This window comes from Streptomyces sp. WMMB303, assembly GCF_029351045.1.
In the GTDB taxonomy this organism is placed as follows: Bacteria; Actinomycetota; Actinomycetes; order Streptomycetales; family Streptomycetaceae; genus Streptomyces.
In genome coordinates, this window is the sequence record NZ_JARKIN010000001.1 from 1,479,828 (window position 1) to 1,536,152 (window position 56,325).

Genomic DNA, 56,325 nt, shown 5'->3' on the forward strand with positions numbered 1-56,325 from the left:
GGGCTCCAGCTCCTCGATGATCTGGAGGGCACGCGGCTTGGGCGCCCCGGACAGCGTGCCGGCCGGGAAGCAGGCGGTGAGCGCGTCGAACGCGCTACGGTCCTGGGCCAGTTGCCCGGTGACGGTCGAGACGATGTGCATCACGTGGCTGTAGCGCTCGATCGACATGAAGTCGACCACCTCGACACTGCCCGGTTCGCAGACCCGCCCCAGGTCGTTGCGGCCCAGGTCCACCAGCATCAGGTGCTCGGCCCGCTCCTTGGGGTCGGCCAGCAGCTCCTCGGCCAGTGCGGTGTCCTCGCCCGGGGTGGCGCCGCGCGGCCGGGTCCCGGCGATGGGATGCATCATCGCGCGGCCGTCCTCCACCTTGACCAGCGCCTCGGGGCTGGAGCCGACGATGTCGAAGCCCTCGAAGCGCAGCAGGTACATGTACGGGCTCGGGTTGGTGGCCCGCAGCACCCGGTAGACGTCCAGGGCGCTCGCCTCGCAACGGGCCTCGAACCGCTGCGAGGGCACCACCTGGAACGCCTCCCCACCGCGGATCCGCTCCTTGATGTCCTCGACCCAGCCCCGGTAGGTCGCTCCGGCCGACCGGGCCTCGAGGGGCGGGAGTTCGGAGGCCGGCAGCGCCACCGGATCGACGGGGGCGGGGCGCGCGAGGTCGGCGGCCATCGCGTCCAGCCGCCGCACGGCGTCCGCGTGCGCCTCGTCGACGCCGGTGTCCAGGTCGTTGTGGTTGATCGCGTTGGCGATCAGCAGCACCGTGCCGTCGCGGTGGTCGAGGACGGCCAGGTCGGAGGTGAGCAGCATCGTCAGCTCCGGCAGCCCGAGGTCGTCCGCGGTGCCGGGGTGGCGGCCGATCTTCTCCAGCCGCTGGACGATGTCGTAGCCGAGGTAGCCGACCATGCCGCCGGTGAACGGCGGCAGCTCGCCGCCGCGGTGCAGGTCGCGCGGGGTGTGCAGGGCTTCGACGGTTTCGCGGAGCGCGACGAGCGGGTCGCCGTCGGTGGGGACGCCGACCGGCGGGGTGCCCTGCCAGTGCGCTTCGCCGTCGCGCACGGTCAGCGACGCTTCGCTGCGCACCCCGACGAAGGAGTACCGCGACCAGGTGCGGCCGTTCTCCGCGGACTCCAGCAGGAAGGTGCCGGGGCGTTCCGCGGCGAGTTTGCGGTACAGGGCGATGGGGGTGTCGCCGTCCGCCAGCAGGCGGCGGGTCACCGGGACGACCCGCCGGTTCTTGGCGAGCGTCCGGAAGGTTGCGAGGTCAGGCGCCGTCATGGCGCCTCACCCTACTGGTCCGGCGGCGGCGCGGCGTCGGGGTCACCGGCCGCGGGTCAGCGGGGCGTCGGCACCACCCGTTCCGGGCGGCGGGCCGTCGCCGTCACCGCTCCCGGGGCAGCAGCACGTCGGCGTCGAAGCAGGTGCGGCTGCCGGTGTGGCAGGCGGCCCCGGTCTGGTCGACCTGCACCAGCACGGTGTCCGCGTCGCAGTCCAGCGCCACGGACTTGACCCGCTGCACATGCCCGGAGGTGTCGCCCTTGACCCAGTACTCGCCGCGGCTGCGGCTCCAGTACGTGGCGCGCCCGGTGGTGAGGGTGCGGTGCAGGGCCTCGTCGTCCATCCACCCCAGCATCAGCACCTCCCCGGTGTCGTACTGCTGGGCGACGGCGGGCAGCAGTCCGTCCGGGTTGTGCTTGAGCCGGGCGGCGACGGCGGGGTCGAGGGTGCTCTCCTGGGACATGGCTCCATTGTCCCGCACCTGTCCGGCACTCCGTACCGCTCGGCGCGGCCGCGGTACCGCGGCCGCGCGGGCGGCGCGGCACCCGGCTCGGCGCCGGACACGCCGCGCACACGCCCGGGCACCGACAGCTCCCCGTCCGCGCCCTCCGCGCCGTACGCTTGCGGTATGTCGACCCATGCCAAGCGTGAACGTCTGCTGCTCGCCGATCTCTTGGAGGCCAACGGTCCGGACGCGCCCACCCTGTGCGAGGGGTGGCGCACCCGGGACCTGGCCGCGCACGTCGTCGTGCGCGAACGCCGCGGGGACGCGGCCGGCGGCCTGCTGATCAAGCAGCTCGCGCCCCGACTGGAGCGGGTGCAGGCCGAGTTCACCGCCAAACCGTACGACGAGCTGATCCACCTCATCCGCACCGGCCCGCCCCGGATGTCGCCCTTCGCGCTCAAGCAGGTGGACGAGGCGGCCAACACGGTCGAGTTCTTCATCCACGGCGAAGACGTACGCCGTGCACAGCCCGGCTGGGCGCGGCGCGAGCTGGACCCCGTCTTCGAGGACGCGTTGTGGCGCCGGCTGGAGACGGCCGCCCGGATGTACGGGCGCAAGGCGCCGGTCGGTCTGGTATTGCGCCGCCCCGACGGCCAGACGGCGGTCGCCCGGCGCGGCACCCCGGTCGTGACCGCCGTCGGCGCGCCCTCGGAGCTGCTGCTGTTCGTCTCGGGCCGCACGGAGCAGGCGGACGTGGAACTGGACGGCGACAAGGAAGCTCTCACCCGCCTCGGTGAGGCCGGCCTGGGCATGTAGCCGGCGCCGCGCCGGGAGCGTCCGGCAGCGAGCGCGCCCTGGCATCCGAAGCGTCCGGGCGGCCCCGACGGTCGGAGTGCCGCGCGCCGGGAACGCTTTGGGCCCCGCCGCGCCACCGTCCGCGTGCGGCGCCGCCCCGGAGCCGGAACCGGGCAGCGCACCGGCGTGCGCCCCCGGCCCGCGCCGGGCGCCGCCCCCAAGGCGGGGCAGGGGCGGGTACGGGGACGGCTCAGGGTGTTCCCGGATGGAGCGCGGGGACGGCGCGGGGAGTGTGGAGTCATGACTCCCATGCCGCTCTTCCGCAGCCGCATCTCCGCCCCCCGCGCCCCCTCCCGCCGGACCCTGCTGGCCGGTGTGGTCTCCGGCGCCGCGGTGGCCACTGTCGGCACCCCGGTGCCGGCCGTCGCCCGGAGCGGGACCGAGCGCCCCATGCTGCCGCCGCCGGACGCCCGCGCGCTGCGCGCGGCCATCGACGATCTCGCCCACCCCCGGGCCTCCGGTGCCCAGCTCCGGGTCACCGGCTCGGCCGGCCGGTGGTACGGCACCTCGGGGGTGTCGGACCCGGCCACCGAACGCCACGTCGGGCTCAACGACAGGGTGCGTGCGGGCAGCATCACCAAGGCGTTCGTGGCGACGGCCGCGCTCCAGCTCGCCGACGAGGGGCGGCTGCGGCTCGAGGCGCCCGTACGGCACTATCTGCCCGCTCTCCTCCCCGAGCGCTTCGGCGCCGTCACGGTGGCGCAGCTCCTCGACCACACCAGCGGGCTGCCCGACCACGTCGGAATGCCGGACATGGACACTCCGCAGGCCGTGCTGCGGCACCGTTTCGACCGGTGGACGCCACAGCAGATCGTGGCCACGATCACACAGGGGGAGCTGAAGTTCCGGCCCGGCACCGCCCAGGAGTACCGGGGCATCAACTACGTGCTGGCGGCGCTGGTCATCGAGCAGGTGGCCGGGCGGCCGTACGGCATCGAGATACGGGACCGGCTGCTGCGCCCGCTGCGGCTGGGCCACACCTCCTTCCCCTCGGCGGAGGGCAACCCGCGGCGGATCCGGGGGCCGCATATGCACGGCTGTCTGGACAGGGGCGACGGCACGCTCGTGGACGTCTCCGAGTTCGACATGTCGCGCTCGCACGCGGATGGTGAACTCGTCTCCAGCACCGGCGACCTGCACCGTTTCCTGGCGGCCCTGTTCTCCGGGGCGCTGCTGCCCCAGCGGCAGCTGCGGAAGATGTTCACCCTGCCGCCCGAGCACGTACGGATGCTCGACGGCAGCCCGGCGCGCTACAGCACCGGGCTGCAGGCCGCCACGGTCAACGGCGTCACGCTGTGGGGCAAGACGGGCCGGCAGTACGGCTACGCGAGCGGCATGTTCGCCACCCGCGACCAGCAGCGCCGGCTCGTGTGGTCGTTCACCCCCGTGGTGCTGGGCGCGGACCCTTCGCCGATGAGCCGGCGGATCGCCGGTGCGGCCACCGCGGCGACCGCCACCCGCCGCTGAGCCATGCGATTCGCGCCCCCCGGGGGGCGCGGGAGCGACCCGCGTCCCACACCGACCGGCAGGGCCCCGCGTCCTCCCGGCTACTCCCTCGAGACCCGCTCGGTGAGGATCCGCTGGAGCTCCCGGGCCGCGCGGGTCGGGGAGACGTCGCCGCGGTGCGCAACCGCGACGGTGCGGTGCAGCCCGGGTGGTGCGAAACGGGTGATCCGCAGGCCGGAGCGGGCCGCGACCATCCGGGGGACCACGGCCAGCCCGAGGCCCGCGCGGACGAAGCCGAGCACGGCGTCCATCTCGCCGCCCTCCACGCCGAAGACGGGTTCGAAGCCCGCGTCGCGGCAGGCGGCCACGGTCAGCTCCCGCAGGTCGTAGCCGCGCCGGAACATCGCCAGCGGACGGCCGCGCAGGTCCTCGACGCGGACGCGGTCGCGGCGCGGGAGCGGGGGCGCGTCCGGGGCGGCGACGACGACGAGTTCCTCGCTCAGCAGCTCGTCCGCGGCCAGTACCGGCCCCTGGCCCGGCAGCGGGGTGATGATCAGCGCCAGGTCCAGCTCCCCCGCGGCCAGCGCGCGCACCAGGTCCTGGGAGCCGTCCTCGTGCACCATCAGTTCCACGCCGGGGTAGCGGTCGTGGAAGGCGCGCAGCACGTCCGGCACGAGTCCGGCGCACAGGCTCGGCGGTGCCCCCAGCCGGATCCGCCCGCGGCGGAGCTGTGCGACCTCCTGCACCTCGCGGCGCGCCGTCTCGGTGTCGGCCAGGATCCGCCGGGCCAGCGGCAGCAGAGCCTCGCCCGCGTCGGTGAGCGAGATGTGCCCCCGCGCCCGGTGGAAGAGCTCGGCGCCCAGCTCCCGTTCCAGGGAGCGGATCTGCTGGGAGAGGGAGGGCTGGGCCACGTGCTCACGCTGGGCCGCCCGGGTGAAGTGCCGGGTGTCGGCGACGGCGGTGAAGTAGCGGAGCTGCTGGAGCTGCATACCGCAAGCATACGGCGCGATGATAGGCAAGGCCTATCGTTCGCAGCTCTTCTATGTCTTGGACTGATGCCGAGAGCCGTCCCTACCGTGCATGAGCATGGCGACGGATATCCGCACCCCCACTCCGCAGCAGCCCCGGCCCGGCTCGGCGGCCCCGCCGGGCCCGGGCCCCCGCCGAGGCCGGCTGCGCACCCTGTGGGGGTCGACGATCGGCAAGAAGGCGGTCATGGCGGTCACCGGACTGCTGATGCTGGCCTATCTGCTCGTCCACATGTTCGCGAACCTGAAGGTCTTCTTCGGTCCCGAGGACATGAACGGCTACGCGCACTGGCTGCGCACCCTGGGTGAGCCGCTGCTGCGGCACGGCTGGTTCCTGTGGATCGCACGGGCCGTCCTGCTGGCGGCCGTCGTCCTGCACGGAGTGAGCGCCTATCAGCTCAGCCGGCGCGACCTCGCCGCCCGGCCGGTCGGGTACCGGCACCGCAGGCGCGGCAGCAGCTACGCGACCCGGACCATGCGCTGGGGCGGGATCATCCTGGCCCTGTTCCTCGTCTGGCACGTACTCGACCTGACGACCGGCACCGTCAATCCGCGCGGCCAGGAAGGTCACCCGTACGAGAACATCGTGGCCGGGTTCCGCACCTGGTACGCGAACGTCATCTACCTCGTCGCCATGCTCGCCGTCGGGCTGCACATCCGGCACGGCTTCTGGAGCGCGGCGCAGACCCTCGGGGTGACCCGGCCCGGCACCGGTCGCCTGCTCAGGGCCGGGGCGACCGTGCTCGCGGCGGCCCTCACCGCCGGATTCGTCTCCGTACCCATCGGCGTCATGACCGGAGTGGTGAACTGACATGAGTACCCCCAGCACCCCCAGCACCCCCAGCACCCCCAGCACCCCCAGCACCCCCTACCAGGACTACCGGACCGGGGAACCGGCCGTCGACACCAAGGCACCCGACGGGCCGGTGGCCGAGCGGTGGAACCGACGCCGCTTCGAGGCGAAGCTCGTCAACCCGGCCAACCGCCGCAAGCACACCGTCATCGTCGTCGGCACCGGCCTGGCGGGCGGATCAGCCGGCGCGACCCTGGCCGAGGCGGGCTACCGCGTCGTGCAGTTCTGCTACCAGGACTCCCCGCGCCGCGCCCACTCCGTCGCCGCGCAGGGCGGCATCAACGCGGCGAAGAACTACCGCAACGACGGCGACTCGGTGCAGCGGCTCTTCTACGACACCGTCAAGGGCGGCGACTTCCGCTCCCGCGAGTCGAACGTGTACCGGCTGGCGGAGATCTCCACCGAGATCATCGACCAGTGCGTCGCCCAGGGCGTCCCGTTCGCGCGCGAGTACGGCGGACTGCTGGACACCCGCTCCTTCGGCGGCGTCCAGGTCTCCCGCACCTTCTACGCCCGCGGCCAGACCGGGCAGCAACTGCTGCTCGGCGCCTACCAGGCGCTCTCCCGGCAGATCGCCACCGGCGCCGTGGAGATGCACCCGCGCACCGAGATGCTGGACCTGATCGTCATCGACGGCCGGGCCCGCGGCATCGTCGCCCGCGACCTGCTCACCGGGCGGATCGAGAGCCACTTCGCCGACGCGGTGGTGCTGGCCACCGGCGGCTACGGCAACGTCTTCCACCTGTCCACCAACGCGAAGAACTCCAACGCGACCGCCGTGTGGCGCGCCCACCGCAGGGGCGCACACTTCGCCAACCCCTGCTTCACCCAGATCCACCCCACCTGCATCCCGCGCTCCGGCGACCACCAGTCCAAACTCACCCTGATGAGCGAGTCGCTGCGCAACGACGGCCGCATCTGGGTGCCCGCGGAACCCGGCGACGACCGCGCCCCGCAGGACATCCCCGAGCACGAGCGGGACTACTACCTGGAGCGGCTCTACCCCTCCTTCGGCAACCTCGTCCCCCGCGACATCGCCTCCCGCGCCGCGAAGAACGTCTGCGACGAGGGCCGCGGCGTGGGCCCCGGCGGCCACGGAAACAGGGGCGGAGCCGAAGGCTCCTCGGTCGAGGGCGGTGGCGGGCGACGGGAGGGCGTGTACCTCGACTTCGCCGACGCGCTCGCCAGGATGGGCCGGAAGGCCGTCGAGGAGCGGTACGGCAACCTCTTCGAGATGTACGCGCGGATCACCGCCGAGGACCCCTACACCCGCCCGATGCGCATCTATCCGGCCATCCACTACACGATGGGCGGGCTGTGGGTGGACTACGACCTGATGACCACCGTGTCGGGCCTCTTCGCCATCGGGGAGGCCAACTTCTCCGACCACGGCGCCAACCGGCTCGGCGCCTCCGCGCTGATGCAGGGCCTGGCCGACGGCTACTTCGTGCTCCCCGCGACGCTCGGCGACTACCTGGCCCGCACCCCGCACCAGCCCGCCGACCCGGACCATCCGGCCGTGCACGAGGCGGTCCGCGCGGTCTCCGACCGGCTGGACGCGCTGCTGTCCGCAGGCGGCGACCGCTCGTCCGAATCCTTCCACCGCGAACTGGGCGCCCTGCTGTGGGACGAGTGCGGCATGTCCCGCACCGAGGAGGGGCTGCGCAAGGCGCTGGAGCGGATCCCCGAACTCCGTGCCGAGTTCTGGCGGCGGGTGCGGGTGCCGGGCAGCGGCGCCGCACTCAACCAGTCGCTGGAGCAGGCCAACCGGGTCGCCGACCACCTGGAGCTGGCCGAACTGATGTGCCTGGACGCGCTGCACCGCGCCGAGTCCTGCGGCGGCCACTTCCGCGAGGAGCACCGCACGCCGGACGGCGAGGCGGTCCGCGAGGACGAGGAGTTCTGCTACGCCGCCGCCTGGGAGTTCACCGGCACCGGCGCGGCCCCCGTGCTGCACAAGGAAGCCCTGCACTTCGAGCACGTACACCCCACCCAGCGGAGCTACACATGAACCTCACCCTCCGGATCTGGCGGCAGCCGGACGCCGAGTCGCCCGGCGAGATGCGCACGTACGAGGTCGAGGACATCTCCCCCGACATGTCGTTCCTGGAGATGCTCGACACCCTCAACGAGACGCTGCTGACCCGCGGCGAGGAACCCGTCGCCTTCGACCACGACTGCCGCGAGGGCATCTGCGGCGCCTGCGGCATGGTCATCAACGGCGCGGCCCACGGCCCCGAGCGCACCACCACCTGCCAGCTGCACATGCGGCACTTCGCCGACGGCGACACCGTCGATGTCGAGCCGTGGCGCGCCGCGGCCTTCCCCGTCGTCCGGGACCTGGTCGTCGACCGGTCCGCGTTCGACCGGGTGATCGGCGCGGGCGGCTACATCACCGCACCCACCGGGGCGGCCCCCGAGGCCCACGCGACGGCGGTGCCCAAACCCGCCGCCGACGCGGCGTTCACCCACGCCGAGTGCATCGGCTGCGGCGCCTGCGTGGCCGCCTGCCCGAACGGGTCGGCCATGCTGTTCACCTCCGCCAAGGTCAACCACCTCGCCGCGCTGCCGCAGGGAGCGCCCGAACGCGAGACCCGGGTGCTCGACATGGTCGCGCAGATGGACGCCGAGGGCTTCGGCGGCTGCACCCTGACCGGCGAGTGCGCCACGGCCTGCCCCAAGGGCATCCCGATGCCGTCCATCGCCGCGATGAACCGGGAGTATTTGCGGGCGACGGCCAAGAGGTAACCCGCGGGGGCGCCGCGGCGGGCGTCCGGCCCCGGGTGCCGGGGGGCCGGGCGGCCCGCCGCACCCTCTACAGTGACCCGATGTCCCCCAACCGGCTCCCGGACCAGCGCCCCACCCTGCCCGAACTGGCCCGGCAGGCCCTCTCGTCCGTCCAGCGCGGCTACGACCTGCTGGCCCCGAAGTTCGACCACACCGCCTACCGGACACCGGAGAAGGTGCTGGATACGACCGCCCGGGCCCTCGGCGGCCACGGCCCCTTCGCCGACGGGCTCGACCTGTGCTGCGGCACCGGCGCGGGCCTGCGGGTGCTGGAGGAGGTGTGCACCGGCCGGACGGTGGGCGCCGACTTCAGCACGGGCATGCTGACGGAGGCCAGGTTCACGTACGCGACCGCCCCGCGTCCCGCCCCGGACTGGGTGCGGGGCGACGCGCACGCGCTGCCGTTCCGCGACGGCACCTTCGACCTGACGGTCAGCTTCGGCGCGTTCGGCCACTTCCTGCCCGCCGAGCGCCCGCACCTGTTCGGCCAGGTGCACCGCGTGCTGCGGGACGGCGGCACCTTCGCGTTCCCATTGGCGGCGCCGCCGCGCCCCGGAACCGCCGCGTACTGGTCCCTGCTCGGGTTCGACGCGGCGATGCGGGTACGCAACACCGTGTGGCGGCCGCCCTTCGTCATGTACTACCGCACCTGGCCGCTGGGCGACGTCCGGCGGGACCTGGAGGCGGCGGGCTTCGAGGTGACGCTGGAGCCCCTCGCGGAGCTTGGCCGCCGCGACGACGGCTCCCCGCGCTGCCGGCTGGTCCTCGCCAGGAAGCGCTGAGCGCCTACCCGCGCCGCTTCGGCCTGCGCAGCAGCATGCCGCCGATCCCGACCAGCGCCGGGAAGCCGCCCTTGGGCATCGCCGCGGCCCCCACCGCACCGACGCCGGCCAGCACCGCGCCCGCGGCACGCTGTGCGGCGACATCGCCGTGCTCCTCCGCCGAGCGGAGCAACCGGCCGCCCACCCACAGGGCCGGCGCCGCCGCCAGGAACCAGAACGCCGCCGCCCGGTCACCGCGCTCCGGTACGGAGTTGACCACACCCTCGCGTGCGAACTGTGCCAATACGTCGCGGTAGAGCACGACGCCGATCGCCCCGTGCCCCAGCGCGGTGGCCTGGAGACACCATCCTGCTGACCGTCGCTTCATGCGCCGATCGTAGCCACCGGGGCACCGGAGTTGAACGGGACGCCCCGCCCGCCCTCACGTACGCGTGTTTGACTGGCCGCATGCAAACGAAGATCGACAACCCGTGGGGTATCAGCGTCTACGGTGCCGCGAGTGTGAACGCCACGCCCGACCTGGTGCGGCTGCGGATCGCCGTGGACCGCACGGAGCAGACGGCGGCGGCGGCGTTCGGCTCGGCACGCGAGGGGGTGGCAGCGCTGCGGCGGACCTTCCGGGAACACGGCGTTCCGGACGCGGCGGTCTCGTCGTCGCAACTGGGGCTGCGCACCGAGTGGGAGGGATACAACGCGAACCGGAAGTTCTTGGGGTACCGCTGCCAGGCCGACTTCTCGGTGACACTGACGGAGATGGACGCGTTGGAGCCGCTGCTGGTGGCCGCCGTGGAGGCCGGCGCCAATCGGGTGGACGGGGTGGACTTCGACGTACGTGACAAGCCGGGACTGCGCGCCCGTGCCCGTACGGAGGCGGTGACCGCCGCGCGCCGCAAGGCTGAGCTCTACGCGGAGGCGGCCGGAGTCTCGCTCGGCGCGGTGGTGCACATAGAGGACGTCGATCCCGAAGGCCCCCTCGCCTCGCGGTACCGCAGTCACGCCGTCGACGCGGCACCCGGCGAGGGGGACCTGTCGCCGGGCCAGATCACCGTCCAGGGCGCCGTCCTGCTGGGCTTCGCCCTGACGTGAGCCAGGGCGGCCGGGGGCCCGCGGAACCGGCATGTTGTCCGCACGCCCTCTGCTGGAGATCCGTCGCTTCATGTCCGCACCCCGCGTACATCGGGGGGCTGCTTCCGGCCGTGCTCCGGGTGCCGCCGCAGCAGTACGGCGCAGTCGGTGGCCCGGCTGAAGTCCCCCGCCCTGCGGGCGGCTTCCCGGGCGTGCTCCAACCGGGCGCACTCCGCGCATGCTGTCGCGTCGCCGACCGTCACGGTGATGTCTCCTCCCCTGCGCGGCGCGCGTCTCGGCGCAGCCTTCTTCGGGCTTCCCGATACACCCACTCCAGTTGCCGCGCCAGCACGCAGGACTGCTCACCTGCACAGGTCCGGCACTCCTGACGGTGCATGACAGAGGCTGCCTGGAGTTGCGCGATGTCGGCCCAGCGGGGTGAGGCGGAGACCTCGGCATGGGGTGGGCCGTCGTCCGCGGGTACCGGTTCGCGGGCAGCCCGCTGCCGCGCTCCGCTCGTCGCATCCGTCCGGCCGGTCACGCCTGCGACCTCCGTCGGAGCCCGGCCGCGACGTCCCGCAGCAGTTCCGGGGTCGGCTCCGCGAAACCGGTGCGCGGCACCCACTCGGGTACGAGTCGCCAGAAGGCCCCGGCCTCCATGAACGCGGCGAGTTCCGCCGCGGCTTCCGGCCGGTCCGGTCCCCGGCCCGCTGTGGCGTCGTTTCCGGACACGATCCACTCCTCTCCGTAGTTCGGTGACTACCAAGGGGATTCAGCGTGGCCGCGAGCGGGGAGGCATTCAACGTGTCAGACCGGAACGAAAGGTCGGTGACGGGCCGTTGAACCGCAAGGAGTTGGATCCGGACAGCTCTCCCCAAGCGGCGTTCGGAGCGCGGCTGCGCAGCATGCGGGAGGCGCGCGGCTGGAAGCAGGAGGAGCTGGGAGACCGGACGGGGTATTCCAGTACGCATGTGTCAGCCGTCGAAACCGGTCGCAAGATGCCGACCTTGCGCTTCTCGCGCAGTGCGGACCTCGCCTTCGGCATCGCGGACACCACGGACACCTTCGAGCAGCAGCACCGCGAGATCCGGCACGGCAGCCTGCTGGAGGGCTTCCCCCAGTACGTGGAGTGCGAGGTGCGGGCGGCGGAGATCCGCGCGTTCGAGATCGGGATCATCCCCGGACTGCTCCAGACCCGGGAGTACGCGACGGTGCTGGCCGAGAGCGCGGTGAACCGGGGGGCGATCACGACCGACCAGGCCGAGGAACGGATCGCTCTGATCGCGGAGCGGCAGGCCGCACTCGCCCGTACGCCTCCACCGCTGATCTCCGTCGTGCTGGACGAGAGCTGCATCCGCCGACCGATCGGCGCACCCGACGTCATGGAGGCGCAGTTGGAGCGCGTCGCCGAGTTCGCCGGGCGGCCGAACACCCTGCTCCAGGTCGCCCCGTTCACCATGGGGGCTCGACGGACGTTCAATCTGCCGCTCTACATCCTGACGATGGCCGACCGCTCGCTGCTGTCGTACGCCGAGTCCGCGCAGCGGGGCCATCTGGAGCGGGACAACCGGTTCGTGCTGCCCATGCTGACGGCCTACCATCAGCTACAGGCCGCAGCGCCCTCCCAGACGGAATCCGTCGCCATGATCGATCAGTTACGAAAGGGCTCGCCGTGACGACCGAAACCCCCCGCTGGCTCACGTCCTCCTACAGCGACAACGGCGGCGCCTGCGTGGAGGTCGCCGCCAACCTCGCCGCCAGCCACGGCACCGTCCCCGTCCGGGACTCCAAGAACCCCGACGGACCGGTTCTGGACCTGACCACCGAGGCGTTCTCCACCTTCGTGACGGGCATCAAGAGTGGAGACCTCGGCACCGCCTGACCGACGGGGCGGGTACCGGTTCGGAGATGCTCCCTTCGCGTCCATCGACGGAACCCCGACACGCGCCAAGAGCCGGCGGCGTCACAGGATCTCCTCGCCGAAGAGATCGGCCAGCTCCTCCGCGTCATCCCCGGCCCCTGCGCGCCAGGCCCGGAGAACTGGCGTCGCGTCGCGCAGTTGCTGGGCTCTGAGCGCGTACTCGACACAGCCCGAGAGGTCGCCGCCCGAGGCGGCTCGGGCGTGGGCGAGGAGATCGGCAGGCAGGCTGACGGTGATGCGCGTGCGGAGGCTCATACACACGTGAGCCTACTTCTGCATGACGCCGTGACGCATGGAACCGCCGCCAACCGTCGGCCCGGCGCCCCGATCCGGGGCGCGGCGGCCCCACCGGCCGGGTGTCAGCGGACCGGGTGGCCCGCGTCGCGCAGGGTCTGCTTGACCTCGCCGATCCGCAGGTCGCCGAAGTGGAAGACCGAGGCGGCCAGTACGGCGTCGGCACCGGCTCCGATGGCGGGCGGGAAGTGGTCGAGCCGCCCGGCGCCGCCGGAGGCGATCACGGGGATGGTGACGTGCTTGCGGACGGCGGCGATCATCTCGGTGTCGTAGCCGTCCTTGGTGCCGTCCGCGTCCATCGAGTTGAGCAGGATCTCCCCGGCACCCAGTTCGGCCGCCCGGTGGGCCCACTCGACGGCGTCGACGTCGGCGCCGCGGCGGCCGCCGTGCGTGGTGACCTCGAAGCCCTCGCCTCCGGCGCGGCGGCGCGCGTCCACGGAGAGCACCAGCACCTGGCTGCCGAACCGCTCGGCGATCTCGCGGATCAGCTCCGGGCGGGCGAGGGCGGCGGTGTTGACGCCGACCTTGTCGGCCCCGGCCCGCAGCAGCTTGTCCACGTCCTCCGGGGTGCGCACCCCGCCGCCGACGGTCAGCGGGATGAAGACCTGCTCGGCGGTGCGGCGCACCACGTCGTAGGTGGTCTCGCGGTCGCCGGAGGAGGCGGTGATGTCCAGGAAGGTCAGCTCGTCGGCGCCCTCGGCGTCGTAGACCTTGGCCATCTCGACCGGGTCGCCGGCGTCGCGCAGGTTCTGGAAGTTGACGCCCTTGACGACCCGGCCGGCGTCCACGTCCAGGCAGGGGATGACTCGGACCGCGAGGGTCATGCTCCGTGTGCTCCTTGTGCTCCGGGGGCTCCTGGGGTCTCTTGCGGGTCCCGGTACGCCTCGACCTCCACCTCGACCACCAGGCTCGGGTCGGCGAAGCCGGACACGATGATCATGGAGGAGACGGGCCGGACCTCGCCGAACAGCTCCTTGTGCGCGCGTCCCACCTCCTCGACGTCCCGCGCGTGCGTCAGATACATCCGGGTACGCACCACGCTGTCGGCGCCCAGGCCGAGGGACTTGAGCGCGTCCAGCGCCACCCCGAAGGCGGTGACCGTCTGGTCGTAGGGGCCGCCCTCGGCGACCACGCCGTCCACCACCGAGGTGCAGCCGGCCACCAGCACCAGGCCGTTGGGCAGTTCGACGGCGCGCGCGTAGCCGAACGGCTCCTCCCAGGGGGCACCGGACCCGATCCGCCGTATCGAACCCATCAGGAAACCGCCTCCAACGCCTCTTCCAGGGTGAACGCCTTGGCGTAGAGGGCCTTCCCCACGATCGCGCCCTCGACGCCCTCGGGTACCAGCTTCGCGAGGGCCCGCAGGTCGTCGAGCGAGGAGACACCGCCACTGGCGACGACGGGCCGGTCGGTGGCGGCGCACACCGTGCGCAGCAGCTCCAGGTTGGGGCCCTTGAGAGTGCCGTCCTTGGCGATGTCGGTGACGACGTAGCGGGCGCAGCCCTCGGAGTCGAGGCGGGCCAGCGTCTCGTAGAGGTCGCCGCCGTCGCGGGTCCAGCCGCGGCCGCGCAGCGTGGTACCGCGCACGTCGAGGCCGACGGCGATCCGGTCGCCGTACTCGGCGATGACCCCGGCGACCCACTCGGGGGCCTCCAGCGCCGCCGTGCCGAGGTTGACGCGGCGGCAGCCGGTGGCGAGCGCCGCCGCCAGCGAGGCGTCGTCGCGGATGCCGCCGGACAGCTCGACCTTGATCTCCATGGACTGCGCGACCTCGGCGATCCGCTCCCGGTTGTCGCCGGTGCCGAAGGCGGCGTCCAGGTCGACCAGGTGCAGCCACTCGGCTCCGGCACGCTGCCAGGCCAGCGCCGCCTCCAGCGGGTCGCCGTAGGAGGTCTCGGAGCCGGACTCGCCGTGCACCAGGCGGACGGCCTGCCCGTCCCGGACGTCGACGGCGGGCAGCAGTTCCAGCCGGTTGCTCGCCTCGTTCACGGCTTCCTCGCTCTTTCGGCTCACAGGGACTCGATCCAGTTCTTCAGTAGCTGTGCTCCGGCGTCGCCGGACTTCTCGGGGTGGAACTGGGTGGCCCACAGCGGACCGTTCTCCACGGCGGAGACGAACCGGTCGGCGTGCGCGGTCCAGCTCACCACCGGCGGCTTGAGGGCCGGGTTGGCGGTCTCCAGCTCCCAGTCGTGCACGGCGTAGGAGTGGACGAAGTAGTACCGCTCGTCGGCGGGCAGCCCGGCGAACAGCCGCGAGTCGGCGGGCGCCTCGACGGTGTTCCAGCCCATGTGCGGAACCGGGTGCGCGGCGTCGTGGGCGAGCGGGCCGACGGTGCCGGGCCACTCGTCCAGGCCCTCGGCCTCCCGGCCGTGCTCGATCCCGCGGGAGAAGAGGATCTGCATACCGACGCAGATCCCCAGGACGGGCCGTCCGCCCGCCAGCCGGCGCCCGACGACCCAGTGGCCGCGCGCTTGGACCAGGCCCTCCATGCAGGCGGCGAAGGCACCCACGCCGGGCACCAGCAGGCCGTCGGCGGCCATCGCCTTGTCGTAGTCGCCGGTGATCTCGACGTCGGCGCCGGCCCGCTCCAGGGCGCGCTCGGCGGAGCGCACATTGCCGAAGCCGTAGTCGAAGACCACGACGCTCTTCCTGCCGTTCACCGCGCTCATCGTCATGCCCACCAGTCCACTCGCAGGATCCCCGCCGCCAGGCACATCACCGAGGCCACGGCGAGCAACACGATCACCCCTTTGGGGAGCTGCTGCTTCCAGAAGGAGATCGTCCCGCCGGCCAGGAACAGCCCGACGAAGATCAGCAGCGCCGCGAGGCCGGTCACAGAGCGCCCTTCGTGGACGGGATGCCGGTCTGCCGCGGGTCGCGTTCACTCGCGTACCGCAGGGCCCGGGCCAGCGCCTTGAACTGGCACTCCACGATGTGGTGCGCGTTGCGGCCGTAGGGCACGTGGACGTGCAGCGCGATCTGCGCCTGGGCGACGAAGGACTCCAGGATGTGGCGGGTCATCGTGGTGTCGTAGCTGCCGATCATCGGCGCCATGCCCTCGGGCTCGGTGTGCACGAGGTAGGGGCGCCCGGACAGGTCGACGGTCACCTGGGCGAGCGACTCGTCCAGCGGCACCGAAGCGTTCGCGAACCGCACGATGCCGCGCTTGTCGCCGAGCGCCTGCTTGAAGGCGGCCCCCAGCGCCAGCGAGGTGTCCTCGATGGTGTGGTGGCTGTCGATGTGCAGATCGCCCTCGGTCTTGACGGTGAGGTCGAACAGGCCGTGCCGGCCGAGCTGGTCGAGCATGTGGTCGTAGAAGCCCACCCCGGTGGAGACGTCCACCTCGCCGGTGCCGTCGAGGTCGATCTCCACCACGACAGAGGTCTCCTTGGTGGTGCGCTCCACCCGGCCCTTGCGCGTCATCAGTCGCTCTTCTCCTTCAGTTCCTTCAGCACGGCTCGCACCGCGTCGAGGAACGTGTCGTTCTCCTCCGGCGTGCCCGCCGTCACCCGCAGCCGGCCGGGGACGCCGTTGTCCCGGACCAGTACGCCGCGGGCCAGCAGCGCCTCCCACACGGCGTGCGATCCGGCCGCGCCGTCGAAGCGGCCGAACTGTACGAAGTTGGCGTCCGAGTCGGTGACCTCGCAGCCGAGTGCGCGCAGCTCGCTCACCAGCCGGTCGCGCTCGGCCTTCAGCTGCGCGACGTAACCGAGCAGGGTGTCGGTGTGCTCCAGCGCGGCCAGTGCCGTGGCCTGGGTGACGGCCGACAGGTGGTAGGGCAGCCGCACCAGTTGCACGGCGTCGACCACGGCGGGCGCGGCGGCCAGATAGCCCAGCCGCAGCCCGGCGGCGCCGAACGCCTTGGACATGGTCCGCGAGAGCACCAGCCGCGGCCGGCCCTCGATCAGCGGGAGCAGCGAGGGGTGGTGCGAGAACTCGCCGTAGGCCTCGTCCACCACCACCAGCGCCCCGTGCTCGGGGCGCGCCGCCTGCGCGGCGTCGTGCAGGGCCAGCACCGTCTCCTCCGAGACGGCGGTGCCGGTGGGGTTGTTGGGCGAGCAGACGAAGACGACGTCGGGCCGGTGCTCGGCGATGGCGCGGACGGCGGCCTCGGTGTCGATGGTGAAGTCGTCGTCGCGGGGGCCGGACAGCCAGCCGGTGCCGGTGCCGCGGGCGAGCAGCGCGTGCATCGAGTACGACGGCTCGAAGCCCAGCGCCGTCCGGCCCGGCCCGCCGAACGCCTGGAGGAGCTGCTGGAGCACCTCGTTGGAGCCGTTGGCCGCCCACACCTGCCGGTGGTCGACGGAGTGTCCGGCGGTGCGGGAGAGGTAGTCGGCCAACCCGGTGCGCAGCTCGACCGCGTCCCGGTCCGGGTAGCGGTTGAGGTGCCGCGCGGCCTCGGTGACCCGCTCGGCGATCCGCGCCACGAGCGCCTCGGGCAGCGGGTAGGGGTTCTCGTTGGTGTTCAGCCGGACGGGTACGTCGAGCTGGGGCGCGCCGTAGGGGGACTTGCCGCGCAGCTCGTCGCGGATGGGGAGTTCGTCCAGCGAGGAGACGGAGCTGTTGCCGGTCACGGGGCCTCGGGCACCTTCCAGTCGAACCTTGCCTTGAGCGCCGCGCCGTGCGCGGGCAGATCCTCCGCCTCCGCCAGGGCGACGACATGGTGGGTGATCTCGGCCAGCGCGTCCCGGGTGTAGTCCACGACGTGGATGCCGCGCAGGAAGGACTGGACGGACAGACCCGAGGAGTGGCAGGCGCAGCCGCCGGTGGGCAGCACGTGGTTGGAGCCGGCGGCGTAGTCGCCCAGCGAGACGGGCGCGTAGGGGCCGACGAAGACGGCGCCCGCGTTGCGCACCCGCGCGGCCCAGGACGCCGCGTCGGCGGTCTGGATCTCCAGGTGCTCGGCGGCGTAGCCGTTCACCACGGCCAGCCCGGCCTCGAGCGAGTCGACGAGCACGAGGCCCGATTGCCGCCCGGACAGCGCCTCGGCGATGCGTTCGCGGTGCTTGGTCGCGGGCACCTGGGTCTTCAGCTCCCGCTCGACGGCCTCGGCGAGCTCCTCGGAAGGGGTGACGAGCACCGCTGCGGCGACCACGTCGTGCTCGGCCTGGCTGATCAGGTCGGAGGCGACATGGGCCGGGTCGGCCGTGTCGTCGGCGAGGATCGCGATCTCGGTCGGGCCCGCCTCGGAGTCGATGCCGATGACGCCCTTGAGCAGCCGCTTGGCCGCGGCCACGTAGATGTTGCCGGGGCCGGTCACCAACTGGACCGGGGCGCACTCCGCGGTGCCGTGGGCGAACATCGCCACGGCCTGGGCGCCGCCCACCGCGTACACCTCGTCGACGTCCAGCAGCGCACACGCGGCGAGGATGGTGGGGTGCGGCAGGCCGCCGAACCCGGCCTGCGCGGGTGAGGCAACGGCCAGCGAGCCGACACCGGCCTCCTGCGCGGGGACCACGTTCATCACGACGGAGGACGGGTAGACGGCGCGCCCGCCCGGGACGTACAGCCCCACCCGCTCCACGGGGACCCAGCGCTCGGTGACGGTGCCGCCGGGCACCACCTGCACGGTGGAGTCGGTGCGCCGCTGGTCGCGGTGGACGATCCGGGCGCGCCGGACGGATTCCTCCAGAGCCGCGCGCACGGCCGGATCCAGCTCCCGGAGGGCCGTGTCCAGCGCCTCGGCGGGCACCCGGGTCTGCTCCAGGCGCACCCCGTCGAACCGCTCGGTGTACTCGATCACCGCCGCCGCGCCGCGATGCCGCACGTCGTCGCAGATGGGCCGCACCTTCTCCAGGGCGGCTTCGACGTCGAGCTCGGCGCGGGGCAGCAGGTCGCGGTCGAGCACGCCGCTCGCCGGGCCGGAGGCCGCGGTGGCGAGGGCGGCGCCGCGCAGATCGATTCGGGAGATCACGTATTCAAGTCTCTCAGACCCGCGGCGCGCCCCCGCCGCCCGTATCAGAGGCTGATACGAGCCACACGCGACGAACGTCGCCTCCCGCGTTCATCCGGTCACCGAGCGGGAAAGGGACCGGTACGACCAGTTGGTTCGAACGCGTGGCGGCGGGGCCGCCGGTTCGGACACCGGGAGACCGGGCGACGCGGGCCGGTGCCGGGAGGAGCCGGGACCGGGAGGCCGGGACGCGCAGCGGGCTGCCGGGAGACGAGGAATCGAGGGGGAGGAAGCGTGAGCGAGCCGGTGGACTCGGGCGAGCCGCCGCCGGGGCTGCGGCTGACGACTGCCGAGTGGGGGCTCTGGCAGGCGTTCCGCAACGGTACCGAGCACGATCTGCGGCACGGCGAGAGCGAGCTGGACGATCCGAACGGCGATCACGTCTGGGGTCCGGAGCGCACGGTCCGGGCCCGGGTGATAGCGCTGCTGCTGCTGCACGGGCCGCCGCCGCTGCTGGGCCGGGTGGCGTCGCTGCACCTGACCGGAGCGCTGGTGACCGGCTGCCTGGATCTGGCGGGCGGCACCGTGGAGAGCTACTTCGAGCTGCGGCAGTGCCGCTTCGAGGAGGAGGTGCGGATGCCGGAGGCGCGCGTCAACACGGCGCGCTTCGTCGACTGCTACCTGCCGCGGCTGGAGGCGGCCCGGCTGACCACCGAGGGGGATCTGCACCTGCCCCGGTGCAGCATCCCCGAAGGCGTGCGGCTGACGGACGCCTCGATCGGCACCGATCTGCTGCTGAACGCGGCCACCGTGGGCAGCGGCCCGCGCAACCGCGCGATCGCCGCCGACGGGGTCAGCGTCTCCCAGGAGCTCCAGGCCAGCCTGCTGGTCACCGACGGGCAGGTGAGTCTGCGCGGCGCCTCGGTGGGCAGCTCGCTGCACATGTTCGGCTCGGTGCTGCGCAATCCGCGCGGGCGCTTCGCGCTGTACGCGCCGCAGATGACCGTCGAGCAGGTGGCCAGCTTCGGCGACGCCGGGCGGGGCAGCGCTCCGCAGATCTACGGCACGACGCCGCCGACCGGCACCCGCTACGACTTCGGCGGCCAGGGCGGCGCCCACTCCTGGGCGCCGGGCCTTCCGCGCACGGGGTGGGACCCCCATCGCACCAAGCACTTCCAGTGCACCGGAGGCATGGTGCTGGACGACGGGCGGTTCGGCTCCTCGCTGGTGATCGAGAACGCCCGGCTGCAGATGCAGCGCGACCAGGAGCTGTCGCTGCGCCGCATCACCACCCCGGAGCTGACCTTCACCCCGCAACTGCCCGAGCGGGGGCTGGTGGTGCTCTCCGGCGCGTCGGTGGAGAAGCTGATGGACCGGGCCTCCAGCTGGCCGGGCGACCACCGGCTGTGGATGGCCGGATTCACCTACCAGCACGCGATCCCCAAAGAGGGCCATTTCAACGTCCGCGAACGGCTCCAGTGGATCAACGCCGCGACCGCGGAGTACGCGCCGGAGCCCTACGAGCAGCTCGCGGCGATGTACCGGAACAGCGGCGAGGACACCAACGCGCGCCAGGTGCTGCTGGCCAAGCAGCGACGGCGGCGGGAGACCCTGCCGCTGCCCGGCAAACTGTGGGGGGTGCTGCAGGACTGGACGGTGGCCTACGGCTACCGGCCGGCCCAGGCCGCACTGTGGATGGCGCTGCTGTGGCTGACGGGCGCGGCACTGTTCCAGGCACACCGGCCGCCCGCGCTCAAGGGCGACGAGGCGCCGCACTGGAACGCGACGCTGTACGCGCTGGACCTGCTGCTGCCGGTGATCTCCTTCGGCCAGGACACCGCCTGGGATCCGGGGGGCGGCTACCAGTGGCTGGCCGCCGTGATGATCCTGGCGGGCTGGGTGCTGGCGACCACGGTGGCGGCGGGTGCCACCCGGCTGCTGCGGCGGCAGTAGGCCCGCCGCCGGGCGGTCCGCGGTTCCGGCGGAGCGGCCCGCGGCCCCTCCCGTCTCCGGGCCCCGCCGCGGGGCGCCTCGGGGGATTCCTCGACCCGGCCCGGCCTCGGGCCCGGGCGTTTCGGGCGCCCCCGGGGGTGCTCGGGGGTACCTCGGGGGTGTTCGTACGGCGCACCGGGACCCGCGCCCGTAGCTGGAGGCTTTAGGCTTACCGGTTGTGACAACCGCGCTTCCGCTCTTCCCCCTCAACTCGGTGCTGTTCCCGGGGCTGGTGCTGCCGCTGAACATCTTCGAGCCGCGGTACCGCGCGCTGATGCGGGACCTGCTCGCACTGCCCGAGGACGCGCCCCGCCGCTTCGGTGTCGTCGCCATCCGGGACGGCCGCGAGGTCGCACCCGCCGCCACCGGAATGCCCGATTCCGCAGCGCCGCAGGGCACCGACCCGACGGCCGGCTTCGGCCCGGACCCGATCACCTCGTTCTACACGGTCGGCTGTATCGCCGACGCCTCCACCATCCGCGAACGCGTCACGGGCACGGGCGCGGCGGACTCCGCGGAGGAGCCGGAGGAGGCGGCGCCGGACACCGACCCGCGCGGCGGCACGACCGGCTACGAGGTGCTGGCTACCGGAACCACCCGGTTCCGGCTGCTGTCGGTCGACGCCACCGGCCCCTATCTGACCGGCGAGATCGAGGAGTTGCCGGAGGAGGAGGGCGACGAGGCGGGTGCGCTCGCCTCCGGCGTGCTGCGGGCCTTCCGCGCCTACCAGAAGCGGCTGGCCAGCGCCCGGGAGCGGACCCTGGCCGCCGGGCAGGAACAGGATCTGCCGGACGACCCCTCGGTGGTCTCCTACCTGGTCGCGGCGGCCACCGTGCTGGACACCCCCGCCAAGCAGCGGCTGCTCCAGGCCCCGGACACCGCGACCAGGCTGGCGGACGAGTTGAAGCTGCTGCGCAGGGAGGCGGCCGTCATCGGCAAGCTGCCCTCGCTGCCCGCGGCCGACCTGACGCGGAACCCGACCAGCCGGAACTGACCTCCCCGGAGCGGAGCACATGGCGAGGAAGAGCAAGCGGCAGACGTCGGCGACCCCGGCCATCGTCGCCGCCACCGAGGCGGGCATCGCGTTCGAGACGCACGCCTACACCCACGACCCGGCCGCCCCCTCCTACGGCGAGGAGGCCGCCGAGGCGATGGGCGTGCCGCCGGAGCAGGTCTTCAAGACCCTGGTGGCCGAGGTGGACGGTGCACTGACGGTCGCCGTCGTCCCGGTGTCGGCCTCGCTGGACCTGAAGGCGCTGGCGGCGGCGGTGGGCGGCAAGCGGGCCGTGATGGCCGACCCGGCCGCGGCCGAGCGCTCCTCCGGCTACGTCCGCGGCGGCATCTCCCCGCTCGGGCAGCGCAAGCGGCTCCCGACGGTGCTGCACGCCTCCGCGCAGGATCATGCGACGATCTGCGTCTCGGCCGGCCGCCGCGGACTGGAGATCGAACTGGCACCCGCGGACCTGACCGCGCTGACCGGCGCCGTCCTCGCCCCGGTCGCCCGCGGCTGACTCCCGGCGCCGGTCGACTCGCCGCCCCCGCGGGCGCGGGTCAGCTCTCCCAGCGCTGCGGCGCCGGGGAGAGCTGGACGACGGGCTCGTCGCGGGGGCCGAAGAGCGCGGTCACCAGCAGGTGGACGAGCACCGCTGCCAGCGGCCAGGCCAGCAGCACCGCGTACGCGTGCAACTCCAGCGGGGCGTCGAAGGTGGCGCCCTGGCCGGCCGCCCGCGCGGCCGCCGACAGATCCGTCTCGGGGCCCAGCCACACACCGGTCCGCCAGGCCAGCACGGAACCCAGTGCCCCGCCCAGGCACAGGCCGATCACCAGGCCCACGCCGCCGCTCCTGCGGGCCAGGAAGACGGCGAGCCCCGTCACCACCCCGAATCCGAGCCCGAGCAGCGTGAAGACGCCTTCGGCGCCGACGGCCTCCTCGCCCTCGGGATGGCGGAAGAGGACCAGTTTGCCGCTGGTGTACAGCGGCACCCGAGGCGCCAGCCACAGCCACAGCAGTCCCATCAGGACGCCGAGGACGGCCACGGCCACCGCGCTGACGGCCGCGTGCAACAGCTCGCGCGAGAGGACCGGACCGGCCTGGCCCCCGTATCCGGTGTGCACCGCGTACGACTGCGCGAGCGGCGGCCCGGAGGCACCGCCGCCGGGCTGGTCATCCGCTCCCGCCGCGGGCGCGGAGGGGCGGGAGGAGTCCGGATCGGGAGAGGAGGGCGTCGGTACGGTCACCCCGCCATCGTGCCAGGCCCGCGCGGTGCGGGAGGCCCCGGCCCGTCCCCGGTGCGCCCACCGGCGGCAGCGGGCGCCCGCCCGGGCGTCAGCGGGTGGCCGCCCAGCGGTACGCCCGGGTGGCGAGCGCGAGCGAGAGCACCCCGACCGCCGCGCACACCCCCAGGTCCAGTACGACGCGCGGCCAGTCGGGGTGCGGTGCGAAGGTGCGCGCGAAGGCTTCCACCCCGTAGGTGGACGGCAGCAGGTCCCGCACCCAGCCGACCGCCGGTGGCAGCCCACCCGCGGGCAGGACCCCCAGCAGCAGCGCCGCCGACATCCCCAGCTGACCGCCGAGGGTGGCCAGCTCGGGGCGCGGGGCGAGCAGCCCCAGCGCCGCGCCCAGTCCGGCGAGCGCGGCGCCGGCGAGCGGGACGACGGCCACCAGCACCCACAGCCCGCCCACCGGGAGCTGGAAGAGCACACTGCCCGCCACCGCCGTCACCAGCACGCCGGGGACGGTGAAGGACGCGTAGGCGGCCGCCGCGCCCAGTACGACCGAGGCGGCCGGTACCGGCAGGGTCGCGTAGTGGTCGAGGCCGCCGCCCGCACGCAACTGGCCGAAGTACTGGGCCAGCAGGTTCAGCGCCACGAAGGCCACCACGAGCACGCTGGACCCTGCGACCACGGCCCGGGCCTCGGCACCGCCGTCCACCACACCGCGCATCAGGACCATGATCCCCAGCGACTGGAAGGTCGCCACGAACAGGAGCGGGATCCGCGCCACCCGGGCCCGGGAGAGCTGGGCCCGGTAGACGGCGCCCAGCGCGGGCCACAGCCGGGCGCGCGGCGCCAGCGGCAGGTGGGCCATGCCCTCCGCTCCGGCACCGGGGGCGCCCGGCTCCGCCGCGCGGAGCATCCCGCGCCCGGCCGCGGTGTCCGCGGCGGAGGCGGCGACCGGACCGGCGCCCGCACCCTCGCGGCCACCGGCCGTGTCGTCCGCCACGCCGTGTTCCGCGGCGCCGTCGCCGGTCCGCACACGGCTGCCCACCGTCGTCCTCACCCGAGCCTGCCCCTCACGTCCGGCACTTTCGGCGCATGGTCCGAAGCCGCCTCGTCCCGTCCCGTCATCCGCGCCGGGCCGCGCGTGCTCCGGCACCCCGTCCACGCGCTCACGCCTTGACCAGTCCCTCGGCGCCGTCCTGGCCGGCCGCGCGGCCGCCGAGGGCCACATACACGTCCTCCAGGCTCGGGGTGGCGAGCCGGAAGTCGTCCAGGGCCGCGAACGCCTCGCCCGTGGTGACCAGCGCGACCGCCTCCCGCGCGGCCGCGGGCGGCAGCCGCAGCGTCCAGCGGCGGCCGGTGACGGCGGCGCCGACAGCGAGCGCGGCCACCTCCGGGATCTCCACCGGAGCGCGCTCGCGCCACACCAGTTCCAGCCGCACCTCGTCGCCGACCGTCGCCTTCAGTCCGCCGGGAGTGTCGCAGGCGATCACCCGGCCCCGGTCCAGCACGGCCACCCGGTCCAGCACGGTCTCGGCCTCGATCACGTTGTGCGTCACCAGCAGCACGGTCACCCCGCGCTCGGCGCGCCGCCGGTCGACGGCCGCCCACACCGCGCGCCGCGCATGCGGGTCCATGCCGGTGGTCGGCTCGTCCAGCACCAGCAACGGCCGGTCCCCCACCAGCGCCGCGGCCACGCACGCCAGCCGCCGCTGCCCGCCGGAGAGCCGCTTGAGCGGCCGCGAGGCGAGCTGCGTCAGCTCCAGCTCGGCCAGCACCTCCTCGCGCGCGGCGCGGGCCGCCGCGGTGTCCATCCCGCGCAACCGCGCGGTGGTCTCGGCGGCGAGGGCGACACTCAGCTCGTCCAGCGCGGTGGACTCCTGCCCGAGGTAGGCCAGCAGCCGGGCGGCCCGCTCGGGGTGGCGCACCAGATCGTGGCCGAGCACCTCGACCGCTCCGGAGTCGGGCCGCAGCAGCCCGGTGAGCTGCCGTACCAGGGTGGACTTCCCGGCACCGTTGGGGCCCAGCAGTCCGAAGATCTCGCCCTGCCGCACCCGCAGGCAGACGCCGTCGGTCGCCCGGACGGCGGGCGCCGCCGGTGCGCCGCGCCGGGCCCGCACCGGAGCGTAGGTCTTGACCAGGTCCTCGACGCGCACGGCGGTGCGGATCGGTGCCGTCGCGCTTGCCACCGAGCTGTCCACCGCCTGCCGAGTGCCCGTTCTCACGACCTATGAGGGTACGCGTCCGGGTTCCGCCGGCCCGCTCCGACCCCTGCGGGCTCCCTGCGCGGCCGGTGGCGGCACGGTGCGGAGGCGGAGCCGAGACCGGACCGCGGCGGGTGCACGGCCGTCCCGGCCGGCTGAACGCGATGCACCGGGAGGTCAGTCACCGGCCGGCGCGCGCTCGGCCGAGGCGCCGGAACGGGCGTCGACCTCACGCCAGAAGCCCGCCCGGATCGCGTACCGGTCGTGCTCGTCGATCTGGTCGTCCTTGTGTGCGAGCAGACCGAACCGGGCCGCGTAGCGGAGCAGCTCCCCGTCGATCCGGTGCGGGATGCGGGGGTACTCGGCGGAGAGCTGGTTCAGATGCTGCTCGCTGATCAGCCGCTCGGTCCAGCGGCGCGCGAAGACCTGACCGACCTCGAAGGGGTCGCCGCTGACGGCGGTGATGTCCTCCTCGCGGTCCGCCCAGCGCTGCTCGGCGGTGGTGAGCTGGGCGAGCATCGGCAGGGCCGCGGTCTCGGGCGGCTCGCCGGATGCCGACCGCTCGACCCAGCCGCGTTCGGACGACCAGCGCAGCGTGGCCCCCGGCGGTCCGGCGGGCGGCTGCGCCTGCTGCCCCTGGCGGCCGAGGTCGGCCAGATCCTTGGGAGTGGGCACTCCTTCGCTCCGCTGCGGAGGGTGCCCGGCAGCGGGCCGCTCGGCGTCCTCGCCATCGTCCTCGGTCGGGGGCTGCGGCTCGGCGCCCTCGTCCTCCCCTGGCGGCCGGGCGGACGGGGCGGGGGGCGCGGAGGCGCGGTGGCCCGCGGAACCGTTCTTGCCGCTCTCCGGCAGGGGAGCGGAGAGGATCGCGGCGATCTCCGGGCGGGGGGCGGGCTGGGGTGCGCAGGGCGCGGAGAGGTCCTTGGCCCGGACGACGGGGGTGATCCAGGTCCGGTCCAGTACGCGCCGCTCGTCGGCCTCGGCCACCAGGTCCTCGGACTGGTTGTAGTCCCCGTCGGCGGCCTGGACCGCCCACAGGTGGACGGCCACCCCGTGCTCCTTCGCGGACATCAGCCCCGGCAGCAGATCGCCGTCGCCGGTCACCAGCACGATGTCGGAGCAGGCCCGGTTGCGGGCGAGTTCGGTCAGCTCCGCGTGCATGGCGGCGTCCACGCCCTTCTGCGCCCAGCGGCCGTCGCTGCGGGTGAGGGCCCCGAGCCGTACGGTCACCCGGGGCATCACGCGCAGCCTGCGATGCTCGGGCTGCGGCACCCGGTCCGGGGCACCGTCGAACCAGTAGATGCGCAGCAGCGCGCACTGGGTGTCGGCCTCCGCCTGCCGCCGGAGGGACCGGATGAGACCTGCGTGGTCGACGGTGATGCGCGAGCGGGCGGGTTCGCCGGCCAGCAGGCTGGCGGCGGCGCCCAGCAGATATCCGGCGTCCACCAGGACGACGCAGCGGTCCACGACGTTCCACCCACTCTCGGTCATGCCATCCAGCCGAGGCTGTGCCTTCGCGTGCCGGCCGTTCCCCGTGTCCTTCGAGTCTGCCCGACCATGCGGGGGTTATCAGCCGGAACTCGATCATCGGCGTGGCGCCCACCCGGGGTAATTGTCCGACATGCACAGTATTTCCGGTCATGCGAATCTGAACGGGAGGACCCTCTCGTTCGGAGACGGACCTCCGTCGCAGGAGGCGCACATGGCGAGGAACAAGAACCGTCAACCGGCCCGGGAATCCCGCACCGCGGAGGAGCAGCAACGGGAGCGGGAGCGCGCGAAGTCGGCCGCCGCCGAGCGGACACCCCCCAACGGCGCCGCCCGCAAGGGCCGGGAACGCCGCTTCGGCCACAACTGAGCGACCTGGGCCACCGGGCCCGTCCGGGCGCGCCCTCGTGCCCTGTCCGCAGTTGCCGCGGACCGGGCACGAGGGGTGACCACGCCGGGTGCTTGCCCGGGGCGCCCGGCGAGCGGTGGGCGGCGAACGGCGGTGGCGAGCGGCGCCCCGGCGGACCGGCGCCCGGCCGCAGCGCGCTCGGAGGTCCGGGGCTCCTCCGGATTTCCGGCCTCAGCCCGCCAGACAGGCGGGGCCCAGCAGTTCCTTCAGGTCGCCGAAGAGCGCGGGGTCGGGGGTGACCCGGTGCCGGTCCAGCCGCAACACCGTGGTCTTACGCGCCCCCTCCAGCCGGACCCGCACCTCGCTGGCGCCGCGGTGCTGGGTCAGCACATAGCCCAGCTTCTCCACCAGCGGGGGCGTCACCTTGACGGTGGGGATGGTGATGGTGACCGGCGCGGTGGCGGACGCCTCGCTCAGGTCGGGGACCTGAAGCTCCATGGCGACGAGCCGGGGCACGTCCTCCCGCTTGTCCAGCCGCCCCTTGACGAACACGATGGCGTCCTCCACCAGCTGCGTGGAGACCAGTTGGTAGGTGGCGGGGAAGAACATGCAGTCGATGGAGCCGGCCAGATCCTCCACGGTGGCGATGGCCCAGGCGTTGCCCTGCTTGGTCATCTTGCGTTGCAGGCCGGAGATGATGCCGCCGATGGTGACGATGGAACCGTCGGAATAGTCGCCGCCGGTCAGCTGGGCGATGGCCGCGTCGGCCTTCTCGTTGAGAACGTGCTCCAGGCCGAAGAGCGGATGGTCGGAGACGTAGAGACCGAGCATCTCCCGCTCCTGGGCGAGCAGATAGGTCTTGTCCCACTCCTCCTCGGAGAACTGCACGTCCAGGCCGAAGCCGGGGCCGGAGTCGGTCGCGTCGTCCCCGCCGAGGTCACCGAAGAGGTCGAACTGCCCCTCGGCCTCCTTCCGTTTGACCTGCACCACGTTGTCGATCATCGGCTCGAACTGCGCGGTGAGGCCCTTGCGGGTGTGCTGCATCTCGTCGAACGCCCCGGCCTTGATCAGGGACTCGACGGTGCGCTTGTTGCAGACGACGGCCTCGACCTTGTCCAGGAAATCCGGGAAGGAGGAGTACTTGCCCTTCGCCTTGCGGCACTTGACGATCGAGTCGACGACGTTCTGGCCCACGTTCCGCACCGCGGTGAGACCGAAGACGATGGTGGTGTCGTCCTTGGAGGTGAAGTTCGCCTCCGACTCATTCACGTTGGGCGGCAGCACCTTGATGCCCATCTTGCGGCACTCGTTGAGGTAGACGGCCGACTTGTCCTTGTCGTCGCGCACCGAGGTGAGCAGCGCGGACATGTACTCCGCGGGGTAGTTGGCCTTGAGATAGGCCGTCCAGTAGGTGACCAGCCCGTAGGCGGAGGAGTGCGCCTTGTTGAAGGCGTACCCGGCGAAGGGGACCAGCACGTCCCAGACGGCCTGGATGGCGCCGTCCGAGTAGCCGTTGTCCCGCATGCCCTTCTGGAAGTTCACGAACTCCTTGTCGAGAACCTCCTTCTTCTTCTTGCCCATCGCCCGGCGCAGCAGGTCGGCCTGGCCCAGTGAGTAGCCGGCGAGCACCTGGGCCGCCTTCTGCACCTGCTCCTGGTAGACGATCAGGCCGTGCGTGATGTCGAGGACGTCCTTGAGCGGCTCCTCCAGCTCCGGGTGGATCGGCGTGATCTCCTGCTGGCCGTTCTTCCGCAGCGCGTAGTTGATGTGGGAGTTCATCCCCATCGGGCCGGGGCGGTACAGGGCCGAGACCGCGGAGATGTCCTCGAAGTGGTCGGGCTTCATCATGCGCAGCAGGGAGCGCATGGGGCCGCCGTCGAACTGGAAGACGCCGAGGGTGTCGCCGCGGCACAGCAGCTCGAACGCCTTGGGGTCGTCCAGCGGCAGGTCGAGGAGCTTGAGGTCGACGCCCTTGTTCTTGCGGATCATCTTGACCGCGTCGTCCATGATGGTGAGGTTGCGCAGCCCCAGGAAGTCCATCTTCAGCAGGCCGAGCGACTCGCAGCTGGGGTAGTCCCACTGGGTGACGACCGTGCCGTCGTTCTTCGGCGAGAAGATCGGCGCGTGGTCGATGACCGGCTCGCTGGACATGATGACGCCCGCCGCGTGCATGCCCATCTGGCGCACCAGGCCCTCGATGCCCATGGCGGAGTCGATGACCTTCTTGACATCCGGCTCGTTCTCGTACATCCCGCGCACCTCGCCCGCCTCGCTGTAGCGGGGGTGGTTCGGGTCGGTGATGCCGGAGAGCGGGATGCCCTTGCCGAGCACGTCGGCGGGCATCGCCTTGGTGATGCGGTCACCCATCGCGTAGGGGTAGCCCAGCACCCGGGAGGCGTCCTTGATGGCGGCCTTCGCCTTGATCGTGCCGTAGGTGCCGATCATGGCGACCTTGTCGGCGCCGTACTTCTCCGTGACGTAGCGGATCACGTCGCCGCGCCGGCGCTCGTCGAAGTCGATGTCGACGTCGGGCATGGTGACGCGCTCGGGGTTGAGGAACCGCTCGAAGATCAGCCCGTGGGTGACGGGGTCGAGGTCGGTGATGCCCATGGCGTAACTGACGATCGAGCCCGCGGCCGAGCCGCGGCCCGGACCGACCGCGATGCCGTTGTCCTTGGCCCAGTTGATGAAGTCGGCGACCACCAGGAAGTACCCGGGGAAGCCCATGTCGATGATGACCTTCATCTCGTAGTCCGCCAGCTCCTGGCGGTCCTGGGGCACACCGCCGGGGAAGCGGCGGGCCATTCCGCGCCGGACCTCCTCGCGGAACCAGGAGATCTCGTCGTACCCCTCGGGCACGTCGAACTTCGGCATCAGGTTCTTGGGCTCGAACATGCCCTCGGTCTCGATGCGCTCGGCGATCAGCAGCTGCGTGTTGCGGCAGCCCGACTGCCAGGCCTCCGAGGAGTCGATGCCGTACATCTCCTCGGCGGTCTTGAGGTAATAGCCGGAACCGTCGAAGCTGAAGCGGTCCGGGTCCGAGAGGTTGCTGCCGGTCTGGATGCACAGCAGGGTGTCGTGCGCCGCCGACTCGCGCGCATAGGTGTAGTGCGAGTCGTTGGTGACCACGAAGGGCGCGTCGAGCTTCCGTGCGATGCGCTCCAGGCCGTCCCGCGCCCGTTTGTCGATCTCGATGTCGTGGTCCATCAGCTCGACGAAGAAGTTCTCCTTGCCGAAGATGTCCTGGTACTCGCCGGCGGCCTGGAGCGCCTCCTCCTCCATCCCCAGCCGGATCTTGGTGCTCACCTCGCCGGAGGGGCAGCCGGTGGTCGCCATCAGGCCCTCGGCGTACTCGGCGAGCAGTTCGCGGTCCATCCTGGGCTTGCGGAAGAAGCCCTCCAGGCTGGCCCGCGACTGGGCGCGGAAGAGGTTGTGCAGCCCCGTGGCGTTCCTGGCCCACATCGTCATGTGGGTGTAGGCGCCGTTGCCGGACACGTCGTCCCGCTTCTGGTGCGGGGTGCCCCACTTGACCGGGCGGGTGTTCCGGCGGTGGTCGGGCGCCAGATACGCCTCGATGCCGATGATCGGCGTCACTCCGGCGTCCTTTGCGGAGTGGAAGAAGTCGTAGGCCCCGTGCAGATTGCCGTGGTCGGTCATCGCGATATGTGACATGCCCATCTCATTGCAGGCGTTGAACATGTCCTTGAGCCGGGCCGCACCGTCGAGGAGCGAGTACTGCGTGTGCACATGCAGATGAGTGAAGGGGTTGTCACTCACGACGAGGCCACCTCCGGGCGCGGGTCTTCAGGGGCGAGGGGGAAGTCTACGGGCCGCCGCCGACAGTCCCCGAAGACCCGTCCGGGCCCTGCGGAGCACCGGTCCGCACCGCGCAGAACCCTCCTGGCCCCCGACGGCGACGGCGTAGGTTGGACACTCGGTTCGTCATACACCGGTTTCGGTTCCCTACCGCCCTACGGAGCGCACCCATGAGCACGGCAGGCCAGGCAGCAGAACGCGGCGAGACCATTCTGGAGGTCTTCGACACGGCCTTCGGCGACCTCCTCGCCGCCGATCCGGCGGCCTTCCGGACCAAGTTCCGCAAGATGGCGGCCTCCGCCTTCGCCTTCTACCGGGGCACCGCCTGCCTCTTCTACGCCGACCTGACGGCACCCGGCAGCCCCTACGGACCGGGTGCGGACAGCGGCCCCTTCCTCGACGAGCGCACCAGCCGGGTATGGATACACGGCGACCTGCACGCCGAGAACTTCGGCACCTACATGAACGCCCACGGCCGGGTGCTCTTCAACGTCAACGACTTCGACGACCCGAAGCACCAGTAGTACAGTTGCCACCCCAGTTGCCGCAACCCCCGGGGAGGGACCGTGAGCACGCAACGTGCCGCACGTGTGTGGGTATACGCACGACTCAGCAGAACAACAGAGGCATCGACATCCGTGGAACGCCAGCTCAGAGACGGTAGGGAGCTGGCAGAGCGACGCTGGCCAACGGCACCGGTATTCGAGATCACCGATGATGACGTGAGTGGCGCCGTGGACCCCGCGAAGCGGGAAGGATTCGGCGCCGTTATGCGTAAGTGGCGCGATGGGGACGTAGTCGTGTTCTGGAAAGTCGACCGATTGGCCCGGTCGCTTGTCGGGTTCGTAGACGTGATGCGCACAGCGCAGGCGGCCGGGGTGGCACTGGTCTCCTGTCGGGACGCGTTCGATCTCTCAACACCGGACGGGCGCATGCAGGCCCAAATCCTTGCCGTTTTCGCAGAGTACGAGCGCGAAATGGTGAAAACCCGGGTCGGCAGTATGCGCAGGCACCTGCACGCACAGGGCAAATGGACCGGTGGCAGGGCGCCATACGGTCTCACGAGCGCTCCGCATCCGTCCGGGCAGGGACGAGTGCTCGTACGCGACGAAGAAGCCGCAGAAGTCGTGAGAGAGATCGTGGCGCGTGTACTCGCAGGTGACGCGATCACCAGGATTGCCGCAGATCTGGAATCACGCGGTGTCCCGTCCCCCCGGATGCGGACGAGCACGAAGGCAGAACCCCGGAAATCGGCGTGGAACAGTCGAGGAATCCGGGTTGTGCTGGAGTCCCCTACAATCGTCGGTCACCAAACCGACCCGCAGACAGGTCGGCTGGTCAGAGAAGGCGGCCTTCCTGTGCAGGTATGGGAGCCGATTGTCAGCGTGCCGGAACAGCAGCAGGCGTTGGCATCGCTTCCCGCTGTGACAGGACGTGCGGCACCACGTGGCCATTTCTGGCTGTACGACGTGGCCAAGTGCGGAATCTGCGGCGGAAATCTCAAGCAATCCAACGGCGGGAAGTACCAGCCGGATGTGACCGTTCTCCGCTGCGCCGGTCCGCTGAAAGAGCGGCACCCGATCGTGACCGTGCGGCTCGATTCGCTCACGGAGTACGTAGACGAACAGGTCGGACACTGGCTCAAGCACGTCGACTACTCGAAACGTGAATGGGTTGGCGGACACGACACTGCGGCGGACCTACTCAAGCTGCGCACCTTCCTGGACGAGCTCGAAGCGGACCGAAAAGCGGGGCTGTACGAGGGTGCAGACGGCCGTAAGCGGTATCAGCGGCAGTATCTCGACACTCGGCAGGAGATCGAGGCACTGGAGTCCGTCCCTGCCGTGGAAAGCGGCTGGCGAGCTGTGAGCACCGGCAGGGAATTCGGCGAATTCTGGGATGGCTGGCATCGCGAGGAACGGGGAGACCGGCTTCGGAGCCTCGGAGTCACCGTTTCCGTGAACCGGCCGCCCACACCGCGCGCCCGCGTGCCGCTGAGTGAGCGAGCCGAGATCGAATGGGGCGCCATGTCCGACGCAGTCGAAGACCTTGAGGCGGTTGCCCGAGAGGACGAGTGGCCCGATTGATGTGACCCAGACCACTTAGCCAACCCTTAGCGGAGCGTCCATCGAACCGGGCGCTCCGCTTTCCTGTGATCTACACCACTCGGAAATAGGCGGATTCTCAGCCCCTACAGCAGAAGGGGGAGGGCGGGTTCGTCACCCCCCAACCAAAAAACGTCACAGCGGGGCGTAAACGTCACAGCAAAAGAGGGGGTATGACCTGCTGTTTTAAGCTTTTCAAGATCATCTGTGACGTTTCTACTGCCACAAAGGCATTAACCCTAGACGTGTTTGGGGTAAAGCCTGTGGCCACCCCCGATTCGTCACAGATGATCTTGAAATCGGTCATCTTCCCAGGTCAGGCCCCACTTTTTACTCTGCCTTGACCTTTCAAAACGTCACACCGGTACACCCACCTGCCGTTTCCGCAGGTCAGCGGCCTGCCAGCCCGCCCCCTCTTCGCTGCCCCGCTGCCGCATCGGCCGCAGGCTGCCAGGATGCCCAGGAAGCCCTCTGCGCGCCTATCTCCCGGCCTTGGGCGTGCTCCCCGGTACCTGGTGCCACCGACCCGCTCCCAGTGTCTCTCAGAGCCGTACAGAGGCTTCGGGGCCATACAGCGCTCCTGCGCCCCTTCCCGCTGTCGGACGGGGTCGAGCCGTAAGCACCACTTACGCCTACGAGCCACAGAACGCCCGCTATCACGGCCTCGGACCCTCTCCCCGGTACCGACTACCGGGGCAGCCGCCACAGAGCCTCACAGCAGCGCACAGGGCGTCTCTCGGGCCCACGCGCACGTGGGGAACATCCGCCGGGGTCAAGGGACATGCTGTCCCTTAACCACGCACCCACGCGTGCACGGGGAGCACGTCAAAGGGGGTTCCTTAACTTTGGTAGTGGGGCACGCACCCACGCGTGCACGGGGAGCACCGTGGCTAAATGCGGCGCCAGCCTCCATTTAGGAACGGGCCCACGCGCCCACACACGCGCCTCCCAGCGCGCCGGTGAAGAACTTCCTGCCCCTGGATAGCGAGGGGCCGAACGGCAGGAAGCGCACAGCCACCGCATTCCCGTCCCCGGGGTGCCCGCTGTCGCGCAGCTAAGCGGGGGTGTAGAACACCTCCCCACTAGTTAGTAGAGGGACGGATAGAGCGAACGACAGCTTCCACACCATCTGCCAATAGGGGGCACAGTGCCAACGAGCACACGCGTCTGTAAGTGGACCAAATGCGATCGGGCGCTCACGTTCCGACAGCTCCTGTTCTGCTCCCCTCAGTGTCGGGGCAAGGCATTCCGCGCCGAGGCATCCGAAGCCGCTGCGGCTGACCGTGCCGAGCGTCGCGCAGCCGAGTGCGCTGCTACCGGTTGTAGTAACCCGGTAAGCAGCCCCGGCCGTGCCGGGCGCATTGGGCGATTCTGTTCTCCCACTTGTCGGAAGCGACAGTGGGTGCGTGATCGGAAATCCGCGCAGGAAGACAACTCGAACTAGCCACCCCTTGCTGCCGCCCGTCGCGACCACACAACCAAGTCCCTAGACGGGACGCCGTACACACCACCCAACGGGGTCGGCCCAATCGCGGGTCGGCCCCCTTTCCATGCCCGAACAGAAGGATTCCCGCCATGAGTCATGACCTTTCCGCAGTTCACGACGACGTTCTGTACGACGCAGCGGTGAACGATCTCCGCAACTTCGGCATCCGTGCGTCCCGACCGGCCAACAGCGAACCGCAGAAGATCAATCGGAAGTCCCTCGCACGCGTCGCCTTCCTGCTGAGCGAAGGCGTAATGCCGTCCGGCTTTACCGGCACTGTGCTTGGTTCCGCAGACTGGACCGGCCCGGACGCGCCGGACATCAGCGGAATGCCCGCAGAGCTGCCCAAGTCGGTGAAGCTCCATGAAGATGGGCTCGGGCATACCGAGGTGTACCCGGCGATCAAGTTTGGCTTCCGCGTCTGCTGCCGTTCCGAGTGTGAGAACGAGTTCACCGTGAAGCGCGGCGCGCGCAGCAACGCGCGGTGGCCGGTGACGTGCTCCGCTGAGTGTCGCCGTCTTTGGCGCAATGAGCGGGATCGCGCGACGTACGCCAAGGGCATGTAGCGCGCAGCGCAGAGCTATCCGTCAAGTTGTAGATAGTGAAGGGTCGGGTGGTGTCGCCCTGCCTTGGCGTTGAGCGCTCCGGATATGCATGCTCCGTCAGGGCAACGTGCCCCCGTGCAGCCGCACCTCTCCACGGCTGTTCGGGGGCAACCCACTCCCTTCACCCCGCGCGCCCCCGCCAACTGCGCGCGCATCAACTGACGGACATACACAAGGGCCCGGTGTTAGCCGGTCGCACAGCCTCATCCTGTGGCGGGACGGGTGGCTGTGCGATCCGCTATCGCCGGGCCTTTCTGCGTTTGGAGCCCCCGCCCATGCCAAGCAACGCACCCACTTCCCGCGCCTCTTGGGACGACATCACTGAGGCAGGCCGCGCCGCTGGACAGTGGCCGTCTCGCCTAATGGATGAGACCGCAGAGGCAATCGAGACACTGCGTACGCTGCGCGACGACAAGCCGCGTGTGGCTGCCCTGCGCGCTGGAGTCGAATTCGTGCTCGATCAATTGGACGACGCTTGGGGGCAGGTTTTCTTGGAACTCGCCGCACGCCAAGAGAGCGATCCCCGATGACATCGCGGGAAGCTACCGAGATTCTGCGACGACTCAACGAGCGGTCGGCAAAGAAGGCCGCACAACCCAAAGAAGGGGCTGCACAGTGAACGACGATACGCGGGAAGCGCTGCATGCGTTCTTCGACACACACGCGTATGAGGTCCGGTCCTCCCGCGCTGCCATATGGCACGAGCGCGTTGTGAGCGCTGTATGCCGCCACTTCATGCGGGAGCGGCCCGATCTGGCCCAGCCGGACTCGAACGATGTCGCCGATGTTCTGGACGCACTCGGCTACCGAGTGACTGTCGACAACGGCAAGTTCGCATGGCGACGTCTTCGACTGACGTGACAGCGCCGACCCCCACACCGCGCGATCTGGCCCCCGCATTCGAGCGGTTGCGACGGCGCGCGGTCGTGTACAAGCACACCACCCACCGAAAGAGGTAGTCCCCAATGACTGACGAAACGCCCTGGTACATGCGCGGCACCTCGCTGAGCGCAGACGACCTCGGGAACGACGAGGCCCACAAGCGCTACGCGGACGGCCTCGCTGACAGCGCTAGTGAGGCGGCCGACGCCCTGTCGGATCACCTGCGCGACGCCGAGAAGCGCGGGGTGGACATTCCCGTGACCGAGAGGCTTGCGATGGGCTACGCCGCGAATGCGCGTGCCGCTGCTAGGGAGGTCGGCCGATGAATGCCGTTGAGAAGGCGCGAGAGGCTGCCCAGAAGGCCGCGCAGGCTCTCGCCGATGCGGAGCAAGCCGAAGCCGAGAAGGCCGCCCAGAAGGCCGCTGAGCACGCCGCCGCACAGCGTGAACTTGACATCGTTCTTCTCGCTGAGTGGGAGGCGGCGGACGCTGCGCTCTCGGACACGGGCGCTAGGAAGGCAGCCGACCTCGTCTACGAGGGCAAAGACCCGCTGCATGCGCTCGCCCAATTCCACGTCGCCCGCGCCAAGCGCAATGTGCTTCGAGAAGCGACACGCGCTGCATATCGGCGAGTGCATGGCGAAGAGCCGGACGCGCGGTTTGCCATGGAGTTGGCTATCCGTGACATGCGTCTCGTAGGCCAGCTTGAGAGCGCCATTCTCGGTGCTGCCGACCGTGGTGCCGCCGAGTTCGGCGACGAGCTCACGGCCAAGTACGTGGTGCCCCGTGGCGAATGACGCATTCGACCCCGGGCCGAACGGCGACTATCCGTTCTTTCCACGCGATTCCGAGGGACGTCCGTGTTTCGAGGGGGACGGCCGTGTACCGGTGAACGGCGCACCGATGCCTACCGGTATCCGGCGGCACTCCAGCGGAGCGGTCATCGACATCACCCCGCGAATGCCGGACGGGACTCCGATCGTGCCGCCGGTCATCGCACCGGAGTGAAGTAGTGCAAACGGCCACCCGTCGCCGGCTCGGGATGCCACGCCCTCTGACCTGCGAAGACACCCCCGGTGGTCGTTTGCTACCCCCTTTGCTTTGCGGCATCCCCCCTGCCCCCTGCCTGACCGTGCCTGCCCTGCCCCTGTGCCTACCGACACGTGTGTACGCAGGGGCAGGCCATTGCCAGTGCCAGTGTGCGTGCGTTGGGTATCTATCTCGCTGATAGTGCACAGCGTGTAGTCAGTATGTGTGCGCATGCGCATAGCGGCTTGTATTCACGGCATGCACGACGTGATGTCAGCAGCGCGCATGTAGCAATGAGACGCGACCGTGTCTCGCTGTGTTCCGACACGAACAGCACAGCGACGAGAGCCGATCGAACAAGCTGATCACGATTCACTCTCTCGACACATGCGCATGTGGCACACGCATTGCCTTGATCGAGTACATATGGCACCGATCACGAGCCATTCAGGGCCAAAATCTACGGTCTGAACGTCGAAATTCGACGTTCCGACAGCCAATTCCCCTGGGAATCACTGCCGTTTATAGCGACGTACACCCTGCCAGCGCATCACAACCCCCCTGCCCCTGGGGGGTGACCCCCTCCCACCTGAACGCCCGGTCGGCAGGGAGGGCGGCGTGTAGCACCGGGGGCCGCCACCTTTTTGGTGGCGCCGGAATCTGCGGCCCGAGAGGAACGAAATGCTTAACGAACCCGACTGGGCCGACGACTTCGGCCTGAACGACCGTGCGTCCGACGACGCTTCCGCCGCGTGGGCAAGAGTGGTCGCCGATATAGACATTCCGGCGTCCCAACAAGACGCCGCAGCCCAGTACTGCGTAGCCGTCGCCCGGATCGCCGAAGCGGAGCGGCACATCAGCGAGCACGGTCTCATCCTCACTGGCGCCAACGGTGGGCCCGTGAAGAACCCGGCCACGACGCTTATCAATATGTACGGCGCGGCTGCCCGCGCACACCAGAACGCGCTTGGGCTAACGCCGTATTCGGCAGCGCGTAACAAGGCAATGTCGAGGAACGCCAAGACGGTCGGCGACGACGAGTACCAGGACAGCGGGACGGTAGATCCCGAATTCGCGCGGCTGATCTCAGGATTCGACCGTGCGTGAATCGCCCGTCCTTACGCGGCTCCGCGCGTCGCTACGGGCCGCAAGCCATATCGACCGGACGACGGCGGAAGCACTTCGGCAGTTCGTCCGGCAGCAGCACGCCACCGGTGCGCTGTCAGACGGCGAACAGCACCTCGCTCTGACTTGGATATGGCTCGCGGCTCACGAGCCGTTCGCCGAGCACGACCCTGCCTGGCTCGATGCACTTCGACCCGAATAGCACGCCTGCCAGATGCGGCAGAGGCTTCCTGCAATACGGCCGTCCCTTCGGGGGCGGCCTTTCTCGTACCCACCTGAAAGGCACCCCGCCATGCTGAAGGCCCTTATACGGACGGCCCTTTGCGCTGTCGTCCCTGCCGCACTTCTTATGGCAGCGCCCGGTGAGATCGCGCTCGCGGAGTCCGCCGGGTGGTCGCCGATGTGGTCGCCGCTTATGCCGGTCATCCTGTCCGTCTATGCGGCTTTGACCGCAGGCATTGCCTCGGTCCGTCCGGACATCCGGTCGGCGAAGATTGGAGCCGCATTCTCTATGACCGTGGCGGTGTCCGCTCAGGTGACCGCGCACCTGTTGTCCGCCGATTACATGTCCGTCTCGCCCGGCCTCGTGGTCGCTGTGTCCGCGATACCGCCCGTAGTGGCCGGACACCTGCTTCATATGGCCGCATCTGTGGCCACGCCGCAGACGGCCACGGGAGCGCCTGAGAGCACCGCCCCGGTATCGGAGCCCAGCGAGACGCAGAACGGCGCTCAGGCAAGCGCGCAGCGCGCCCCGTGCACTTCGTTCGTCCCGCTTGCCGATCTCGTGGCCACGATCCCCTCAGATTCCCGTCCGGACATCTGCGCGGACACGTGGTCAATCGCCGATCTGCTGGCCACTTTCCCGGCCACCGAAGCGGACACCGCTATGGGCGACCTCGGACAGGTGGCCACCGGCGCGGACAACGGCCGACCGGACGCGGACACCATTCGAGCCGCTATCGCCGTGCTGTCCGCAAGTGGCCGGACAGTCACCGGGGAAGACTTGGCCGCACACTTCGGTGTGTCCGCCCGGACTGGACGCCGGTATCTTTCCAAGGCCACCGCAGGTGTTGTGTAGGCGCGGCAGCGACCGCGCGTACGAGATGGCCCCGGTCACGACCGGCGTCGCGAGTCGGGACACGGCCAGCCGAAATGGAGGCTGGCGCAGTATTTACCTGAGAGCCCCGGTCATTCCCACATGGGATTGGCCGGGGCCATCTGTGTTTGTGGAACCACGCGGGAGCGTCGTCGGCCTGAACGTCGTAGGTGCCAGTGCGGCGAATCGTGGGGAGGACTTCAGCAGTCACCCAAGCCTGGAAGGTGTCCGCGTTGGGTGACGTTGACCTAAGCACAACCAGGTACAGCCCCTGCTCGCTGATAACCGCGAGTCTTTGCGGCCCCCCGGGGGTCTGACAAACTGTCGTACCCTTGTGCTGCGGCTTGATGCTGCGCGTCAGATTGGACGCGTCTCTACGCCCCAACGCCTTCGCCACGTCGGCCGCGACGAACCACGGTTCGCCGTCGATCTCAACAGCGCGAAGGTGTGACGTTGTGACGTTCTGACCCCTAAAAAGTATTCTCTCTCTAACGCGTCTGGCTCTAAGCCTGTGACTACCCCCGGAACGTCACTTCGTCACGCACCCAGCGCCGTCTACGCGGCGCATTCCCGGGCGCTGTCAGCCAGCCACGCGGGCCCCTTCTCGCTGATGACGCGCAGCGAGGAGCGCAGACGGCGGGAATGCCGGTCGGACGACACGCGGCGAAGAATAGGGGCCATTCTCCGCAGTGCGTCGTCAACGTCGCGCCACGCGTGCAGCCGGACTAGCGTGTCCAACTCGCATACCAGCACGCCTAGTTCACGCCTTCCGCCGGTCAGGACTCCCGCAGTCGCGCGCTGTATGTATGGCAGCGCTTCGTGAGGGGAATCCAGCGCCAGCAGTGTCTCGCCGTGGTGCATGTCCACCTCGGCGCGGTCAATCCAGCGCAGATATTCGGGCACATCTTCCCGAACGGAGTCGTCTAGGCCACCTTCCGCGCGCTGTATCGCGTCCAATGCACGCGCCCTGTCACCGGTCATTGCGAGCGCCCGTGCGCGTCGCACGTGAGCCATAAGCGCCATATGCGGGCGGCTGCCTGTCCCACCCAGAATCTCTCCGGAAATGGCCAGCGATTCGCCGGGGGTTCCCCGGCCGATGCTGGCCATACACAGCATGTCGAGGATGAACGAGGACAGCGGCGCGTCCCCTGCCAGCCGGGAATGTAGCTGCGCGGACATGAAAGCGCTATGCGCTTCATCGTCCCGCCCTGCGTCGAACAGCAACCACCCGGCCACTTCACCCAACTCGGCGGCAACAGACAGTGCGAACTTGTCTTCCTCGCTGATCTCGGCTTGCGCGCTGCGCCAAACCTGTACGGCTGCATCGGCAACGTGATTCCCGCCGTGCGCGCTGCCGTGCCCCAACATCCAACCGGCGCGTCGCTGCGCTTCAATGTGCGGTGAATCGTCGGACGGTGAGAACGGGGCACCCGTAAGCACGTCGACGGAGATTCCCAGCGCGGCAGCGATGAATGGCAGCCATTCTCGGGGCTTCCTCTTTCCGGTCTCCCACCGGCTGATCTCCTGCCTGCCTACCGGGTCGCCTTGAACGCGTGCCTCTCGGCAGACGGCTCGTGCCAACTGCGGCTGCGTCCAGCCGAGTCTCGTCCGCTCGCGCCGGATGCTGGCGCCGACATCGGTCCCCATGCGTCCAGTGTGGCCTACATCGGGCCTACAGGGGGCCGCTATGCAGGCCCTTTCAGCCGATGGAGGGTCGACAGCGAGGACCCCCGCGACCGCGCGAACGGCCCGGGGGCTTGGCCGACACGAATGGAGCGTGCCGACGTGACTGACCATAGTCGACCCCCGCTGGAACCGGCAGTGATCCCCCTGCGCACTCGGCGGGACTGCAACGACTGCCAGACGTTCGTGACCCTGATTTGCCGCCACCCTGAGGGTGAGTCCGCGAGGAACCTTGCAACCGGGTACCACAAGCATCTGACGAGCCGTCATGGCTTCGCTGCGGCAGCCGCGTGGATCGTGATGCGCGCCGACATTGGGGAAGGTCTCGCATGAGCGCCAGCAAGGGAGACACCGTGCGCGTGAACGGCTCCGAGACGGCCTATCGGCTCATGTCGGTCGAGGACGTCCACGACTCGTCACGCAGGCCTGGGAAACAAGGCCCAGTGACCACCACGGCCTTTGTGCGCCCGCTGGCCGGTGGCCGGGAACGGGGTGTGCCGCTGGAGGATGTGCGGCTGGTGTGTGACCACCCCGGGAAGCTCACACAGGGTGCGGACGGTAGCCGTTGCCGACACTGCGACGCGTTGATCTACCCAGCATAGACTGTCGGAGCACAGCGAATACCCCCGGAGAATTCGGCTCTCCGGGGGTATTTGTGCCGATCAAGCTAGGTACCCCATGGCGGGGCACCCCCTGCTACACGCGACGCGCCATCACCACGGCGCCGTCGCCGCACTCGACCATGAGCACGTCGCCGTGCACCGCCCACTCTTCGACGCCGTCGTGGGCCCAAATCGCCGCCCAAGTGGCACAACGTGCGGCTTCACCCTCCGCGTAGGTGCGGGTCGGTCGGTACGGATGGCTAAAGGTCTCGGTGACCTCGAACATGACAGTGCCTCTCTCGTTGAGTCCCAACGTGCTTCCGGGCCCTTCGACGAGGCGTACGTGGGCCCCTTCGCCTGGGACCTCAAGCGCTTCGCGGCCTCCGTCGCCCTGCTGGGCTACAGCAAGGCGCTCAGCGACGAGCAGATCACCGCGCTGGTGACCACCTACGCCGACGCCTACCGCGACCGCATCCGGGACCTGGTCGAGGGGGTCTCGGAGAACGAGCCGCCCGCGCTCACCCTGGACACCGCGCGGGGCCCGGTGCTGGACGCGCTCCGCGCGGCACGCGCCAACACCCGCTTCGGGCTGCTGGGCACCATGACCGAGATCCGCGACTGGGAGCGGCGCTTCACCCCGGGCGGCGGCTCCGTCGAACTGGACGAGGAGACCCGGGCGGCCGTGCTGGCGTCCTTCGGCTCCTACCTGGAGACGCTCCCGGAGAGCGCGGATCGCAAGCAGCACGGCGCGCACCGGGTCAAGGACGTGGTGGGCCGCCGGGGCATCGGGATAGGCAGCGCGGGGCTGCCCTCGTACAACATCCTGCTGGAGGGGCACAGCGACGCCCTGGAGAACGACCTGGTCATCTACATGAAGCAGGCACAGACCCCGGCCGTCTCGCGGCACATCACCGACCCGGCGGTGCGCGACTACTTCCGGCACGAGGGCCACCGCACCGTCATCTCGCAGCGCGCGCTCCAGGCGCACGCCGACCCCTGGCTGGGCTGGACGGAGCTGAACGGCGCCGGCCAGCTGGTGGCGGAGGTCTCGCCCTACGCGGTGGATCTGGACTGGTCGGAGCTGTCGGACCCGGAGGAGATGTCGCAGGTCACAGCGGACCTCGCCCGGGCGACGGCGACGATGCACGCCGCCGCCGACGAGGCGGAGAGCGGGCACAGCCTGGTGCCCTTCTCGACCGAGCGCGTCATCCACGAGGCGATCTCCGCCGACGAGGAGGGCTTCCGCGCGCTGCTGGTGGACTTCGCCCACACCTACGGCGCCCGGGCCCGGCACGACCACCAGATCTTCGTCGACCTCTTCCGCAACGGCCGCATCGCCGGGATGTGAGGATCCCGGGGCTTCCAAGGGTGCTCCTGGGCCGCTGCGGGCCCCCGGGGGGTCGGGCCCCCGGGGGCCGGATCGGGCTCGGCAGCGGGCTCCGCGGGCCGACCGCCTGCCTCCGGAGCCGGGCGGGGCCGCCCGTGCGCCGGTGACCGGTTCCGGCCCTTCGCAGACTGCCGGGCCGCTCCCATGGCACACTCGGACCCCATGGGAACAGCAGGAGTACGGACGGTGCGGGCGGGGATCTTCACCGCCCTCTGCGTCGCCCTGTCCTCCGGAGCCCATGTACTGCTCTCCGGCTCCCCCGTTCCGCTGCGCCCCTTCCTGCTCGTCTCGGCGGCGGTCTTCGCCGCGGCGTTCGCGCTGGCCGGCCGGGAGCGGGGCTTCGCCCGGATAGCGGCGCTGCTGGTCCCGCTGGAGCTGGCGGCCGACACCGTCTTCACCACCGGCCGGCACGCCTGCTACGGGCAGGCGGGCGGACCGGTCACCGGGCCGCTGCGCTCGGTGGGCGTCGATCTGCTGTGCGGCGGCGGCAGCGTGGGCACGCCGCTGGCGCGGATGACCGCGCACGGCGGCCAGGTCACCGCCTACCCGGCGGGTGTGCACGGAGTGCCGGGCACGGCACTCCCCTGGCTGCTGCTGGCGGCGCATGTCGCAGCGGGCCTGCTGGCCGCCCTGTGGCTGCGCCGCGGCGAGGCGGCCGCGGCGCGGCTGCTGCGCGCAGCGGCCACCGGCGCGTTCCGTCCGCTGCGGATCGCGGTCGCCGCGGTCGGCGTCTTCCGCGACCCCGGCCCGGTGCTGCCGCCCCGGGCTTCCGCACCCGGCGCCCCGCCCGCACTGCCGCTGCTGACCCACTCCGTACACCGTCGCGGGCCGCCTGCCCGGACCGCCGTGGCACCGGCGGTCTGAGGAAGGTATCCCCCCGCGTACGGACATCGGAGAAGAAGACAGCCATGAGCAAGCGCAACAGCCAGGAAGCCAAGCGCGCGGCCCGCGAGCGGCTGCGCATCGAGCGCGAGAAGCAGGCGAAGAAGGAGCGGACCCGGCGGCAGCTGCTGGTCGCCCTCTCGGTCGTCGGAGTGCTGGCCGTGGTGGCCGGAATCGGGATCTTCGTCGCCAAGCTGAACAGCCAGGACTCCAACGACGACGGCATGTCCGTGACGACCGCGGGCGCCAAGGCGGAGAAGACCGTGGACGTCTACGAGGACCTGCGCTGCCCGGCGTGCGCCAGCTTCGAGCAGGCGATGGGCGAGCCGCTGCAGAAGGGCGCCGAGGAAGGCAAGTACAGGCTGCGTGTCCACCTCGGCGCCATCATCGACGGCAACATGGGCGGCTCCGGCTCCCGCAACGCGGCCCGCGCGCTGGGCGCCGCCAAGGCCGTGAGCGTCCAGGCGTTCGCGGACTACAAGGCGAAGCTGTACTCGGCCAAGTGGCACCCGGACGAGCAGGAGGACAAGTTCGCCGACAACGACTACCTGCTCAAGGTCTCGGACACGGTCCCGGAGCTGAAGGACAACAAGGCGTTCGAGAAGGCCGTCAAGAGCAAGAAGTACACCAAGTGGGCCAAGGACATGATCGCCAGCTTCAACGGCGCCGACGTCCAGAGCACTCCCACCGTCCGGATCGACGGTGAGCAGGTGCAGCCCCAGGACGTGCCCGCCAAGCTCAAGGAGCTGGGCGTGGACCTGAAGTCGGGCAAGGACGAGAAGAAGTAGCCGGCGGCGGCCGGGAGCGGCGAGGGGCGGACCGTGCGAGGTCTGCCCCTCGTTCGTACTCGTGCGTAACATGACCGCTCGTGACTTCTCCTCACTCGAGAACCGAACAGTCCCTGCCCGGCGGCGCGGCGACCGCGCCGCGGCGCCGCGCCGTGGTCGCCGCCGGCGCGGCCGGTGCCGCGCTGCTGCCGCTCGCGGGCGCCGTGCCCGCAGCGAGCGCGACCGACGCCGGTCCCTCCTTCGTGCACGGCGTCGCCTCGGGCGATCCGCTTCCCGACGGAGTGCTGCTGTGGACCCGGGTCACCCCTCAGCCCGGTGCCGTCCCCGGCTCGGGCCGGGGTGCCGCGGTCGAGGTGGCGTGGGAAGTGGCCGCGGACCGCGGATTCACCGACCGCGTGGCACACGGCACCGTGCGGGCCGAGGCCGCCTCCGACCACACCGTCAAGGCCGATGTGCGCGGACTGCGCCCGGCCACCACCTACTTCTTCCGCTTCACCGCCGGCGGCGTCCACTCGCCCACCGGTCGCACCCGTACCGCCCCGGCCGAGGGCGCGGAGGTCTCCGGGCTCCGCTTCGGGGTGGTCTCGTGCGCCAACTACGAAGGCGGCTGGTTCGCCTCCTACCGGCACCTGGCGGCCCGCTCCGACCTGGACGCGGTGCTGCACCTGGGCGACTACATCTACGAGTACGGGCACGGCGAGTACCCCACGGGGGACGCCGTCGTGCGGACCGTCCAGCCCGAGCACGAGATCGTCTCGCTCGCCGACTACCGGACCCGGCACGGCCACTACAAGGCGGACCCCGACCTGCGGGCGATGCACGCGGCGCACCCTCTCGTCGCGATCTGGGACGACCACGAGTTCGCCGACAACGCCTGGTCGGGCGGCGCCGTCAACCACGACCCGGAGGCGGAGGGCGGCTGGGCGCGACGGGTCGCGGCGGCGAAGCAGGCCTACTTCGAGTGGCTCCCGGTACGGCCCTCCACGGCCGGCACGACCTTCCGTCGGCTGCGGTTCGGGCAGTTGGCCGAGCTGCATCTGCTGGATCTGCGCTCGTTCCGCGACGCGCAGGCCGAGGTGGGGCACGGCCGGGACATCGACGACCCGGATCGCACCCTGACCGGGCGCAAGCAGCTGGACTGGCTGAAGAAGGGGCTGGCGGGCTCGCAGGCCCGCTGGAAGCTCGTCGGCAACCCGGTGATGATCTCCCAGGTGGCCTTCGGCTCCGTTCCGGCCAAGTTCCTCGGCCCGCTGGGCGAACTGCTCGGCGTTCCCAGGGAGGGGCTGGCCGTCAACACCGACCAGTGGGACGGCTACACGGACGACCGCCGCGAACTCCTCACCCATCTGCGCGACAACCGGATCACCGACACCGTCTTCCTCACCGGTGACATCCATATGAACTGGGCCAACGAGGTTCCGCTGCACGCCGCCGACTACCCCCGCGAAGCCCCGCTGGCAACGGAGTTCGTCATCACCTCCGTCACCTCCGACAACCTGGACGACACCCTGCACGTGGCCCCCGACACCCTCTCGGGCATCGCCGAGGCGGCCGTCCGCGCCGCCAACCGGCATGTGCGCTGGGTCGACATGGACTCGCACGGCTTCGGGGTGCTGGACGTGGACGCACACCGGGCGCAGATGGACTACTTCGTACTGTCGGACAAGGCGGACAAGAACGCGACCGCCGCGCTCCGCCGCTCGTACCGCACCGACTCCGGCTCACAGCGGATCGAACGGACGTATCACCCCCTGCGCTGAGCCGCACCGCCGTACGCTGACCCCATGGCAGGGGGCGAGCAGGGGAAGCAGGGGCACCTCGTCGACCGGCGTTTCGAACTGCTGGAGACGCTGGGAGCCGGGGGCATGGGAACGGTGTGGCGGGCGCGGGACGTCGCGCTGCACCGCGAGGTGGCGCTCAAGGAGGTCCGGCCCCCGTCGGCCGGGCCCGGCGGCCCCGGGGCGGCCCTGGAGGGGTCGGAGGGGTCCCGGGCGCTGCGCGAGCGCGTGCTGCGCGAGGCCCGGGCCCTGGCCCGGCTCAGCCATCCGCACGTGGTGACGATCCACCACATCGTGAACGAGGGTCCCTACCCCTGGCTCGTGATGGAGCTGGTGGACGGCCCCTCGCTGGAGCAGCGGCTGGCGGAGGGGCCGTTGGAGCCCCGCACCGCCGCCCGACTGGGCCGCGAAGTGCTCTCGGCGCTGCGCACGGCGCACGCCGCGGGTATCCAGCACCGCGATGTGAAGCCCGGCAACGTGCTGCTGCGCGGGGATGGTTCGGCGGTGCTCACCGACTTCGGCATCGCCGCGCTCCAGGACTCCGCCGCGGTGACGACCACGGGCGAGTTCCTGGGGTCCCCGGAGTTCGTCGCGCCGGAGCGGGTCCGCGGGGTGGACGACGACCCGGCCGGCGATCTGTGGTCCCTGGCACTGACGTTGTACGTGTGCACGGAGGGCCGCAGTCCGCTGCGCCGCGCCACCACGCTGGCCACCATCGCAGCGGTGCTCGACGACCCGGTGCCGCCGCCGGTACGCAGCGGCGCGCTGGCGCCGGTGCTGGCCGCGGTGCTCGTCAAGGATCCCGCGGCCCGGCCGGACGGGGCGGAGCTGGAGCGGATGCTGGCGGACGTCGCGGAGGGCCGGGCGGCGACGCCGTACCTGCCCACGGAGACGTCGATCCCGGTCCGGTCCCCCGGCGCACCTCCGGTGCCGCCGTCCGGAGCGGAACCGGAGGCGCCCGCCGCGATGCCTGCCGACGCGGGCGGGACGGCGCGGCGGCGGCGAGTCCGGTGGGCGGTAGCGGGCGGAGTGCTGGCGGCCGCGCTCGTCACCGGGGGCCTGTTCCTGACGGCCCGGCCGGGCGGCTCCCACGGTGCGGAGGCCGGAGCCGACGACGGCGGGGGCGGTGCGCGCCCGGCCCCGGCGGTGTCCGACGCGCAGGACGCCTCCTCCGCGCCGGAGACCAGCCCCTCCGCGGAGGAACGGGGTCCCAAGTCGACTCCGAGCCAGGAGCCGCAGCCGGAACCGGGCACGTCCTCGGCCCGGTCCAGTCCTCCGGCCGTATCCCCGGCCGGCACCTGGGTGGCACAGCTCGGTTCGGTCTCGAAGGCGGACGGCACCGGCGCGCGTGAGAAGATGCACGCCTCTTTGAGCCGCAAGGCCGACGGAGTGCGCTATCTCGACAGCGACGGCTTCGCCTCGCTGCGCGGGGGCTACTGGATGTTCTACAGCTCCGGACCCGCGGGCGGCTTCCCCGACGGGACGGCGGCGGCCTCCTGGTGCAGCGCACGGGGCCTCACCTCGTCGAACCAGTGCGTGGGCCGCTACGTCAGCGACGACGCGGCAGACCGTCCCTACATCTGCGCGCCCGGCGCCGCCCGGGGCACCGGGCGCTGCCACCGCTGAGCCGTCCGGTCGCCGCGGCGCGCGGGCGGGTTGGGCCGACCGGCGGCCGAGCGCCCTCCCTTCCGGCGGCAGCGGCCTGTCGCCGCCGCGGTCCGGGGCTCCTGTGCGTACGTTTTGGGGCATTCGACGCGTTGGACCCTGCGCCCCGAGGGCGCGTGATGCGGAGGTCGAGGAGACCATGGGCTGGACACGCGCACGGAGGACGGCAGCCGCGGCCGCGATCTCCGGACTGCTCGCACTCGTTCCGGCGGCACCGGCTGCACCGGCCGCACCGGCCGCCGGCAGCGCCGGGGAACAGGCGGGGCGCACGCCCTCGTCCGGGGCCGCGGAGGCGGAACCGGCCACCGCGCGGACCCCGCCGCCGCCCCGCCTGCCGCGGAACTTCAGCGGCAAGGGCAGGTGGATCGTCCGGGACCTGGGGATCGAGGTCCCGTTCCGTTGGGCGGGTCGCGACGGCGACAGCCAGATGGTGGCGGGCGGCCCGCAGTATCCGATCTGGTTCACGAACCTGATCTACCGCGGGACGCTCTACACACTCACCTACAAGTGGCCCGGGCTGACCGAGCACACCTGCTCGAAGATCCCCGGCTTCGACCGGGAACGGCTGAACGCACTGCTGGCCAAGGCACGGTTCGTCGGACGCGAGACCCTGGAGCGCACCCCGCGGCGGCAGGTGAACCACTGGCGGGTCGGGGTCGTCCTGCCGCAGCGGCCGCCGGGCAACCACCTGCGGTTCCCGCTCGCCCTCGGGGACGTCTACGTCGACCAGCGGGACCCCGGCACCTTCTGGCAGGTGCTCCAGTTCGGGGTCCAGAATCTCTTCGATCCCGAACTGGACGAGTGGCTGGTGATGAACACCTTCGCGCACCGTCCGGGAGAGGTGAAGCTGCCGCGGCGGTGCCGCACCGCCTCCTGAGCCTCCCCGGGCGGTGGGGACGCCGCTGTGCGCCTGCCGCGGCCCGGCCGGAGCCCCACCGCGGGGCCACCGGCTCCGCCGGGGCCGGGCGCCGGGCGGGCGCGACGTGCGCCTACAGCGTCTCCAGGAACCCCAGCACCGACCGCCAGGTGCGCTCGGCGGCCTCCTCGTCGTAGTCCTCCAGCTCGGCGTGCGTGTACAGGTGCCCGGCCGCCGGATAGCGGTGCACCTCCACATCGGCACCGGCCTGCTGCATCCGCAGGTACCAGGCGGTCAGCCAGTCGTGCGGCTCGAAGGCGTCGGGGTCGCCGACATGCAGCTGCACGGGCAGATCGTCGACCGCCGCGTCCTGCGGAATGTCCGAGGTGCCGGAGAAGAGCACCAGGCCGCGGGCCTTCTCGTCGGCCAGCGCGAGGGTCTGGGCGATGGAGCCGCCCATCGAGAAGCCCGCGTAGACCAGTCCCTTGCCCGAGTGCGGCGCCGCGGCGGCCACGGCCCTGCGCAGCAGCTCGTCGCGGTCGGGGCTGCCCTCCTCCTCGCGCATCCGCATCCCCTCCTCCACCGAGGCGGCGGTCCGGCCGCCGAACAGGTCGGGGGTCACCACCTCGTGCCCCGCGGCGCGGAGCCGCTCCGCCGCGGCGCGCACGTCCGGAGTGAGCCCGCACACGGAGTGCAGGAGAACGAGCGATACGGGTGCCACAGATGTCACTTCCTTCACAAAGAACCCCTGGTGCGGCTCCTGGAGCCGGGTACTCCACATGGTGCCAGGTACGGTCGTCGGTGGTCCTCGGGCGGCCCGTCGCGGCCGCCCGGTCCCGGTACCGAGCCCGGGAACCCCCGTCTGGAGAAAGGCGACCATGGAGAACGTGCTCCGGCCCGTCATCGTCTTCGGTGGCGCGATCGTGCTCTCGTACGTGCTCGCCTGGGCCGTCGACCGGCTGATGGTACGCCTGGACACCCGCCACCCGGAGACCCCGATGTGGGGGCTGCTGCGCAGCGGCCGCTTCCCCTTCCAGGCAGTCCTCTTCGTCCTGCTGGTCAGCAGCTTCTTCGACAGCACGCACCTGGCCAAGGACCACCGGGCCGGTGTCGACCGGTGGCTGACCATCGTGCTGATCGCCGCCTCGGCCTGGCTGATCCTGCGCATCGTCGCCGCCATAACGGAGACGCTGGCCAACCGGTACGCCGGCGCCACCCTGGACCCGGCACGCGGACGGCGGGTGCGCACCCAGCTCACCCTGATCCGGCGGCTGATCACCGCCGTGGTGACGGTGATCGCGGTGGCCGCGGTGCTGCTCCAGTTCCCGGGCATGAAGACGTTCGGCACCTCGATGCTCGCCTCGGCCGGTGTGCTGGGCATCGTCGCCGGTATCGCGGCCCAGTCGACGCTGGGCAACCTGTTCGCGGGACTGTCGATCGCCTTCGGCGACATGGTGCGGATCGGCGACGAGGTCGTGGTGGAGGGGGAGCTCGGCACGGTCGAGGAGATCACCGTCTCCTACCTGGTGATCCTCACCTGGGACGAGCGCCGGATCACGATGCCGGTCTCCTACTTCACCAACAAGCCGTTCGAGAACTGGTCCCGCGGCGGCCCGCAGATGACCGGCACCGTCTACCTCCACCTCGACCACTCGACCCCCGTCGCGGAGCTGCGCGCCAAGACGGAGGAACTGGTCCGGGCCAGCGACGAGTGGGACGGGCGGAACTGGAACGTGGTGGTCACCGGGACCACACCGACCACCATCGAGGTACGGGTGGCCGTGACGGCACGCACCTCCGGCGACCTGTGGACACTGCGCTGCTCGCTGCGCGAGGACCTGGTCGCCTGGCTGCGGGCCTACCACCCCGACTCGCTGCCGGGGATCCGGTACATCCCGCAGGAGAAGTCGGTCTGACCCGCGGCGACCGGGCCCCGCAGGACCTCGCGCACGGCCGCGCCCCAGGCCGTGCAGCCCGGCGCCGCGGAGGCCCGCCGTCGTGCCGTCCTCGCGGGCGGCTCAGCCCGGGACGGCTCAGCTGCCGCGGAAGCTGCGCACGTCGAGCTGGTGCAGCACCCGGTCGACGGCCTCGGGATCCACCCCGGCCTCACCGCGGGCCGCGATCACCTCGTGCCGGGCCGCCGACAGCAGCTCGTTCTGCAGCCGCCGCAGCTTCTGCGCGCGGGCCACCCGCTTGCCGTGCGCGGCCCGGCGCTCCTCGCCGACGATCTCGGGCGAGATCCGCGCGCCCACGTCCCAGGCGCGCCGCAGCAGCGCCTCGGAAACCTCTTCGGGCAGCTCCTCCACCTCTTCGATCTCCCGCAGCCGGCGCCGCGCCGCCTTGGCGACCCGCAGCGCGAGCTGCCGCTCCAGCTCCCGTTCGGCGGCGCTGTCGGACTGCACGTTCAGCCTGCGGACCAGCCGGGGCAGGGTCAGGCCCTGGAAGACCAGGGTCACGAGCACCACCGCGAAGGCGATGAAGAGGATCGCCTCCCGTCCGGGGAACGCTCCGCCCCCGGCCTCGGGCTCCACGGACAGCGGGACGGCCAGCGCCAGCGCGACCGAGGCCACCCCGCGCATCCCCGCCCACCACACGACGACCGTCTCCCGCCAGTTGCGCGGGATGTCCTCGTCCAGGTCCTTGCGCCGGTGCAGCCGCTGCGCCACCCAGGCGGAGGGCAGCAGCCACAGCAGCCGCAGGGCGACCACGACGCCGACCACCGCGAGAGCCGCGGGCAGCAGCCGGCGCCAGTCCTGCTGGACGGTCCCGAAGACGGTGTGCAGTTCCAGCCCGATCAGCCCGAAGGCGATCCCGGTCACCAGCGTGTCCACGATCTGCCAGAACGTCTGCCCGGCCAGGCGGCCCTGCACGTCGTCCGCGTCCACCGCGTGCCCGGAGGCCAGATAGAGCGCGGTCGTCAGGACGGCCAGCACGCCGGAGCCCATCAGCTCCTCGGCGAGCACGTAGGAGGCGAAGGGCACCAGCAGGCTCAGCCCGGTCTGCAGGGTGGCGTCCCCGAGGTAGCCCATGAGCTTGCCGGAGAGCCAGCCCAGTCCCAGCCCGACCGCGACGGCCACCACTGCGGAGAGCACCAGTTCACCCGCGGCCACGGGCAGCGAGAAGGTGCCGGTGACGGCGGCGGCGATGGCGACGTGGTAGAGGGTGATGGCGGTCACGTCGTTGAAGAGACCCTCCCCCTCCAGTGCCGAGACCAGCCGTCGGGGCAGTCCGACGTTGCCGGCCACGGCGGTGGCGGCGACCGGGTCGGGCGGGGCGACCAGGGCGCCCAGTGCCACCGCCCCGGCCAGGCCGAGTCCGGGCACCAGCAGATGGGCGACCGCGGCCACCGCCGCCGTGGTGACGAACACCAGCGCGACCGCCATCAGGAAGATCGGCCGCTTGTTCGCCGCGAACTGCCGCCAGGACGTCCGCTGGGCCGCGGCGTAGATCAGCGGCGGCAGCACCAGCGGCAGGATGAACTCGGGCGGCAGCGAGACGTTCGGGATGGAGGGGATCAGCGCCAGCACGCCGCCGAAGAGCGTCATCAGCACGGGCGAGGGCAGCCCGAGCTTGTCCCCGAGGGGGACCATCAGGACGGCGGCGAGCAGGAGGGCGAAGAAGAGGGCGAGCTGATCCATCCGGTCAGGAACTCTCGGCCCGCACCTTGTCCAGCGCGGCCTGCAGGTCGGCCGGGTAGCCGCTCTCGTACTCGACCCGGCTCCCGTCGCCCGGGTGCTCGAATCCGAGTCGCACCGCGTGCAGCCACTGGCGCTCCAGCCGCAGCCGCTTGGCCAGCGTGGGGTCGGCGCCGTAGGTCAGATCGCCCACGCAGGGATGCCGGTGTGCCGCCATGTGCACGCGGATCTGGTGGGTGCGCCCGGTCTCCAGCTTGATGTCCAGCAGGCTCGCCGCCCGGAACGCCTCGACCAGGTCGTAGTGGGTCACCGACGGCTTGCCCTCGGAGGTGACCGCCCACTTGTAGTCATGCTGCGGATGGCGGCCGATGGGCGCGTCGATGGTGCCGCTGAGCGGGTCGGGATGGCCCTGGACGAGCGCGTGGTACCGCTTGTCGACGGTGCGCTCCTTGAACTGCCGCTTGAGCAGCGTGTAGGCCCGCTCGGACTTGGCGACGACCATCAGTCCGGAGGTGCCCACGTCCAGCCGGTGCACGATGCCCTGCCGTTCGGCCGCGCCGGAGGTGGCGATCGTGTACCCGGCGGCTGCCAGCCCGCCGATCACGGTGGGTCCGCTCCAGCCCGGACTGGGGTGGGCCGCGACCCCGACCGGCTTGACGATCACCACGATGTCGTCGTCGTCATGGACGATCTCCATGCCCTCCACGGGCTCGGCGACGATCCGCACCGGCTGCGCCTGCCCGGGCATCTCCACCTCGATCCAGGCGCCGCCCTGCACCCGGTCGGACTTGCCCGCCGGCGAACCGTCCAGCAGGACCTTGCCGTCCGCGGCCAGCTCCGCCGCCTTGGTCCGCGAGAAGCCGAACATCCGGGCGAGGGCGGCATCGACGCGCTCGCCTTCGAGGCCGTCGGGTACGGGCAGGGTGCGGGTCTCAGGAAGCGTGCTCACCTGATCGAGTATGCCGGACGCGGCCGTACGGCCCGCACGCCCTCGCCCCCTCGCGGGACCCCGACAGCACTCCGGCGACGCCGCGCGGGCGCGGCTCCCGGCACCCGGACCGCCGGTCATCCGCTCACCCGCGCGGACCACCCCGGGGTGCGACGCCCGACGCATGCGCCGACGGTGTGACAGAAGCCTCGGGACCAGCAGCGACACCGGAGGGAATCGCCGATGACGCCGCGCAGGACGCCTCAGCACTCCGCGCCGGACTCCGGTCCGGACGGCGGCATACGCCGCCGCCCCGGCCAGGCCCGTCGACGCGTACTGGCGGTGGCCACCGCGCTGGCCACCGCCTGCCTCACCCTGGCCCCGGTGCGGGTGGCGGCGGCGGCCGAGGGCATCGCGGGCCCCTGCGCCATAGCTCCCGGCAGCGGCACCGACGAGGGCCCGCTCGGGCCCGGCTACGTCCGACCGCAGGGCAGCAAGCGGGCACTGATGCTGATGGTCGACTTCAGCGACCACCCCGCGGCCACCCCGGCCCGGGCCCGCGCGCGCTTCTTCTCCCGGTACGGCGACCGCTTCTGGAACCGCGCCTCCTTCGGCAAGTACCGGCTGGAGACCGAGACCAGCTCCGACTGGATACGCATGCCGCGGCCGTGGTCCTCCTACGGGATCACCCGCGGCATCCCCACCGGCCTGATGCGCGGCTATGTGCAGGACGCGCTGGAGGCCGCGCACCGCCAGGGCACCGACGTGCACGGCGCCGACCTCGTCTTCGTGGTGGCCGACAGCAATCTGCCCGCCGCGCCCACCGTCTCGCAGGCGCACACCTTCGACGGACTCCGCGCCGCGGGCACCCGGGTGCGCGGAGCGGCCCTCATCTTCGGCCGGGCCTCCGACTCGGCGCTGTGGCAGCGCGGGAACTTCGTCCACGAGGCCCACCACCTCTACGGGCTGCCCGACCTCTACAACGTGGCGGAGAACGCCTCCGTCGAGTACGCGGGGGGCTGGGACACCATGAGCATGGCGGGCATCTCCGACCTGCTGGGCTGGCACAAGTGGAAGTTCGGCTGGCTGTCCCGCTCCCGGGTCGGCTGCGTCACCTCGGCCGGCACCTCCGAGCACGCCCTGAACCCGGTCAGCTCCGCCGATGCGGGGCTGGCCGTGATCCGGACGGGCCGGCACCGGGCGATAGTGGCCGAGGCGCGCACCCGCTCCGGACTGGACCGGGACATCTGCGCGGAGGGCGTGCTCCTCTACACCGTCGACTCGGCGCGGCCCACCGGTGAAGGCCCGGTACGCGTCGTCGACTCCCGCCCCCGCAGCGGCGGCGGCGCCGCCTGCGCCGACCGGCTGCCCAACGAGCTGGCCGAGATGTCGGACGCGCCCTTCGCGCCGGGCGAGAGCCACACCTTCCCCGGCGGAATACGCATCACCGTCACCGACGCCACCGACGAGGGCGGCTACCGCGTCCGGGTGCGCGTCCCGCACCGCGGCTGAGCGCCCCCGGCGAGCGCCCCGGCCGGGCAGCGGCCGGCGGCCACCGCCGCACGGTGTCCGGCGCCGGGGCCCGGCCCGCCGGGCCGGGCTTCAGTCCCGGTGGACGGTGCCGTCCGGGTCCAGGCCGCGGAAGGAGAGCAGCACGATCAGGACGCCCCCGCAGACGATGGCCGAGTCCGCCAGGTTGAACACCGCGAAGTGCTTGGGCGCGATGAAGTCCACGACGGCCCCCTGGAAGACCCCCGGGGCACGGAAGATCCGGTCGGCCAGATTGCCGCACGCGCCGCCCAGCAGCAGACCCAGCGCGATCGCCCAGGGGAGGCTGTAGAGCTTCCGGGCGATCCGCGCGATCACCACCACGACGGCCACCGCGATCGCGCTCAGCACGAGCGTCAGCGCCTCCCCCAGGCCGAAGGCGGCACCAGGGTTGCGGATGACGCTCAACTGGAGCCAGGAGCCGAGCAACTCGATCGGAGCGTGGTTCTCCAGCTCCGCGACCACCACCAGCTTGCTGACCAGGTCCAGCGCGAACGCGAACCCGGCCACCGCGGCCAGCACCCCGATCCGCCGCCTGCGCCGCGGGGATACGGAGGACTCCCCTTCCGCGTGCTCCTCTTCGCCACCGCCGGCCGCGCCTTCGCCGGGGCCGTCGACGGTCCGCTCCACCTCAGTCACGCCTTGAGGGTACGACACGCACGGACGGCGGTGTTCACGGCGTTCTCCCGCGCTCAGCGGCGCTCCTGCTTCTGCTTGCACTCCACGCAGAGCGTGGCCCGCGGGAAGGCCTGCATCCGGGCCTTCCCGATCGGCTTGCCGCAGTTCTCGCACTGCCCGTACGTCCCCGCGTCCAGCCGCTCCAGCGCGCGCTCGCTCTGGTAGAGCATCTCGCGCGCGTTGGCGGCCAGCGCCATCTCGTGCTCGCGGGTGATGTTCTTGGTCCCGGTGTCCGCGTCGTCGTCGCCGGCGCCGTCACCCGAGTCCCGCATCAGCCCGCTGAGCGCCTCCTCCGCGGAGGCGATCTCCTGCCGGAGTCCGTCGGCCTCCTCCCGCAGGCCCGAGCGGGCCTCCTCGACCTCTTCCGGGGACCAGGGTTCCTCGTCGGGGCGTACCGGCAGTTCGCCGGGGGCCACCGGGCCCGCTTCGCTCCGCGCCGTGGGCACCGCCTCGGTCTCCGTCACCGGAGTCTTCTTCGCAGCCACCGTCCCTGCTCCCGTCGTCGTCCGCGCGTCCTGTCCGGTGGGTGCCCCGGCAGCGCCTTCCTGCCGGCCCCCCGCCGTTCCGGCCGCTGTCGTCGCCGCGGCCCCGTCGGCCGCCGCCCGTTCCCCCGCGCCTGTCCTCGCCGCGGCCTTCTTCGCCGGAGCCTTCCCGGCCGCCGCCTTCTTCGCGGCCGCCTTCTTCGCCGGGGTCTTCCCGGCCGCCGTCTTCTTCGCGGCCGCCTTCTTCGCCGGAGCCTTCTTCGCGGGTGCCTTCTTCGCCGCCGTCTTCTTGGCAGCCGCCGTCTTCTCGGCAGCCGCCTTCTTCGCCGCCGCGGTCCGGTCCCCGTCGTCTGTGGCCTTCTTCGATGCTGCC

Annotated in this window: 54 protein-coding genes and 2 pseudogenes (2 of these 56 running past the window's edge); 29 read left to right on the top strand and 27 right to left on the bottom strand. The window is 71.4% G+C overall.

From position 1 onward, the window contains the following. Positions 1 to 1,278, bottom strand: partial view of an anthranilate synthase component I gene (locus P2424_RS06705; RefSeq protein ID WP_276474866.1) — the 5' portion only. 240 nt of this gene lie to the left of the window's left edge; only the first 1,278 of its 1,518 coding nucleotides appear in the window; it begins with the start codon at positions 1,276 to 1,278; the stop codon falls past the left edge of the window. 103 nt (positions 1,279 to 1,381) lie between these two features. Continuing rightward, positions 1,382 to 1,741 carry a phosphoribosyl-AMP cyclohydrolase gene (hisI, locus tag P2424_RS06710; RefSeq protein WP_276474867.1) on the bottom strand — a complete coding sequence of 120 codons (360 nt, stop codon included), beginning with the start codon at positions 1,739 to 1,741 and terminating at the stop codon, positions 1,382 to 1,384. Between the two features lie 165 nt (positions 1,742 to 1,906). Between hisI and P2424_RS06715 the strand changes: the two genes are divergently transcribed. After that, positions 1,907 to 2,539: a TIGR03085 family metal-binding protein gene (locus tag P2424_RS06715; protein ID WP_276474868.1), complete on the top strand. Its 633-nt coding sequence runs from the start codon at positions 1,907 to 1,909 to the stop codon at positions 2,537 to 2,539. Between the two features lie 279 nt (positions 2,540 to 2,818). Then, positions 2,819 to 4,045 (top strand): serine hydrolase domain-containing protein, encoded by a 1,227-nt coding sequence (locus P2424_RS06720; protein ID WP_276474869.1) that lies wholly within the window; start codon positions 2,819 to 2,821, stop codon positions 4,043 to 4,045. Positions 4,046 to 4,125: 80 nt separating this feature from the next. On the opposite strand, the gene P2424_RS06725 is transcribed toward P2424_RS06720, so the two are convergent. After that, on the bottom strand, positions 4,126 to 5,013 hold the full coding sequence (locus P2424_RS06725; RefSeq protein ID WP_276474870.1) for a LysR substrate-binding domain-containing protein: 888 nt from the start codon (positions 5,011 to 5,013) through the stop codon (positions 4,126 to 4,128). A gap of 91 nt (positions 5,014 to 5,104) precedes the next feature. On the opposite strand from P2424_RS06725, the gene P2424_RS06730 reads away from it, so the two are divergent. The 4 genes from P2424_RS06730 to P2424_RS06745 all read left to right on the top strand — a co-directional run bounded on the left by P2424_RS06730 (position 5,105) and on the right by P2424_RS06745 (position 9,474). Continuing rightward, positions 5,105 to 5,863 (top strand): succinate dehydrogenase cytochrome b subunit, encoded by a 759-nt coding sequence (locus tag P2424_RS06730; protein WP_276474871.1) that lies wholly within the window; start codon positions 5,105 to 5,107, stop codon positions 5,861 to 5,863. Position 5,864: 1 nt separating this feature from the next. After that, entirely contained in the window at positions 5,865 to 7,916 is a 2,052-nt protein-coding gene (locus P2424_RS06735) for a fumarate reductase/succinate dehydrogenase flavoprotein subunit (RefSeq protein ID WP_276474872.1), read from the top strand. Further along, complete coding sequence (locus tag P2424_RS06740) at positions 7,913 to 8,653, top strand: succinate dehydrogenase/fumarate reductase iron-sulfur subunit (protein WP_074998260.1); 741 nt, start codon at positions 7,913 to 7,915, stop codon at positions 8,651 to 8,653. Before P2424_RS06735 ends, P2424_RS06740 begins: the two co-directional genes overlap by 4 nt. An 80-nt stretch (positions 8,654 to 8,733) precedes the next feature. After that, positions 8,734 to 9,474, top strand: coding sequence for a class I SAM-dependent methyltransferase (locus P2424_RS06745; RefSeq protein ID WP_276474873.1), 741 nt, complete (start codon positions 8,734 to 8,736; stop codon positions 9,472 to 9,474). Positions 9,475 to 9,478: 4 nt separating this feature from the next. On the opposite strand, the gene P2424_RS06750 is transcribed toward P2424_RS06745, so the two are convergent. After that, entirely contained in the window at positions 9,479 to 9,841 is a 363-nt protein-coding gene (locus tag P2424_RS06750; RefSeq protein WP_276474874.1) for a DUF6463 family protein, read from the bottom strand. Positions 9,842 to 9,921: 80 nt separating this feature from the next. Between P2424_RS06750 and P2424_RS06755 the strand changes: the two genes are divergently transcribed. After that, on the top strand, positions 9,922 to 10,560 hold the full coding sequence (locus P2424_RS06755; protein ID WP_276474875.1) for an SIMPL domain-containing protein: 639 nt from the start codon (positions 9,922 to 9,924) through the stop codon (positions 10,558 to 10,560). Between the two features lie 68 nt (positions 10,561 to 10,628). Here the strand turns inward: P2424_RS06755 and P2424_RS06760 are convergent, their stop codons facing one another. Continuing rightward, positions 10,629 to 10,802 carry a hypothetical protein gene (locus P2424_RS06760; RefSeq protein ID WP_276474876.1) on the bottom strand — a complete coding sequence of 58 codons (174 nt, stop codon included), beginning with the start codon at positions 10,800 to 10,802 and terminating at the stop codon, positions 10,629 to 10,631. 274 nt (positions 10,803 to 11,076) lie between these two features. Further along, a complete protein-coding gene (locus P2424_RS06765) occupies positions 11,077 to 11,271 on the bottom strand; it encodes a hypothetical protein (RefSeq protein ID WP_276474877.1) in 195 nt (64 codons plus the stop codon). Between the two features lie 107 nt (positions 11,272 to 11,378). Here P2424_RS06765 and P2424_RS06770 point away from each other — a divergent pair, with 107 nt between their 5' ends. After that, on the top strand, positions 11,379 to 12,215 hold the full coding sequence (locus P2424_RS06770; RefSeq protein WP_276474878.1) for a helix-turn-helix transcriptional regulator: 837 nt from the start codon (positions 11,379 to 11,381) through the stop codon (positions 12,213 to 12,215). Continuing rightward, positions 12,212 to 12,421 carry a DUF397 domain-containing protein gene (locus tag P2424_RS06775; RefSeq protein ID WP_276474879.1) on the top strand — a complete coding sequence of 70 codons (210 nt, stop codon included), beginning with the start codon at positions 12,212 to 12,214 and terminating at the stop codon, positions 12,419 to 12,421. The genes P2424_RS06770 and P2424_RS06775 overlap by 4 nt, the downstream gene beginning before the upstream one ends. An 81-nt stretch (positions 12,422 to 12,502) precedes the next feature. Here P2424_RS06775 and P2424_RS06780 read toward each other — a convergent pair whose 3' ends face one another. From P2424_RS06780 to hisD, 9 genes are all read right to left on the bottom strand, one after another. Beyond that, a complete protein-coding gene (locus tag P2424_RS06780; RefSeq protein WP_276474880.1) occupies positions 12,503 to 12,715 on the bottom strand; it encodes a hypothetical protein in 213 nt (70 codons plus the stop codon). Positions 12,716 to 12,819: 104 nt separating this feature from the next. Continuing rightward, entirely contained in the window at positions 12,820 to 13,578 is a 759-nt protein-coding gene (hisF, locus tag P2424_RS06785; protein ID WP_276474881.1) for an imidazole glycerol phosphate synthase subunit HisF, read from the bottom strand. Then, positions 13,575 to 14,009: a RidA family protein gene (locus P2424_RS06790; RefSeq protein WP_276474882.1), complete on the bottom strand. Its 435-nt coding sequence runs from the start codon at positions 14,007 to 14,009 to the stop codon at positions 13,575 to 13,577. Before P2424_RS06790 ends, hisF begins: the two co-directional genes overlap by 4 nt. Next, complete coding sequence (gene priA / locus P2424_RS06795) at positions 14,009 to 14,743, bottom strand: bifunctional 1-(5-phosphoribosyl)-5-((5-phosphoribosylamino)methylideneamino)imidazole-4-carboxamide isomerase/phosphoribosylanthranilate isomerase PriA (RefSeq protein ID WP_276474883.1); 735 nt, start codon at positions 14,741 to 14,743, stop codon at positions 14,009 to 14,011. Before priA ends, P2424_RS06790 begins: the two co-directional genes overlap by 1 nt. A gap of 20 nt (positions 14,744 to 14,763) precedes the next feature. Next, on the bottom strand, positions 14,764 to 15,423 hold the full coding sequence (gene hisH, locus P2424_RS06800) for an imidazole glycerol phosphate synthase subunit HisH (protein ID WP_276478852.1): 660 nt from the start codon (positions 15,421 to 15,423) through the stop codon (positions 14,764 to 14,766). A 2-nt stretch (positions 15,424 to 15,425) separates the two neighbouring features. Continuing rightward, positions 15,426 to 15,590, bottom strand: coding sequence for a hypothetical protein (locus P2424_RS06805; RefSeq protein WP_276474884.1), 165 nt, complete (start codon positions 15,588 to 15,590; stop codon positions 15,426 to 15,428). After that, positions 15,587 to 16,177, bottom strand: coding sequence for an imidazoleglycerol-phosphate dehydratase HisB (hisB, locus tag P2424_RS06810; RefSeq protein WP_019358558.1), 591 nt, complete (start codon positions 16,175 to 16,177; stop codon positions 15,587 to 15,589). Before hisB ends, P2424_RS06805 begins: the two co-directional genes overlap by 4 nt. Further along, positions 16,177 to 17,328: a histidinol-phosphate transaminase gene (locus P2424_RS06815; RefSeq protein ID WP_276474885.1), complete on the bottom strand. Its 1,152-nt coding sequence runs from the start codon at positions 17,326 to 17,328 to the stop codon at positions 16,177 to 16,179. The genes hisB and P2424_RS06815 overlap by 1 nt, the downstream gene beginning before the upstream one ends. Then, positions 17,325 to 18,668 (bottom strand): histidinol dehydrogenase, encoded by a 1,344-nt coding sequence (hisD, locus tag P2424_RS06820; protein WP_276474886.1) that lies wholly within the window; start codon positions 18,666 to 18,668, stop codon positions 17,325 to 17,327. Before hisD ends, P2424_RS06815 begins: the two co-directional genes overlap by 4 nt. 273 nt (positions 18,669 to 18,941) lie before the next feature. On the opposite strand from hisD, the gene P2424_RS06825 reads away from it, so the two are divergent. From P2424_RS06825 to ybaK, 3 genes are all read left to right on the top strand, one after another. Then, positions 18,942 to 20,600: an oxidoreductase gene (locus tag P2424_RS06825; protein ID WP_276474887.1), complete on the top strand. Its 1,659-nt coding sequence runs from the start codon at positions 18,942 to 18,944 to the stop codon at positions 20,598 to 20,600. Between the two features lie 217 nt (positions 20,601 to 20,817). After that, positions 20,818 to 21,633, top strand: coding sequence for an LON peptidase substrate-binding domain-containing protein (locus tag P2424_RS06830; protein ID WP_276474888.1), 816 nt, complete (start codon positions 20,818 to 20,820; stop codon positions 21,631 to 21,633). A gap of 19 nt (positions 21,634 to 21,652) precedes the next feature. After that, entirely contained in the window at positions 21,653 to 22,150 is a 498-nt protein-coding gene (gene ybaK, locus P2424_RS06835) for a Cys-tRNA(Pro) deacylase (RefSeq protein WP_276474889.1), read from the top strand. A 40-nt stretch (positions 22,151 to 22,190) separates the two neighbouring features. Here the strand turns inward: ybaK and P2424_RS06840 are convergent, their stop codons facing one another. The 4 genes from P2424_RS06840 to P2424_RS06855 form a co-directional block, all read right to left on the bottom strand. After that, complete coding sequence (locus P2424_RS06840) at positions 22,191 to 22,877, bottom strand: hypothetical protein (protein ID WP_276474890.1); 687 nt, start codon at positions 22,875 to 22,877, stop codon at positions 22,191 to 22,193. Between the two features lie 88 nt (positions 22,878 to 22,965). Then, positions 22,966 to 23,727, bottom strand: coding sequence for an ABC transporter permease (locus tag P2424_RS06845; RefSeq protein ID WP_276478853.1), 762 nt, complete (start codon positions 23,725 to 23,727; stop codon positions 22,966 to 22,968). 301 nt (positions 23,728 to 24,028) lie between these two features. Next, complete coding sequence (locus P2424_RS06850) at positions 24,029 to 25,060, bottom strand: ABC transporter ATP-binding protein (RefSeq protein WP_276478854.1); 1,032 nt, start codon at positions 25,058 to 25,060, stop codon at positions 24,029 to 24,031. A gap of 180 nt (positions 25,061 to 25,240) precedes the next feature. Beyond that, a complete protein-coding gene (locus P2424_RS06855; protein ID WP_276474891.1) occupies positions 25,241 to 26,551 on the bottom strand; it encodes an NYN domain-containing protein in 1,311 nt (436 codons plus the stop codon). Positions 26,552 to 26,762: 211 nt separating this feature from the next. Between P2424_RS06855 and P2424_RS06860 the strand changes: the two genes are divergently transcribed. Beyond that, entirely contained in the window at positions 26,763 to 26,918 is a 156-nt protein-coding gene (locus tag P2424_RS06860; protein ID WP_276474892.1) for a hypothetical protein, read from the top strand. Between the two features lie 210 nt (positions 26,919 to 27,128). Here P2424_RS06860 and dnaE read toward each other — a convergent pair whose 3' ends face one another. Continuing rightward, a complete protein-coding gene (gene dnaE / locus P2424_RS06865; RefSeq protein ID WP_276474893.1) occupies positions 27,129 to 30,674 on the bottom strand; it encodes a DNA polymerase III subunit alpha in 3,546 nt (1,181 codons plus the stop codon). A gap of 209 nt (positions 30,675 to 30,883) precedes the next feature. Here dnaE and P2424_RS06870 point away from each other — a divergent pair. The 8 genes and pseudogenes from P2424_RS06870 to P2424_RS06905 all read left to right on the top strand — a co-directional run. Further along, positions 30,884 to 31,222: pseudogene (locus P2424_RS06870) on the top strand (DUF2252 family protein); the annotation flags it as partial. An 81-nt stretch (positions 31,223 to 31,303) separates the two neighbouring features. Continuing rightward, the gene (locus P2424_RS06875) at positions 31,304 to 32,800 is read left to right on the top strand and encodes a recombinase family protein (RefSeq protein ID WP_276478855.1); all 1,497 of its coding nucleotides are present in this window, start codon (positions 31,304 to 31,306) and stop codon (positions 32,798 to 32,800) included. A gap of 1,593 nt (positions 32,801 to 34,393) precedes the next feature. After that, the gene (locus tag P2424_RS06880) at positions 34,394 to 34,870 is read left to right on the top strand and encodes a hypothetical protein (RefSeq protein ID WP_276474894.1); all 477 of its coding nucleotides are present in this window, start codon (positions 34,394 to 34,396) and stop codon (positions 34,868 to 34,870) included. A 654-nt stretch (positions 34,871 to 35,524) separates the two neighbouring features. Beyond that, a complete protein-coding gene (locus P2424_RS06885; RefSeq protein WP_276474895.1) occupies positions 35,525 to 35,770 on the top strand; it encodes a hypothetical protein in 246 nt (81 codons plus the stop codon). Between the two features lie 104 nt (positions 35,771 to 35,874). Then, positions 35,875 to 36,117, top strand: coding sequence for a hypothetical protein (locus P2424_RS06890; RefSeq protein ID WP_276474896.1), 243 nt, complete (start codon positions 35,875 to 35,877; stop codon positions 36,115 to 36,117). Continuing rightward, on the top strand, positions 36,114 to 36,587 hold the full coding sequence (locus P2424_RS06895) for a hypothetical protein (RefSeq protein WP_276474897.1): 474 nt from the start codon (positions 36,114 to 36,116) through the stop codon (positions 36,585 to 36,587). Before P2424_RS06890 ends, P2424_RS06895 begins: the two co-directional genes overlap by 4 nt. A gap of 913 nt (positions 36,588 to 37,500) precedes the next feature. Continuing rightward, entirely contained in the window at positions 37,501 to 37,926 is a 426-nt protein-coding gene (locus tag P2424_RS06900; RefSeq protein WP_276474898.1) for a P27 family phage terminase small subunit, read from the top strand. A gap of 310 nt (positions 37,927 to 38,236) precedes the next feature. Continuing rightward, positions 38,237 to 39,022: a hypothetical protein gene (locus tag P2424_RS06905; RefSeq protein ID WP_276474899.1), complete on the top strand. Its 786-nt coding sequence runs from the start codon at positions 38,237 to 38,239 to the stop codon at positions 39,020 to 39,022. Between the two features lie 573 nt (positions 39,023 to 39,595). On the opposite strand, the gene P2424_RS06910 is transcribed toward P2424_RS06905, so the two are convergent. Then, complete coding sequence (locus P2424_RS06910) at positions 39,596 to 40,687, bottom strand: helix-turn-helix transcriptional regulator (protein WP_276474900.1); 1,092 nt, start codon at positions 40,685 to 40,687, stop codon at positions 39,596 to 39,598. 732 nt (positions 40,688 to 41,419) lie between these two features. Next, on the bottom strand, positions 41,420 to 41,611 hold the full coding sequence (locus tag P2424_RS06915) for a hypothetical protein (RefSeq protein ID WP_276474901.1): 192 nt from the start codon (positions 41,609 to 41,611) through the stop codon (positions 41,420 to 41,422). A gap of 42 nt (positions 41,612 to 41,653) precedes the next feature. Between P2424_RS06915 and P2424_RS06920 the strand changes: the two are divergent. The 6 genes and pseudogenes from P2424_RS06920 to P2424_RS06945 all read left to right on the top strand — a co-directional run. Beyond that, positions 41,654 to 42,673 (top strand): annotated as a pseudogene (locus P2424_RS06920) (DUF2252 family protein); the annotation flags it as partial. Positions 42,674 to 42,874: 201 nt separating this feature from the next. Then, positions 42,875 to 43,576 (top strand): hypothetical protein, encoded by a 702-nt coding sequence (locus P2424_RS06925; protein ID WP_276474902.1) that lies wholly within the window; start codon positions 42,875 to 42,877, stop codon positions 43,574 to 43,576. A 44-nt stretch (positions 43,577 to 43,620) separates the two neighbouring features. Next, positions 43,621 to 44,382 (top strand): thioredoxin domain-containing protein, encoded by a 762-nt coding sequence (locus P2424_RS06930; RefSeq protein WP_276474903.1) that lies wholly within the window; start codon positions 43,621 to 43,623, stop codon positions 44,380 to 44,382. A gap of 80 nt (positions 44,383 to 44,462) precedes the next feature. Beyond that, positions 44,463 to 46,142 (top strand): alkaline phosphatase D family protein, encoded by a 1,680-nt coding sequence (locus P2424_RS06935; RefSeq protein ID WP_276474904.1) that lies wholly within the window; start codon positions 44,463 to 44,465, stop codon positions 46,140 to 46,142. Positions 46,143 to 46,166: 24 nt separating this feature from the next. Beyond that, entirely contained in the window at positions 46,167 to 47,786 is a 1,620-nt protein-coding gene (locus tag P2424_RS06940; protein ID WP_276474905.1) for a serine/threonine protein kinase, read from the top strand. 178 nt (positions 47,787 to 47,964) lie between these two features. Further along, entirely contained in the window at positions 47,965 to 48,702 is a 738-nt protein-coding gene (locus P2424_RS06945) for a hypothetical protein (RefSeq protein ID WP_276474906.1), read from the top strand. Positions 48,703 to 48,814: 112 nt separating this feature from the next. Here the strand turns inward: P2424_RS06945 and P2424_RS06950 are convergent, their stop codons facing one another. After that, on the bottom strand, positions 48,815 to 49,402 hold the full coding sequence (locus P2424_RS06950) for a dienelactone hydrolase family protein (protein WP_276474907.1): 588 nt from the start codon (positions 49,400 to 49,402) through the stop codon (positions 48,815 to 48,817). Positions 49,403 to 49,559: 157 nt separating this feature from the next. Here P2424_RS06950 and P2424_RS06955 point away from each other — a divergent pair, with 157 nt between their 5' ends. Beyond that, complete coding sequence (locus tag P2424_RS06955) at positions 49,560 to 50,597, top strand: mechanosensitive ion channel domain-containing protein (RefSeq protein ID WP_276474908.1); 1,038 nt, start codon at positions 49,560 to 49,562, stop codon at positions 50,595 to 50,597. A gap of 117 nt (positions 50,598 to 50,714) precedes the next feature. Here P2424_RS06955 and P2424_RS06960 read toward each other — a convergent pair whose 3' ends face one another. Together P2424_RS06960 and P2424_RS06965 are read right to left on the bottom strand one after the other, a co-directional pair. Continuing rightward, positions 50,715 to 52,319, bottom strand: coding sequence for a Na+/H+ antiporter (locus tag P2424_RS06960; RefSeq protein WP_276474909.1), 1,605 nt, complete (start codon positions 52,317 to 52,319; stop codon positions 50,715 to 50,717). A 4-nt stretch (positions 52,320 to 52,323) separates the two neighbouring features. Continuing rightward, positions 52,324 to 53,265, bottom strand: coding sequence for an RluA family pseudouridine synthase (locus tag P2424_RS06965; protein ID WP_276474910.1), 942 nt, complete (start codon positions 53,263 to 53,265; stop codon positions 52,324 to 52,326). 222 nt (positions 53,266 to 53,487) lie between these two features. Between P2424_RS06965 and P2424_RS06970 the strand changes: the two genes are divergently transcribed. After that, positions 53,488 to 54,756 carry a peptidase M6 gene (locus P2424_RS06970; RefSeq protein WP_276474911.1) on the top strand — a complete coding sequence of 423 codons (1,269 nt, stop codon included), beginning with the start codon at positions 53,488 to 53,490 and terminating at the stop codon, positions 54,754 to 54,756. A gap of 90 nt (positions 54,757 to 54,846) precedes the next feature. On the opposite strand, the gene lspA is transcribed toward P2424_RS06970, so the two are convergent. Together lspA and P2424_RS06980 are read right to left on the bottom strand one after the other, a co-directional pair. Beyond that, positions 54,847 to 55,422 carry a signal peptidase II gene (gene lspA, locus P2424_RS06975; RefSeq protein WP_276478856.1) on the bottom strand — a complete coding sequence of 192 codons (576 nt, stop codon included), beginning with the start codon at positions 55,420 to 55,422 and terminating at the stop codon, positions 54,847 to 54,849. A 62-nt stretch (positions 55,423 to 55,484) separates the two neighbouring features. Then, positions 55,485 to 56,325: the 3' portion of a TraR/DksA C4-type zinc finger protein gene (locus P2424_RS06980; protein ID WP_276474912.1), read on the bottom strand. It continues 32 nt past the right edge of the window; 841 of the gene's 873 nt are visible here — the last part of the coding sequence; the start codon falls outside the window, past its right edge; the stop codon is at positions 55,485 to 55,487.

What these genes read in the sequence shown, in the direction of transcription:
- hisI (WP_276474867.1), bottom strand. Translation starts at nt 1,741, where the DNA reads ATGTCCCAGGAGAGCACCCTCGACCCCGCCGTCGCCGCCCGGCTCAAG.
- P2424_RS06715 (WP_276474868.1), top strand. Translation starts at nt 1,907, where the DNA reads ATGTCGACCCATGCCAAGCGTGAACGTCTGCTGCTCGCCGATCTCTTG.
- P2424_RS06720 (WP_276474869.1), top strand. Translation starts at nt 2,819, where the DNA reads ATGACTCCCATGCCGCTCTTCCGCAGCCGCATCTCCGCCCCCCGCGCC.
- P2424_RS06725 (WP_276474870.1), bottom strand. Translation starts at nt 5,013, where the DNA reads ATGCAGCTCCAGCAGCTCCGCTACTTCACCGCCGTCGCCGACACCCGG.
- P2424_RS06730 (WP_276474871.1), top strand. Translation starts at nt 5,105, where the DNA reads ATGAGCATGGCGACGGATATCCGCACCCCCACTCCGCAGCAGCCCCGG.
- P2424_RS06735 (WP_276474872.1), top strand. Translation starts at nt 5,865, where the DNA reads ATGAGTACCCCCAGCACCCCCAGCACCCCCAGCACCCCCAGCACCCCC.
- P2424_RS06740 (WP_074998260.1), top strand. Translation starts at nt 7,913, where the DNA reads ATGAACCTCACCCTCCGGATCTGGCGGCAGCCGGACGCCGAGTCGCCC.
- P2424_RS06745 (WP_276474873.1), top strand. Translation starts at nt 8,734, where the DNA reads ATGTCCCCCAACCGGCTCCCGGACCAGCGCCCCACCCTGCCCGAACTG.
- P2424_RS06750 (WP_276474874.1), bottom strand. Translation starts at nt 9,841, where the DNA reads ATGAAGCGACGGTCAGCAGGATGGTGTCTCCAGGCCACCGCGCTGGGG.
- P2424_RS06755 (WP_276474875.1), top strand. Translation starts at nt 9,922, where the DNA reads ATGCAAACGAAGATCGACAACCCGTGGGGTATCAGCGTCTACGGTGCC.
- P2424_RS06780 (WP_276474880.1), bottom strand. Translation starts at nt 12,715, where the DNA reads ATGAGCCTCCGCACGCGCATCACCGTCAGCCTGCCTGCCGATCTCCTC.
- hisF (WP_276474881.1), bottom strand. Translation starts at nt 13,578, where the DNA reads ATGACCCTCGCGGTCCGAGTCATCCCCTGCCTGGACGTGGACGCCGGC.
- P2424_RS06790 (WP_276474882.1), bottom strand. Translation starts at nt 14,009, where the DNA reads ATGGGTTCGATACGGCGGATCGGGTCCGGTGCCCCCTGGGAGGAGCCG.
- hisH (WP_276478852.1), bottom strand. Translation starts at nt 15,423, where the DNA reads ATGAGCGCGGTGAACGGCAGGAAGAGCGTCGTGGTCTTCGACTACGGC.
- hisB (WP_019358558.1), bottom strand. Translation starts at nt 16,177, where the DNA reads ATGACGCGCAAGGGCCGGGTGGAGCGCACCACCAAGGAGACCTCTGTC.
- ybaK (WP_276474889.1), top strand. Translation starts at nt 21,653, where the DNA reads ATGGCGAGGAAGAGCAAGCGGCAGACGTCGGCGACCCCGGCCATCGTC.
- P2424_RS06845 (WP_276478853.1), bottom strand. Translation starts at nt 23,727, where the DNA reads ATGGCCCACCTGCCGCTGGCGCCGCGCGCCCGGCTGTGGCCCGCGCTG.
- P2424_RS06855 (WP_276474891.1), bottom strand. Translation starts at nt 26,551, where the DNA reads ATGACCGAGAGTGGGTGGAACGTCGTGGACCGCTGCGTCGTCCTGGTG.
- P2424_RS06860 (WP_276474892.1), top strand. Translation starts at nt 26,763, where the DNA reads ATGGCGAGGAACAAGAACCGTCAACCGGCCCGGGAATCCCGCACCGCG.
- P2424_RS06880 (WP_276474894.1), top strand. Translation starts at nt 34,394, where the DNA reads ATGAGTCATGACCTTTCCGCAGTTCACGACGACGTTCTGTACGACGCA.
- P2424_RS06890 (WP_276474896.1), top strand. Translation starts at nt 35,875, where the DNA reads ATGACTGACGAAACGCCCTGGTACATGCGCGGCACCTCGCTGAGCGCA.
- P2424_RS06895 (WP_276474897.1), top strand. Translation starts at nt 36,114, where the DNA reads ATGAATGCCGTTGAGAAGGCGCGAGAGGCTGCCCAGAAGGCCGCGCAG.
- P2424_RS06900 (WP_276474898.1), top strand. Translation starts at nt 37,501, where the DNA reads ATGCTTAACGAACCCGACTGGGCCGACGACTTCGGCCTGAACGACCGT.
- P2424_RS06905 (WP_276474899.1), top strand. Translation starts at nt 38,237, where the DNA reads ATGCTGAAGGCCCTTATACGGACGGCCCTTTGCGCTGTCGTCCCTGCC.
- P2424_RS06910 (WP_276474900.1), bottom strand. Translation starts at nt 40,687, where the DNA reads ATGGGGACCGATGTCGGCGCCAGCATCCGGCGCGAGCGGACGAGACTC.
- P2424_RS06915 (WP_276474901.1), bottom strand. Translation starts at nt 41,611, where the DNA reads ATGTTCGAGGTCACCGAGACCTTTAGCCATCCGTACCGACCGACCCGC.
- P2424_RS06925 (WP_276474902.1), top strand. Translation starts at nt 42,875, where the DNA reads ATGGGAACAGCAGGAGTACGGACGGTGCGGGCGGGGATCTTCACCGCC.
- P2424_RS06930 (WP_276474903.1), top strand. Translation starts at nt 43,621, where the DNA reads ATGAGCAAGCGCAACAGCCAGGAAGCCAAGCGCGCGGCCCGCGAGCGG.
- P2424_RS06940 (WP_276474905.1), top strand. Translation starts at nt 46,167, where the DNA reads ATGGCAGGGGGCGAGCAGGGGAAGCAGGGGCACCTCGTCGACCGGCGT.
- P2424_RS06945 (WP_276474906.1), top strand. Translation starts at nt 47,965, where the DNA reads ATGGGCTGGACACGCGCACGGAGGACGGCAGCCGCGGCCGCGATCTCC.
- P2424_RS06955 (WP_276474908.1), top strand. Translation starts at nt 49,560, where the DNA reads ATGGAGAACGTGCTCCGGCCCGTCATCGTCTTCGGTGGCGCGATCGTG.
- P2424_RS06960 (WP_276474909.1), bottom strand. Translation starts at nt 52,319, where the DNA reads ATGGATCAGCTCGCCCTCTTCTTCGCCCTCCTGCTCGCCGCCGTCCTG.
- P2424_RS06970 (WP_276474911.1), top strand. Translation starts at nt 53,488, where the DNA reads ATGACGCCGCGCAGGACGCCTCAGCACTCCGCGCCGGACTCCGGTCCG.